Raw genomic sequence first — 57671 nt, forward strand, 5'->3', positions numbered from 1 at the left:
AAAACTCATTAAATTTGAAGAAGATTTACAAAAGAGTGAGAAGGCAGAACAATACCGTATTAAAGGAGAGTTATTAAATACTTGCCTCTACAAAATAGAAAAAGGTCAAACTGAAATTCAGGTGGAGAATTATTACGATAATAATGAATTACTGACGATTCAATTGTCTACATGGTTAACACCTTCTCAAAATGCACAAGCTTATTTTAAAAAATATCAAAAATTAAGAAATTCAATTGAACATATTGAAAAACAACAGGAATTTACCCATCAAGAAATTCAGTATTTAGAACAAGTTTTATATCAAATTGAAGAAGCAGATGTACAAAACTTAGAAATGATTCGAGAAGAATTAGTAGCGAGTGGGTATTTAAAACGATCTGCGGTGAAAAAAGGAAAACAAAAAACAAAACCTTCAAAACCATATGTTTTCTATTCAAATGATGGTACTAGAATTTTAGTGGGTAGAAATAACTTACAAAATGATACTTTAACCTTAAAACAAGCAAAAAAAGAATATTTATGGTTACATGCGCAAAATATTCCGGGGTCACACGTCATTGTAGAATCAGCCAATCCAACCGATGAAACGATTGGGCAAGCAGCCATGTTAGCAGCATACTATTCTAAATACCGTCATTCAGCAACCGTTCCTGTGGACTATGTTTCTGTTTCAAAAATTAGAAAGCCAAATGGATCTAAGCCAGGATTTGTAGTGTATGAAGGTCAACAAAATACGTATATCACTCCTGATGAAGCAGTGATTCAACAAATTCGAGAAAATAAACCAAAAGAATAGGAGAAACAAATGAACGCGGTAAGAGCAGCATATATTCATATTCCATTTTGTTCTCATATTTGCTATTATTGCGATTTTAATAAGGTATTTATTGAGGGGCAACCGGTTGATGAATATGTTGATTTATTAGTAAGAGAAATGCAATTACGAGCAGACTCTCACCCCATATCACCTTTAGAGACGTTATATATCGGGGGAGGAACTCCTTCAACTTTAATGCCAAAGCAATTAGCAACGTTATTTGAAGGGATTCATCGTTATTTACCACTAGAGAAAAATTGCGAATTTTCAATGGAATTAAATCCAGATGATGGTCAAATGGAACGTTTAGAAGTGATGAAAGAATATGGGGTAAACCGTATTAGTATGGGAGTTCAATCCTTTAATGATGAGTTATTAAAAAGAATTGGACGAAAACATAGTAAAAAGACCGTTTTACAAACTATAGGAAATGCTCGAAAAATTGGATTTGATAATATTAGTATTGATTTAATTTTTAGACTTCCTCAACAAACGATTCAAGATTTTGAAGATAGTTTAAAAATTGCCATGGAATTGGACTTGCCACATTATTCGATTTATTCCTTAATTTTAGAACAAAAGACTGTTTTTTATAATTTAATGAGACAGGGGAAGCTTCCTTTGCCGACTCAAGATGAAGAAGCAGATATGTTTCAATTAGCCATGGATTCGATGGAAAGTTTTGGTCGACATCATTATGAAATTAGTAATTATGCTCTTCCAGGTTTTGAATCAAGGCATAATTTACATTATTGGAAAGCAGATGAGTATTTAGGTTTTGGTGCGGGAGCACATGGTTATTTAAATCAAGAACGCTATCAAAATTGTGGTCCTATCCAACATTATTTAGAACCATTACGGAATTTTGAACTTCCAATTTTACAAAAAGATGTATTAAGTAAAAAATCTCAAATGGAAGAATTTATGTTTCTAGGGTTAAGAAAAATGTCAGGGATTTCTAATCTTGAATTTAAAAAACGATTTGGAAGAAATATGAATGATATTTATCAAGAAATTATTGAGGAACTGATAGAACAAGAATTAATCCAATTAACAACAGAAGGAATTGCGTTAACTCATAAAGGGAAGTTTTTAGGAAATAATGTATTCCAGGCTTTCCTTTTAGAAGATTAGGTTAAGATTTTGTATCAATTGCTGTAATGAGATGAAAGAGGTGATAGAATGACACCATTAAGAAGAACTAAAAAGAAGAGAAATGATTGGAAGGTCGCTTTTATTGTTCTAATTTCAATCAATCTATTTGTAATTGTTTCTACATTCATTCCGAGACAATCTAAACAACAAGTTTTAACAACGCCAATTGTGGAGCAAGGAGAGAATTGGATGGAAGTCACATTAAGTAAAAATGAAATTCAAAATATTTTAGATATTGTTTCCAAAAAAAATCAAGCAGAAAATCCAAATTTTCCAAACTTTGTTATGAATGATTCCGTTATTCAAATTACTGGAGATGCTAATGCATTAGGAGTAACTGTACCTTACAAAATGACGACAGTTCCTTATGTAACGGAAGAAGGAACTGTTCAATTAAAAATACAGTCTATTCAATTAGGAGGTTTCTCACTACCAGTATTTTTAGCTTTAGGAAGATTAAAACAAACGGAATTTCCAGAATGGTTCCAATTAAATACTGAGAACCAGTATTTTTTATTAAATTTATCAGGAATTCATGAAGGAAGTACGATTAAAGCAAAAAAAATTAATTTAAAATCGAATGAATTTATTTTTTCTATTTCAATTTCTAATGACAATATAGTAGAATATCTACAGTAAGTAAAATTTTAAAGTCTATAAGACAGTTAGGAGATCACACATGAGTGTACATATTAATGCAACAAAAGGACAAATCGCAGAGGTAGTTTTAATGCCAGGAGACCCACTTCGTGCTAAATATATTGCGGAACATTATTTAACAGATGTAGAACAATATAACAGTGTAAGAAATATGTTTGGATATACAGGTTTATACAAAGGGCAACGAGTTTCTGTTCAAGGTAGTGGAATGGGTATTCCTTCAATGATGATTTATGCCAATGAATTATATACTGAATTTGGTGTGGAAAAAATTATTCGTATTGGTTCAGCAGGTTCTATTCAAACTGATGTAAATGTTCGTGATATCGTATTAGCTCAAGGTGCTACAACGGATTCATCAATTATTACAAATATTTTCCAAGGACAAGTAAACTTCGCACCTTTAGCTTCATTTGAATTATTAGATAAAGCGTATCATTTAGCAAAAGAACGTGGTGCAACTGTTCACGTTGGAAATATTTTATCTTCAGATCGTTTCTATAATGCTGAATTAAACAAACAAAAATTACAAGAATATGGCGTACTAGCGATTGAAATGGAAGCTGCTGGTTTATATGCATTAGCAGCACAACATAAGAAACAAGCTTTAGCAATTGTAACGATTAGTGACCATATTTTAACTGGTGAAGAAACAACTGCTGAAGAACGTGAAAAAACATTTAATGAAATGATGGAAATTGCTTTAGAAACTGTTCACAATGGGTAATGTGTAGGTAAAAAATATGGAAGAAAATCAAGAAAAAGTTGTTAATAAACCTAAAAAAGTAATTCGACTATGGGTTTTTATTGTTTCATTAATTGCTACAATGCTCATTTCAGTTTTTTTAACAGTTGCATTAGTGATTACACAATTGCCAAAAGCAGATAATAAATTAGCATTTGGTGTATTAAAAAAGAATGAAATGTTTCAAATTGAGAAAGTATTTTATTATTTAAAACAAAATTATTTAGATAAAAATATTACCAATGAACAATTAATTCAAGGTGCCTTAAAAGGGATGGCTGAATCAGTTGGAGATCCTTATACTACTTATTTAGTAAATGATGAAACAGCTCAATTAGATGAAACGGTCAATGGAGCATTTGGTGGAATTGGTGCCGAATTAAAATCAGATCAAAGCCGTGTTGTCATTAGTACTACAATGGAAGGAAGTCCATCTCAACAAGTAGGGCTTCAAGCAGATGATGTCATTACCAAAGTTGATGGCGAAGATATGACAGGAAAGACCATTTCTGAAGTTGTAAAAAAAGTACGTGGTGAAGTTGGAACAGATGTTGTGTTAACGATTGAACGTGCTGGAACTTCTTTAGAAGTCAAATTAACGAGAGCTAGCATCGCCATTAATACTGTAAAAGCTGAATTAGATAAAGAGGATGCAACAATTGGACATATTCGTATTACAAGTTTTGCTAAAAATACTGCTCAAGAATTGGAAAAATCGGTGAAAGATTTAACCGATAAAGGTGCGCAATCTTTTGTATTCGATGTACGATACAATCCTGGTGGATTGTTAGATCAAGCATATAAAGTTGCCAATATGTTTCTAAAAGATGGTGAACCAATTGTTCAAGTGGAAGATAGATTTGGAAAGAAAAAAATTTATAAAGCTTCTTCAGATATTGGAACCTTCAAAATTACTCAACCCTATGTTCTTTTAGTGAATGAAGGAAGTGCAAGTGCTTCTGAAATTTTAGCTGCTGCATTAAAAGAAGGAGCAGGAGCACAAATTGTGGGAACTAAAACTTATGGTAAAGGAACCGTTCAAAGTGTGATTGATATTTCTGATAATAGTGAATTGAAATATACAAACGCAAAATGGTTAACACCAAAGGGAAATTGGATTCATAAAGAGGGAGTTACCCCAACAAAAGAAGTGAATTTACCGGATTATGCATTTTTAAAAATTATTGATGCAAGAGAAACATTAAAACTAGGGACTGTTTCACAAAATGTCTTATCAGTTGAAACAATTCTAAAAGGATTAGGCTATTCAGTTACAGCAGATGGTTATTTTGATGAAGCTACTCAAAATGCAGTAAAAGTTTATCAACAAAAAGAGGGATTAACTGCAACAGGAGAAGTAGATGAAGAAACAGCTCAAAAATTAATGAATAGTGTTAGAGTTTTAATCCAAGAAAACGATACACAGTATCAAGTAGCAAAAGAATTACTAAAATAGAATGGAGGTTTTTCCATGGAAGAAGTTAGTTCATTTATTCCTCGTAATATGCGTAAAAGAAAACTTCCTAAACCTACTATATGGGAAGAATTATTCAGTTGGTTAGGCTCTTTTGCCGTATCATTTGCAATTCTAGCCTTATTATTTATCTTTGTAGGGAAACCTTTTACGGTAAGTGGTCAATCAATGTATCCGACATTACATAATAATGATCGTATGTTTATGTCAAAATTAGGGGATATCAATCGTTTTGATGTGGTTGTATTACAAGCTCCTGACCAAGATAAAGAGTATATTAAACGAGTGATTGGTATGCCTGGGGATACAATTGAAGTTAAAGAAGGTAAATTATATATTAATGGTCAAGTAGTAAATCAACCATTTATTAACACAGAGATACTTGTAAATAAAACGGTCTATATTGATGATTTTACATTGCAAGAATTAACCGGAGAATTAAAAGTACCTGAAGGAAAATATTTTGTAATGGGGGATAATCGTGGAGTGTCAAGAGACAGTCGAATGATTGGTTTTATTGATCGCTCTGCAATTGAAGGGAAAGCAGTCTTTACAATTTGGCCGTTGAATCGAATTGGTGGTCAAAAAAATTACTCTTATTTATATTCTGAATGATAAGGAGAGATTTTAAATGAGTCATGAAGATGAGTATGAAGATAAACCTTCGATATTGTCTATTATATGGTCTTGGATTTGGTCGTTTATAGTAGCCTTTATCATTGTAGGGGGAGTGTATTTCTTCCTTGGAAGACCTTTTACAGTGATTGGTACTTCAATGTATCCAACATTGCATAATGGTGATCGTATGGTCTTATCTAAAGTTGGAGATATTCATCGATTTGATGTTGTTATCCTAAAGGCTCCAGATGAAAATGTTGAATATATTAAACGTGTTATTGGGATGCCAGGGGATACAGTGGAGATGAAGAGTGGGGTACTTTATATTAATGGTAAAAAAGTAGATCAACCTTTTATCAATACTGAAGCGTTGGCAAAACAAACGTTTTTTAATGATGATTTTACTTTAGAAAGTCTAACAGGTGAATCGAAAGTTCCTGCAGGGAAGTATTTTGTTTTAGGGGATAATCGTGGAGTTTCTAAAGATAGTCGAATGATTGGTTTTATTGATCGTTCAGCTATTGAAGGAAAAGCAGTCTTTACAATTTGGCCATTTGGTCGAATTGGAGGACAAAAAGATTACGGTTATTTATTTTCGGAATAGAGTACAGAAATTGACTTTTCTTAATGTAGTATTAGTCCGCCAGTAGATCTTCGGTCTCATGGCTAAAGCTACTTAGAAAAGACTTTTCTTTCTCTGTCTTAAATAGTCATGTTTATGCAAAGGAAAGCTGGGATTTTAATGTCCAGTTTTCTTTTTTTACGATAAAATTCCAATTTATTTATTAAACGTTTTTTTTACAAAATTTAAAAATAATGTTAAAATTCAAATGGTGCATAAAATGATGCATTAATATAGATTTATAGGAGGAAATCATATGGTTGGAATTATTATTGCAAGCCATGGTGAATTCGCTGCTGGTATCAAGCAATCTGGTTCAATGATTTTTGGAGAACAAGAAAAAGTCGAATCTGTTGTTTTTATGCCAAGTGAAGGGCCAGATGATTTGCAAAGAAAATTGCAAGAAGCCATTGAAAAAGTTGATTCAGAAGAAATCTTATTCTTAGTCGATTTATGGGGCGGTAGTCCATTCAATCAAGCAAATAAATTGTTTGAAGAAGCTCCAGAACATCGTGCGATTGTTGCTGGATTAAACTTACCAATGTTAATCGAAGCGTATGCGAGTCGTTTCTCAATGAACACAGCTCACGAAATTGCGCAAGCGATTGCTCCAACTGCAATTGATGGGGTAAAAGTTCGCCCTGAAGAATTGCAAAAGAAAGAAGAAGTAGCCGAAACTCAAACGGTTGCACCTAAAGGAGCTATTCCGGAAGGAACAGTTTTAGGTGATGGCAAAATTAAATTTGTATTAGCACGTATTGATACTCGTTTACTTCACGGACAAGTTGCTACAAACTGGACTAAAGCAACAAATCCAAACCGTATTATCGTTGTTTCTGATTCAGTATCTAAAGACGATTTACGTAAAAAATTAATTGAGCAAGCAGCTCCTCCAGGAGTACGTGCTCACGTTATCCCATTGGATAAATTAGTTCAAGTGTATAACGATACACGTTTTGGAGATACAAAAGCATTATTATTATTTGAAAATCCACAGGATGCTTTAGCAGTTATTGAAAAAGGTGTAGAAATTACAGAATTAAATATTGGTTCTATGGCTCATTCAGTTGGTAAAATTCAAATTAATAATGTATTATCTGTTGACCAAGCAGATGTTGATACGTATAAGAAATTACGTGATTTAGGCGTAAAATTCGATGTTAGAAAAGTATCAGGAGATTCTCCTTCTGATTTATTCAAATTAATCGCTGCAAAAGCAGGCGAAGGATTAAACATTTAATAGGAGGTCATTATGGATTTTAATATTGTAGCAATTATTGCAGTCCTAGTTGTTGCCTTTTTAGCTGGTATGGAAAGTATTTTAGACCAATTCCAATTCCATCAACCAATTATTGCATGTTCATTAATTGGATTAGCAACAGGACATTTATCTGAATGTATTATTTTAGGTGGAGCTTTACAATTATTAGCTCTAGGTTGGGCTAATATCGGTGCAGCGGTTGCTCCCGATGCAGCGTTAGCTTCAGTAGCATCTGCCATTATTTATGTAAAAGCTGGTGACTTCTCTACAGATGGTCGTAATGTTGCCATTGCAGCTGCTATCACTTTAGCAACTGTTGGTTTAGTAACAACTATGGTTGTTCGTACATTGTCAGTTGTACTTGTGCACCAAGCTGATAGAGCAGCAGAACAAGGCAACTTCCGTGGTGTTGAATTTTGGCACTATGTAGCATTAGCTACACAAGGTTTACGTATTGCGATTCCTGCCGGCGCTTTATTATTCATCCCTTCTTCAGCAGTACAAGCTGCTTTAGGTTCATTACCAGCATGGTTTACTGGTGGTATGACAGTAGGTGGAGGAATGGTAGTAGCCGTAGGTTATGCAATGGTTATTAACTTAATGGCAACTAAAGAAGTATGGCCATTCTTCTTCTTAGGGTTTGCTTTAGCACCAATTAAAGAATTAACATTAATTGCAACTGGTATTATCGGTTTAGCAATTGCATTTATTTACTTAAACTTACAAAAAAATAACTCAGGTGGTTCAGGATCAAATTCTGGTTCAGGAGACCCACTTGGTGATATTTTAAATGATTACTAGAATGGAGGAACAGACATGTCAGATAAAAAAGTAACATTAACGAAAAAAGATCGTTTTAATATTATGTTGCGTTCTCAGTTCCTTCAAGGTTCATGGAACTATGAACGTATGCAAAATGGTGGTTGGGCATTCTCATTAATCCCAGCACTTAAAAAATTATATCCTAATAAACAAGATGCAAGTGATGCTTTAAAACGTCACTTAGAGTTCTTTAACACTCACCCATATATTGCTGCTCCAATTCTTGGGGTAACATTAGCTCTTGAAGAAGAAAAAGCAAGTGGTGCAGAAATTGAAGATGCTGCTATTCAAGGGGTTAAAGTTGGGATGATGGGACCTTTAGCAGGTATTGGTGATCCAGTATTCTGGTTTACAGTTCGTCCAATTCTTGGAGCAATTGCTGCTTCATTGGCAACTGGTGGTTCATTAATTGCACCATTATTCTTCTTTATCACTTGGAACTTAGTTCGTATCGCATTCTTATGGTATACACAAGAACTTGGTTATCAAAAAGGTTCTGAAATTACTAGCGACTTATCAGGTGGTATTTTACAAACAATTACTAAAGGTGCTTCAATCTTAGGGATGTTCGTAATGGGGATTTTAGTTCAACGTTGGACTTCTATTAACTTCCCATTAGTTGTTGCTCGTGCTAAATTATCTGAAGGAGCATTTATTCAATTCCCTGAAGGAACTGTAGATGGTTCTACATTACAAAAAATCTTATCTGCATTAGCAGGTGGAGCTTCATTAACTCCTGAAAAAGTTACAACATTACAAGATAACTTAAATCAATTAATTCCAGGTTTTGCTGCTTTACTATTAACATTCGCATGTATGTGGTTATTAAAACGTAAAGTAAGTCCAATTTTAATTATCTTTGGATTATTTGCACTAGGTATTCTTGGTCGTGTAACAGGAATAATGTAATTAAGATACAATTTTGAGATGAACAGATGTAATGTCTGTTCATCTTTTTTTATTTTATGATAAAATAGACTTATTAGTTTATGAATTAAGGAGAAGGTTATGGCACAGTCTTTAAATACAAAAATTATTTTTACTACGAAAGCCAATGTATTTGTTGGTTGGATTGGAAATAAGCATGGAGATATTCTTGTGGGAGATAGAGCGTTTGAGTTTTATAATGAAAAAAATCCGGAGGATTATATTCAAATTCCTTGGAATGAAATTGATAAAGTGCGTGCGCAACTGTTCTTTAAGGATCGTTATATTCGTGGTTTCTTTATTGATACGAAATCGGCAGGTTCGTTTAATTTTGTTGTAAAAAATGCTGGAAAATGCTTAAAAGAGATGCGTACATTTGTTGGAGAAGAAAATATTGTACGTAGTAAACCATTGTTTACGATGAGGAATTTCTTCAAAAAATGAGTATATTTTTATAATGACTTTTCTGCAGGTTGCTTGGGACGCCAGCAGCTTCGCTTTGCGAATCTCATAACTAAATTGTATAAAATATGCTATCAACTCACAGCATTCAACTTGACTTTTTCTTCTAAAAATTATACGATAATAAGCATTCTATGAGAACGATATCATAACGAGTGGGAAGGAGAAGTTAAATGGATCAAATATTTTCACATCAATTTGATGCTTTATTAGAATTACGTCACTTTTTATCCATTATTATTGCTTGTTTATGCGGATGGGCGATTGGGTATGAACGTAAATCTCGAAATAAACAAGCGGGAGTAAAAACTCATGTCATTGTAGCATTAGCTTCTGCTTTAATGATGATTGTTTCAAAAGAAGCATTTTCTGAAATTCCAAATGCAGCGGATACTTCTCGTATTGCTGCCCAAGTAGTTAGTGGTATTAGTTTTATCGGTGGTGGTATAATTTATATGCGTGATATGCGTGTGAATGGTGTGACGACTGCTGCGGGATTATGGGCAACTTCGGGAATTGGAATGGCTATTGGCGGAGGATTCTGGTTCTTTGGCAGTGTTTGTTGCGCTGTAGTAGTAATAGTTCAATTATTGACACATCGTAAACTCAGTGTTCATAGAAAAATGTATCAATTAAATATTACTGGAAAGATTAGTCATTTGAATGTTATTCATGATATTCATCGACATTGTCATTTAAAACAGTATCAAGCTGCCAATGTTGAAGTGAAGAAAATTCCAGAAGGATATGAGTTATATATTCAAATTGATAATGATGCTCGTGTTTTTGTTCAAGATTTAAAAAAGACAATTGAAGAAAAGGGCATTGATTTTAAAATTAAGAAAGTGAAATTTAAAACAACTATGAGATAATCTATATTTGGAAGCCTTGAAGGAGTAGGATAGCTCACTTCTAGGCTTTTTCTTCAAGTAAAATATAACAACACATCTAACACTTTCGTAATGATCTATAAAATAATGGCATAATAAAAGAAATAGAAAAAATAAGAAATACTAATCAGACAAAAATAACAATGGAAATTACCCAAAATAATTTTAAGTAGGGCAATAGTTTTGAAATAAAAAGGGAGTATGTTAAAATAGTTCAGAATAAAGTTACAAGTAGTAAGAAAGGGTGAAATTGATGGCAACGATACAATGGTATCCTGGACATATGGCTAAAGCTAAAAGAGAAGCAATTGAAAAATTAAAATTAGTTGATGTTGTAATTGAATTAGTAGATGCGCGCATTCCAGAATCAAGTCGTAATCCAATCGTTAATGAGATTAAAGGACAAAAGAAACAATTAATGCTATTAAATAAAACGGATTTAGCCGATCCGATTCAAACAAAGAAATGGATGAAATATTACCAAGAAGAAGGTATTGAAGTTTTAACGGTTGAAGCTAAAGAGGGTAAAGGATTGAATCAAGTAAAAGCAGCGATTAAAACATTAATGACAGAAGAATTTGAAAAATTAGCAGCAAAAGGGGTTCGTCCTCGTCCAATTCGTTTAATGGTATTAGGAATACCTAATGTTGGGAAATCAACATTTATCAATCGTATGATTCAAAAAAATCAAGCTGAAACGGCTAATCGTCCCGGGGTTACTAAAGGACAACGCTGGTTAAAAATCGGCAATGATTTTGAATTATTAGATACGCCTGGTATTTTATGGCCAAAATTTGATAATCAAGAGATTGGAAATAAATTAGCAGTAACAGGAGCTATTAAAGATTCATTATTACATATGGATGATGTTGCGTTATTTGCGATTAATATTTTTAGAACCTACTATACAGATGCTTTAAGAAAACCTTATGGTTTGAGTGAAGCTGATTTGGAATTATCAGATGTAGATTTATTATTGCTCATTACGAAAAAGTTAGGATTCAAAGATGATTATGAACGCGCGAGTGAGCGTATTATTTTTGATATTCGTGGTGGTAAATTAGGTCGATATACATTGGATACTGCACCAATTAGTTTGGAAGGTGTTTAAGATGACTGAAAAATATACCATTAGTCAGATTAAAGAAATTCTAAGTTCGATTCATTCTATGGAAGATCTCATTTTTCAACAATTGAGTTTAGATATGAGAAAAGGAGTGCAAACAGCTCTCAAATCGTGTCAAAAAAGAATTGAAAAAGAACAAAAACGTGCAGAACATTTTATTGAAATGCAATATTATGAGAAATTAGCTTATCAAGAAGGAGCTAGTTTTATTGCAGGAGTCGATGAAGTAGGACGTGGACCATTAGCGGGTCCTGTAGTAGCTGCAGCAGTCATTTTACCGAAAAATATTGAAGATTTAGGGTTTGATGATTCTAAAAAATTATCAGCATCTAAACGAGAAGAAATTTATCGACTCATTCAAGAAAAAGCTATTGCAATTGGAATTGGAATTGTGGATGCAGATATTATTGACCAGGTTAATATTTATCAAGCTAGTCGTTTAGCAATGCAACAAGCAGTAAGTGAATTAAAAATTCAACCGGATTATTTATTAATTGATGCGATGAAAATTGATGTGAATACACCGCAAATTGGCATCATTAAAGGAGATGCAAAGAGTATATCGATTGCAGCAGCAAGTATTGTGGCAAAACAAGTGCGTGATCAAATGATGCAAGAATTTGATGAATTATATCCAGGATATGATTTTTCTAATAATGCCGGTTATGGAACACCAAAACATTTGGAAGGATTACATACAAAAGGAATTTGTCCCATTCATCGAAAAACTTTTGCTCCAATTAAAGATTTTTTACAATAAAAAAATATTTTTAGCCTTTTTTTTCGTATATAACAAATAGAAATGTTATTTCGAGAAAGAAGGTTATTTTTATGGAATGGACAAGACGAACACTAATGATTGCTCTAGCAATGAGGGATAAGGGAAGTAGTCAACAAAGATGGGAGTTGTATCAACAATTATGTCAAAATGAATGGACAGAAGGAAGTTTTACATTAGAATCGATTCATCAGGAATTAAGTTTAGAAGAGATTGATTGGCTAAGAAATACAGATTTTGCGAATTTGGAATTAAAGTATCGAAAAGAAGGGATTCATTTTTTGATGTATGAAGATGCTTTGTATCCAAAACGTTTAAAAGAAATTTATTTACCACCAGTTGTGTTATTTTATAAGGGAAGACTGGAGTTATTCAATCGATTATCAATCGGAATGGTTGGTGCAAGAAACCATACTCCCTATAGCAAAGAAGCGCTAGAATATTTACTACCCGATATACTTGAAAGAAAAGTATCCATTATTAGTGGATTAGCAAGAGGAGTAGATAGTTTAGCTCACCAACTTACATTAGATTTAAAAGGGGAAACGATTGCGGTTGTTGGAAATGGGATTAATATTTGCTACCCTAATGAAAATCAAAGTTTATATGATACGATAGGAAAAAAAGGATTGATACTGTCTGAATATCCATTAGATAGTCCACCTTTAAAATTTCATTTTCCTTATCGAAATCGAATCATTGCAGGATTAAGCCATGGATTATGTGTGATTGAAGCGAAACTGCATAGTGGAAGTTTAATTACGGCAAATGTTGCTTTAAGTGAAAATCGTCAAGTATTTGCCTTACCTGGTAACATTACAAGTGAATTTTCCAAAGGAACGAATGAACTGATTACAGCTGGGGCCTTTCCGATAAGAAATGCGAATGATATTTTAAATTCTCTTCATTTTTTTCCATAAAATTTTTACTCATTTAGTTTTTTGATTTGACAAACAAACTTTCGTTCGCTATGATGAATAACGATTATTGAAAACAAGCATATACTTCTGTGAAGGGAGTTTCGATATGGTTAAGAAAAACTTGGTGATTGTCGAATCACCAACAAAAGCGAAAACAATTGAAAGATATTTAGGAAAAAACTTTAAAGTAGTGGCAAGTAAAGGTCACTTACGTGATTTACCAAAAAGTAAAATGGGAATCGATATTGAGAATAATTATGAGCCTCATTATATTTCTATTCGTGGAAAAGGGGATTTAATCAAATCTTTGAAAAAAGAGGCGAGTAAAGCCGATGCCGTTTACCTTGCAAGTGACCCGGATAGAGAAGGGGAAGCTATTTCATGGCATTTAGCACATTTATTAGGATTAGATACGACTAAACCGATTCGTGTAGAATTTAATGAGATTACAAAGGATGCTGTAAAAGAAGCCTTTAAAAATCCAAGAAATTTAGATATGGATTTAGTTGATGCGCAACAAGCTCGTCGTATTTTAGACCGCTTAGTAGGGTATACGATTTCTCCAATTTTATGGAAAAAAGTGAAAAAAGGCTTAAGTGCTGGTCGTGTACAAAGTATTGCTGTAAAATTAATTATTGATCGAGAAAGAGAAATTCAATCTTTTGTTCCAGAAGAATATTGGACATTAGATGCGACTTTCCAAAAGTCAACAAAGAAATTTTCAGCGAGTTATTATGGAACAACCGCTGAAAAAGTTGAATTAAAATCTCAAGATGAAGTGAATCAAGTCTTGAAAGAAATTGACGAGAAGTCACCATTTACTGTTCAAAAAGTTACGAAAAAAGAAAGAAGAAGAAATCCTGCTGCACCATTTACAACAAGTAGCTTACAACAAGATGCTTCGAATAAATTAAACTTTAGAACTCGTAAAACAATGATGGTCGCTCAACAATTATATGAAGGTGTATCGCTAGGAAGACAAGGATCAGTCGGTTTAATTACATATATGCGTACCGATTCAACTCGTATTTCTCAAACAGCTAAGGATGAAGCAAAATCATATATTTTGTCAGAATTTGGTAGTGAATATTCGAATTCAACTCGTTCGACAAAAGTTTCAGAAGGGGCTCAAGATGCCCATGAAGCGATTCGTCCTTCATCTGTTATGAGAACTCCTGATTCTATTGCCTCTTATTTAACAAAAGATCAATTAAAATTATATACATTAATTTGGTCTAGATTTGTCGCAAGTCAAATGTCTGCGGCTGTTTATGATACGGTTCAAGTTGAATTAGAGCAAAATCAACAAGTATTCAAAGCAAATGGTTCTACCATTAAATTTGCTGGTTATCAAAAAGTTTATCAAGACAATGCGGATTCTAAAAAATCTAATGTTCTACCGGAATTAGTGAAGGGAGATACGGTATCTGTTCAAAAATTAGATCCAGAACAACACTTTACTCAACCACCTGCTAGATATTCAGAAGCGACTTTAATTAAAACATTAGAAGAAATTGGAGTCGGTCGACCTTCAACTTATGCGCCAACGATTGAAACGATTCAAAAACGTTATTATGTCAAATTGGTAACGAAACGCTTTGAACCAACGGAATTGGGAGAAATTGTTCATCAAATGATTCAAAATTATTTCCCGAATATTGTGGATACAAGATTTACTGCTGAAATGGAATCAGAATTAGACCAAATTGAAGCAGGTAAACAAGAGTGGGTTCAAGTCATCGATCGATTCTATCAACCATTTAAGGCTGAAGTGGATAAAGCGGAAATTCAAATTGAGAAAGTCCAAATTAAAGATGAACCTGCAGGATTTGATTGTGAAGTTTGTGGGAATCCAATGGTCATTAAATTAGGACGATTTGGAAAATTTTATGCATGTAGTAATTTCCCTGATTGTCGTCATACTGCAGCAATTGTAAAAGAAATCGGTGTAACTTGTCCTCATTGTCATCAAGGGCATGTGATTGAGAGAAAATCGAAGAAGAATCGTTTATTCTATGGTTGTGATCGTTATCCTGAATGTGAATTTGTCTCATGGGATAAACCTGTAGGAAGAGAATGTCCGAAATGTTCTCACTATCTTGTAGAGAAAAAAGTGAAAAGTGGCAAACAAATTGTATGTAGCCAATGCGATTATAAAGAAGAAATTCAAAAATAATGATGGAAAGAAGCCTTGCGGCTTCTTTTTTCGTAATAATCCAAGAGATAAATATCTCTTGGATTACATATAGATTCTAACAAATTGAATTTTTTCAAATGAAAAATAATATTAGAGCATTTCTTTTGTTGTGAAAATTGTTTGAAAAATTTTGACAATTTAGTTGTCAGTTGTCAGAAACTATGCTACAGTTTTATATGGAGAAAGGATGTCGTTAAATGGAAGAACTATTTCATGCATTTATTCAATATTTAACAGTCGAGAGAAGATATTCGATGAAAACAGTCGAAGCGTACCAGCGAGATATTGAACAATTTTTGATGTTTTTAAAAGAAATTCCATTAACACAATTATCAGAAGTTACAGTAGTGGATGTACGAATTTATCTTGGAAAACTACATCAACAACAATATAACCGTTCCAGTATTTCACGATTTTTATCAAGCCTTCGTTCGTTTTATCAGTACTTATTAGAACATGACATTGTTGAGGAAAATCCATTTGCCAGTATCACTTATAAAAAAGGACAAAAACGACTTCCTGAATTTTTTTATGAAGATGAAATGGATAAATTTATTGCTTCCATTGATGGAAATCAGCCTTTAGACCAACGTAATCGTGCGTTAATTGAAGTATTATATGCTACAGGGATGCGAGTAAGTGAATTAACCGAATTGACTTTACAGCAATTAGATTTTAAAAATGGCATTATTTTGGTCATTGGGAAAGGTTCAAAAGAACGATATGTTCCAATCGGAGATTTTGCTAGAGAAGCTTTACAGAGTTATCTAGATGAAAGTCGAACTTCTTTAATGAGCCAATATAAAAAGGAACATACTTCTGTCTTCGTGAATCATTTAGGGGATCCATTAACAACAACAGGTGTTCGCTATATTTTAAATCAATTATTACAAGAAAGTGGATTACAATTAAAAATTCATCCGCATATGTTGCGACATACTTTTGCGACTCATTTATTAAATAATGGAGCAGATATGAAAACTGTTCAAGAATTATTAGGACATGTTAGTTTAAGTTCTACTCAAATTTATACACATGTCACAAAAGATGCTTTGCAACAAAATTATCAATTATATTTTCCAAGAGCAAAACAAGAGGAAGATACTTTTGATGCATCCAAATTTAACCATAAACTATAGGAGGTTTTAAGATGACAACAATATGTGCCGTTAAAAAAGGAAATCAATCTGCTATTGCAGGTGACGGTCAAATTACCATGGGTGAAAGAATTATTATGAAAGGTAGCGCTAGAAAAATTAGACGCATTTTCGGTGGAGAAGTCGTTGTTGGTTTTGCTGGTGGGGTTGCAGATGCGATTACTTTAGAAGAAATGTTTGAAGACCAATTAAAGCAATTTAAAGGGAATTTGCAACGTGCAGCTATTGAATTAGCAAAACAATGGAGAACAGATCGTACCTTACAAAAATTAGAAGCGATGCTAATTGTGATGAATAAAGATCAATTATTATTAGTTTCTGGTACTGGTGAAGTGATTGAGCCAGATGATGGGATTTTAACGATTGGCTCAGGTGGAAATTTTGCATTATCAGCTGCTAGAGCTTTACTACGACTTGGGGATGAAAATTTAAGCGCAGAAGATATTGCTAGAGAAAGTTTAAAAGTTGCTTCAGAAATTGATGTGTATACAAATGATGCAATTATTACAGAAGTAGTATAGGAGACGGGAAAATGAATTCAAAAATTAGTAAGACACCTAGAGAGGTCGTACAAGAATTAGACCAATTTATTGTAGGACAGGCTAGTGCTAAACGAGCTTTAGCAGTTGCGCTACGTAATCGTTATCGTCGTTTATTATTAGATGAAGAAATGCAAAAAGAAGTGACTCCTAAAAACTTATTAATGATTGGACCAACAGGTGTAGGGAAAACGGAATTAGCGAGACGTTTAGCAAAACTTGTGGATGCACCATTTGTTAAAGTTGAAGCGACTAAATTTACAGAAGTGGGTTATGTCGGTCGTGATGTTGAATCGATGGTTCGTGATTTAGTAGAAAATGCGATTACTATCGTGCATAAACAAAAACAAGAAGACGTACGTCCGCAAGCTTATGATAAGGCTGTACGTAAATTAGCAAAAATTTTAAAACCTGGCATCATGAAAAAAGTGGCGAATCCGCAACAAGATTCTCTAATGGGATTATTCCAATCAATGGGCTTACCAAAACCAGATCTACCACAAGAGGAAAAAGAAGAAGTAACAGAGGAAATTGCTGCATCAAGACGTGAAATTGAGAAACAATTGAGAAATGGTTTATTAAAAAATCAAGAAGTTACGATTGAAGTAGAAGAAAAGCCATTACGTATGACAGGAAATTCAAATGGAATGGAGCAAATGATGCAAATCCAATCCATGTTAGATCAAATGACCCCTAAAAAACGTTCAAAACGTACTGTTAGTGTAGAAGAAGCGTTAGATATTTTAACAGAACAAGAAGCTGATCAATTAGTGAATAAAGATGATGTCCATGCAGAAGCATTAAAATTAGCAGAGACATCAGGTATTATTTTTATTGATGAAATTGATAAAATTGCTGCTAAAGGACATCATGGAGGGGAAGTTTCTAGAGAAGGTGTTCAAAGAGATATTTTACCAATCGTAGAAGGAAGCCAAGTTCAAACTAAATATGGTGCTATTCAAACAGATCATATTTTATTCATTGCTTCAGGAGCTTTCCATGTTGCTAAACCAAGTGATTTAATGCCTGAATTACAAGGTCGTTTCCCAATTCGTGTGGAATTACAAGATTTATCAAAAGAAGATTTCGAACGTATTTTAACAGAACCGAAGAATGCCTTATTAAAACAATATAAAGCATTATTGGCTACTGAAAATGTTGAAGTTATCTTCACAAAAGAAGCTGTTTCTTCACTTGCTAGAACAGCATTTGAAGTGAATAGTAATATGGAAAATATTGGAGCACGAAGATTGCATACTATTCTAGAAACATTATTAGAAGAATTATTATTTGAAGCTCCTCAGATGCAAATGGGAAGTATTCAAATAACTGAGCAATATGTGGAATCAAAATTAAATACAATCACAGCAGATCGTGATTTAAGCCGTTATATTTTATAGGAAGGAGAGAGAACATTGCAACAAGTACTAAAGGATTTAAGAAAAATCAATACGGTTTTACAATATGATAATTTATGGACATTAGATGAAAAGGCTGATTTACCATTTAATACTTTAAGTGATGTATTAGGGACTCTATTGAAAGTGGATTTATTTATTGCTTCACCAGAAGGAAGAATTTTAGGTGTGCATGATCAATTCGAGTTAAATAATGCTCGGATACATGAATATGTTTCAACAAGACAATTTCCTGATTTTTATGTGAATGCTTTGAATTCCATTGAAACAAATTTAGAAAATATTTCAGTAGATGCTGAATTAACTATTTTTCCTGTGGAACTAAAACAGGAATATCTTGAAGCAAAAACAACGATTATTCCGATATATGCTTCTGGAAACCGGTTAGGATTTGTTGTGATGGGAAAAGCTAAAGAATCGTTTTCAGCGGGTGATTTGATTTTAGCAGAGCATGCAGCAACCGCAATTGGAACCGAGTTATTGCACTGGCAAACAAAACGAATTGAACAAGAAAACCGAGAAAAACAAAATGTCCATTTAGCATTAAAATCTCTTTCTTATAGTGAAATTGAAGCGATAAAAATTATTTTATCCTTATTTGAAGGAATTGAATTACGATTCACTGCATTGAAAATTGCCAAAGAGTTTGATATCACACGTACGGTAATTGTGAATGCGATTCGTAAACTAGAATCTGCAGGCATACTTGAAAGTAGAAGTTTAGGAACAAAAGGAACCTTCCTACGAATCAAGAACCAACACATTCACCAAGCATTGAATGCTGAATTAGCTAATTTATAGAAAAAAGCCATTAATGTTAAAAGATAAGAAGAAAAATCTTATTTGTTTGTGAGGTCGCCAGCAGCCTCGCAGCGAGTCTCATGGCACTTTCACTACAAAACGATTTTTCTTCCTATCTTTTATTGGCTCTTTATCAAATAGGGTTGATGAAACAATTTTAGTGAAGGAATTAAGCAGCGTCAGGTTGCTTAATTCCTTTTTTAGTCGTTGGAGTAAATAGTTGAGACATTAGTAGAATTCTATTTCTAAAATGAGTGAAACCAGTGTAGCCATAAGCGTTTCTTTTAAGTACTTTAATCTTGTTGTTAATCCCTTCAATAGGTCCATTTGAAAGAGTTGGATTTTTGAAAATACGGTAAAAACTTCTTAAATGTTTGTAGAACGCGATTTAATCCATTAGACAGATGGTTCGTTTGTACACTCATCAATTCTTCTTTAAATTCAATGAAATTTCTCTCCTTAAAAGCTTCTCTTAATTGATGTACTGTTTTATATTCTGGTTTAAGTGAAGGTACTTTTTGTAATAAATAATCTCCAATTCCTTGAGAATGCGTTAACCAATCGAATAATCTGTAATAGCTGTAGTGAAAGCATTGAAGGTCATTTTGATTTTTTAAGATTATTTTCCAGTAACGTACTTGATTCATTGTTCTTGTCTTGTTTAATTCTCCATTTTTCTATCTTGAACAACATCAACAAGTTGATGAGTAATAGCGTCACAATAAGCAAAACTCATACTAGATTCAGCGGAAGCTACAGACTTAAATTCATCCCAACACATATGTTCAGGTAACTCATTTAAAGGCTTAATTCTAAGAGATTCAGCAGTTTCATTGACGACTCTACTTAAATAGTTTGGACGCTTTTAATATAAGAGATGAAGCCCTTTTTGTATACACTAAAATAGGGTTGATGGAGAAAATCCATCAACCCTATAAATTATAGCCCGTAAATTTAGAAATATTGAATTAATACTTCATTGTGAGATTACGCTTTTATTACGTTTACAAGCTTTTCTTCCGTTTAAAAATATCAACTTTCGGTTCGGTACCATTTAAAATTCTTTGAATATTCGTACGGTGTCGATAAATTATAAACAAATCAACAATCAATGCAACCGTTGTTAAAACCATATCGTGGAAGTAAAGAGATGCTAGTACACCGATGGAAATCGTAAGCATACTAGTAAAACTCACCATTTTAGAAATCGATAAAACAATGATAAATAAAAATAAACAAGGAATTAGTAATTCTGGTTTATACGCTAATATAACTCCAGCAAAAGTTGCCACAGCTTTACCACCCTTAAAATTTGCAAATAATGGATACGTATGACCAATCACAGCAAACAGTGCAATAATGAGTGGGGAAATTCCCTGTAAATCCATTTGTTGTAAAAGAAGAACACTAATCGAACCTTTTAAAAGATCCATCAGTAAAACAATAGTTCCTGCTTTTTTACCAAGAATTCTAAACGAATTCGTAGCTCCTAAATTTCCACTTCCGTGTTGTCTAATATCAATTTGAAAAAACTTACGTCCAATCCATAAACCAGAAGGAATGGATCCTAATAAGTATGCCATCGTAGCACCTAAAACAATGGATAGCATAGATATGTCGTTCTCCTTTATCCGTTAAATTTAATTTATACTTATTGATTATAGCATATTTTTAAAAAATTAGTACGATTTTAAGGTGTAATAGGAAGAATTCTTGCAATATTTGAAAAATTAAGTATGATAGAGTAGATATGTTTTATAAATAGGAAGAAGGAGAGTCGTGAATGAGTAAAGTCACTAACCAATATAATGATGATTCAATTCAAGTATTAGAAGGCTTAGAAGCCGTTCGAAAACGTCCAGGGATGTATATCGGTTCAACTGACCATCGTGGATTGCATCATCTTGCCTATGAAATTGTCGATAATGCAGTGGATGAAGCCTTATCTGGATATGCAAGTAAGATTGATGTCACAATTCATAAAGATGGCTCACTATCTGTAAGAGATAATGGGCGAGGAATGCCAACTGGAAAACATGCTTCAGGAATTCCAACAATTCAAGTCATTTTTACCGTTTTACATGCTGGGGGTAAATTTGGACAAGGTGGATATAAAACTTCTGGAGGACTTCATGGGGTAGGTGCCAGCGTTGTAAATGCCTTATCTGATTGGTTAGAAGTTGAAGTATTACGTGATGGCGTATTATATACTCAAACATTTAAAATTGGTGGAGAAAAAGTTAGTTCTATAAAAAAAGAAAAAACAAATCGTAAAGGTTCTGGGACAACGGTTCGTTTCTTACCAAGCAAACATATTTTTTCAACTATCGTTTGGTCTTATGAAACTTTAGCGGAACGTTTACGTGAATCTGCCTTTTTATTAAAAGGATTAACGATTACATTAACAGATGAAAGAACCGATACAAGTGATGAATTTTGCTATGAAGAAGGTATCCGTAATTTCATTCAATATTTGAATGAAGAAAAAGATACCTTATCACCAATTGTAGATTTTAATAGTACGATTGATGGAGTAGAAACAGAATTTGCCTTCCAATATAATGATGGCTATTCTGAAACGATTTTATCATTTGTGAATAATGTTCGTACTAAAGATGGTGGAACTCACGAAGTAGGGATGAAAACTGCCTTAACAAAAGCTTTTAATGAATATGCTCGTAAAGTAGGGCTATTAAAAGAAAAAGATAAAAATCTTGAAGGTAGTGACGTTCGTGAAGGATTAACAGCGATTGTTTCTTTACGTGTCCCAGAAGAGATTTTACAATTTGAAGGGCAAACGAAAGATAAATTAGGAACTCCAGTTGCAAGAAGTATTGTAGATAATACGATTTTTGAACAATTAGGAATCTTTTTAACAGAAAATGGTGAAATTGCTCAAGAATTAATTCGTAAAGCGCTAAAAGCAAGAGAAGCACGTGAAGCGAGTCGTAAAGCAAGAGAAGAGAGCCGTAATGGTAAAAAAGGGAAGAAAAAAGAAACCCTTCTATCCGGAAAATTAACACCTGCTCAAGGGAAAAATCCTAAAAAGAATGAACTTTACTTAGTAGAGGGAGATTCCGCGGGTGGTTCTGCTAAACAAGGCCGTGACCGTAAATTCCAAGCAATCTTACCATTGCGTGGTAAAGTCATTAATACGGAGAAAGCTTCTCTTTCTGATATTTTAAAAAATGAAGAAATTAATACAATCATTTATACAATCGGTGCTGGAGTTGGAACTGACTTTAATATTGAAGATTGTAATTACGATAAAATTGTCATTATGACCGATGCGGATACCGATGGAGCTCATATTCAAGTATTATTATTAACATTCTTCTATCGTTATATGAAACCATTAATTGAAGCAGGAAAAGTATATTTAGCTTTACCTCCATTATTCAAGATTTCGAAAGGAACGGGTAAAAAACAAGTTGTAGAATACGCTTGGACTGAAAAAGAATTAGAAGAAAAAATTAAAAAAGTTGGTAAAGGATACTTATTACAACGTTATAAAGGTCTTGGCGAAATGAATGCAGACCAATTATGGGAAACAACGATGAATCCGGAGTCCAGAACACTCATTCGTGTTGTGATTGATGATAAAGCTCAAGCAGAACGTCGAGTGAGTACATTAATGGGAAATAAAGTTGAACCACGTAGAAAATGGATTGAAAGTCATGTGGAATTTAGCTTAGAAGATGGAAAGAGTATTTTAGAAACAGAGGGGCATTTAACAGTGAGTGAACAACCAAAAGTTTCTAAAGCAAACAAGGAAGAAATAAATTCTCCATCATCTGTTGAACAATTATCACTATTAATGGAGGAGGAATAAGATGAGCTTGCAACAAGATATCCAAGAGTTAAATCTTGAAGATGTAATGGGCGATCGCTTTGGACGTTATTCCAAATATATTATTCAAGATCGTGCCTTACCAGATATTCGTGATGGATTAAAACCTGTACAAAGACGTATTTTATATGCGATGTTTGTAGAAGGAAATACAAGTGAAAAACAATTTAGAAAATCTGCTAAAACTGTCGGTAATGTCATTGGTAATTATCATCCTCATGGGGATTCATCGGTTTATGAAGCGATGGTTCGTTTAAGCCAAGATTGGAAATTAAGAGATGTTTTAGTAGAAATGCATGGGAATAACGGTAGTATGGATGGAGACCCAGCTGCTGCTATGCGTTATACGGAAGCTCGTTTATCAAAAATTTCTGAAGAATTATTACGTGATTTAGACAAAAAAACGGTTGATTTTGTCTTAAACTTTGATGATACAGAAGAAGAACCAACTGTTTTACCTGCTCGATTCCCGAATTTATTAGTCAATGGTGCTACAGGGATTTCTGCTGGTTATGCAACTGAAATTCCAACTCATAATTTAGGGGAAGTTATTGATGCAACAATTCATACCATTGATCATCCTAAAGCAACGGTTAAAGAATTAATGCAATTTGTAAAAGGACCAGATTTTCCAACCGGAGCTATTATTCAAGGGATTGATGAATTAGAACAAGCGTATGAAACAGGTAAAGGAAAAGTAGTGGTTCGTTCTAAAACATCCATTGAAGCCATTAAAGGTGGAAAGAGTCAAATTGTAGTCACAGAAATTCCTTATGAAGTGAATAAAGCTTTATTAGTGAAGAAAATTGATGAAATTCGTTTAAATAAAAAAATTGAAGGCATTGCCGAAGTAAGGGATGAATCAGACCGTACTGGATTACAAATTGTCATTGAGTTGAAAAAAGAAGCAAATGCAGAAGGAATTTTAAATTATTTACTTAAAAATACCGAGCTTCAAATTAATTATAATTTCAATATGGTTGCGATTGATGCTAGACGTCCAATGCAAGTTGGATTAAAGAAAATAATTGATTCTTATATTGCCCATCAAAAAGAAGTGATTACAAAACGTACTCAGTTTGACTTAACTAAAGCACAAAATCGTTTGCATATTGTAGATGGGTTAATGAAAGCTTTATCGATTTTAGATGAAGTGATTGCATTAATTCGTAATAGCAATGATAAAAAAGATGCAAAAGAAAAATTAGTTGAAACTTATGATTTTACTATGACTCAAGCAGAAGCAATTGTCAGCTTACAATTATATCGTTTAACGAATACAGATATAACAATTTTACAAGAAGAAAAATTAGATTTAAATGAACGTGTAGCGACTTTAACAAGTATTTTAAAATCAGAAAAAACGTTATTACAAGTAATGAAGCAAGAATTACGTGAATTAAAGAAAAAATATGCGACACCTCGTTTAACTGAAATTGAAGCAGAAATTAAAGAAATCAAGATTGAAACCGAGATTTTAATTCCAGAAGAAGAAGTGTATGTAGTAGCTACAAAACAAGGCTATTATAAACGAGTGAGTCCACGTTCCTTTGCTTCAAGTTCTCCTGAAGAGAATGGATTGCGTGAAGGGGATGAAGTGTTATTAGTTCAAAAAGTATCAACTTTAGATCATTTAATTTTATTTACATCTAAAGGGAATTATTTACATTTACCGGTTCACGAAATTCCTGAGGCAAAATGGAAAGATGTAGGGCATCATTTAAGCCAATCCATTTCACTAGCGACAAATGAAACTATTTTAGCTAGTATGATTAAGGAAAAAGATAGTACAAAAGTGTATCAAGATTGGACAGTTGTATTCTTTACAAAAGAGGGACTTGTGAAACAAACTGCGCTGAATGAATTTAATACGTATCGAGGGTATAAAACCCGTACTAGTAATGCCATTAAATTAAAAACAGCAACGGATGAAGTAGTAGCTATTGAACTAGTTCCAAATCAAGAACAAGAAATCTTTATTGTGACCCATTGTGGTTTTGGCTTACGTTATGAATTATGTGAAGTTCCGGTTGTTGGTACTGTTGCTAGTGGGGTTAAGGCGATTAATTTAAGAAAAGATGATTTTGTCGCTGGAGCGATGGTTTATAGTCCAAAACATAAAGTTGTTTCTGCCTTTTTAGCGACTCAACGTGGAGCGGTAAAACGTTTTAATGTTTTAGAAGTTTCTATGCTTACAAGAGCTAAGAGAGGGTTAATGGTATTAAGAGAATTGAAGAGTAATCCTCATCGTGTTGTTTATTTAGATGGTAATATTACTTCAAAACAAGAGTATGTTGTTGTTTCGACAAACGGGAAAATGAAAGAGATTCGTCCAATGGACTTAAGTTTGGTAGATCGTACAAGTAATGGTTCGGCTTTACTGAATGATGCAGATGGAGTTACGAAGACAGTGCTGAAGCATTTTGTATATGATGTATAATATTTCTTTAATAGACTTTCTTAGATAGTAGTATTTAGGACGCAAGCAGCCTTGCTTTTGGCAAGTCTCATTGCTAAACTTTGAGTCTGTAGTCTCAAAGTTTCCTGCGTGATAAGCCATTTTGGCTTATCATGCCCATACTACTATAGAAAGTCTTTGGTGTTAATCATACGAAGAAACGTTTATGATTTTTTTATTAGACTTTCTTAGATAGTAGTATTTAGGACGCAAGTAGCCACCTTTCGCTGTCTCATTGCCCATCCTACTTCTATATAAAAACGACAGAACCTTAAATGATTCTGTCGTTTTTCTTTGTCTTAAAAATCAATTTCTGTTGAATATTGACTGGCTGCATTCCATAGTAAGTATTCTTTAATTCCAGCTTCTTTTAAAGCTTTAATTTCTTGGCTAATAACATCAGCCGTATATAATTGGTAGTTTCCTTCGCCTAAATAGTCAGCTGTGAATGCTTGAATCCATGGTCTTGAAGTAGGAGAGGGATTTAAATCTTTAAAATATCCATTCTCAATTTTCATATATTGACTTACGATATCATATGGTTGTTTATCCGGTTCTTTTATACCAAAGACTCCGTTAACCCAGTGACTTGGAAAAATCATTGAAGAAATGACATCAACATGTTCAGCAATATCCGTGAATCTTTGACCAATCCCACCAATTTTTGAAGCGGTAATCGCATGTGCCAAAATATCGGCAGAAAGATGAACGCCGTATGGTTTTAATTTGGCACGAACAAATTCTACAAAGTCTGTGACTGCTGCAATACGCGCTTCATCCATATCTGTATAATGACTGTAATCTCCTAAATCGTAATCTAAATATTTTTCAATTAATTCAAATCCAAGAGGGAAGCGTACATAGTCTAATTGAATATCTTTAAATCCTGCTTTAGCTGCACCTACAGCAATTTCAGCAATGTATTCCCAATTTTCTTTTAGGAAAGGATTTAAGAAAGCTTCACCTTCATCATTTTCCCAAACAGTTCCCATTTGAGTGCGGAATGTTAAATTAGGATTTTGATAAGGAACTAAATGATCCCCAAAACTTACAATTCGAGCAATTGGATAAATTTTATGTTTTTCCAAAGTTTTTAGTAATTGTTTTGTGTCTGTAATTTCATTTACGGTACTATCTTGGATAGTTTGATTATCAGTTTCTAACGGCATTGTAATTTTTCCATATCCATCTCGAACATCGATTACAACGGCATTAGCGTCTGTTTTGTCAACATACTGAACAATTCTATCTAGCTCAGCACCTTTTGCTCTAAATGCTTGAACATAAATCCCTTTAACACCATCCCTTGGATAGGGAATTGTAATTCCTGAATCGTAAGTACTAGTTACAGGAAAATTAACGGGAACTTTTAATAAACTTGAAGCTCTTAAGGTTAATTTTTGCGGAGTTTCTTCTTCGTGTGCATGGACAGGGGTAAAAAGAAGGATGAATACTCCTAATAAAAGAATACGAATGATTCTATTTATTTTCTCCATCAGCAACTACTCCTTTCTTGTACTCAAGCGAGCCTTTAGAATTCGGATTGGTTTGTCAATGGCTGTCAGAGGTTCGTTAATTTCTTCCAGTATTTTTTGACGATCAATGGCTGCTTGATTCAAAACTTTGATTTTCTCTCTTAAATCATCATTTGATAATTTATTTCCAGAAATTTCAACAAAGAATTGTTGTTCTTTATTTAATTGTTCTTCGGATTTCTTGATGTAATCCGTTATACTGTCGACAATTTTTTGCAAGTTTGAGCTTACGATTTTAATTTCAACACTTGGCAAATTTTTGTCTTGTAAATTACTAAGGTGAGACGCATCATCACGAATCACTTTTAACGTTTTAGTAATTTGTTTTTGAATATCTCTTCTTTGTTGTAGATTATCAAAAACTTTACCTTTTTTCTTAGCGTAATTTGCTAGAGTCGAATCATCAGCAATATCATCTTCCCAATCATTTTGCAAATTTGCTTCAAAAGTTTGGATGTTGTTTAAATGATCAACAACCACAGGTAAGGTATCTTGTACTTCTTGAACAGTTTTCTCAGCACTCTTCTTTGTATTAGCGCAGGCTGCAAATACTAGCAAACTTGCACTAATCAAGAATACCTTCGTAGCAATTTTTTTCATAACACACTCCTTATTTTTCGCATCTTCATTTATAGACACACAAATTACTTTGTCATTATACAGTTTTTTTGTGAAATGTACAAATAATTAACCGATTTGATGCCTTTTTCATGTGAAAGTGGGGATGTTTTTGCTATTTTTAGGTAAAATTTGAAATTTTTTATTCCATATTCTCTTGTTTGACGAAGATTAGTAGAATCGGTACAATAGAGTTATTGAAAGTAGAAAGAGGTATTTTATGATTATTTATTTAGTGTTAAGTTTATTATTGATTGCAGCAGACCAATTTATGAAAATGTGGATTGTTTCTAATTTCGCCTTGCATACAGGACAAGAATTGTTACCAGGTATTGTGAAGTTATTTTATATTCAAAATACGGGTGCAGCATGGGGGATTTTAGCAGGACAACAATTTGTATTTTATATGATTACTGCTTTTGGAGTTTTTGCTATTTTATACTTGATGCTTCAAGAAAAAGGTAAATCAAAATTTGCTTTAACAACGTATAGTTTGTTATTAGCAGGAGCATTAGGAAATTTTATTGACCGTGTTCGATTAGGATTTGTTGTCGATATGTTTCAATTTGAATTTATTGATTTCCCAATTTTTAATATTGCAGATATTTGTTTAACAGTTGGGGTAGCGGCATTATTCCTATATATTTTAATTGTCGAAAGAAAGAAGGAAAATAGTGGAAAATAAGATTATTGAATTAACATTATCATTGGGAAAAAGTGAAAGACTCGATAAAATTTTAACACAAGAATTATCTCATACGCGTTCAGTCATTCAACAATGGTTAAAATCAGGATTTGTATCTGTGAATGGAGAAGTAGTCAAAGCGAACTATAAAGCAAAAGATGGAGAACATGTTACCATTCAAATTGAAGAAGAGGAAGAATTAACGGTTCTTGCAGAAAATATTCCATTAGAAATTGTTTATGAGGATGAACATTTATTAGTCATTAATAAACCAAGTGGAATGGTTGTTCATCCTTCAAAAGGACATTCAACAGGAACTTTAGTGAATGCATTACTATACCATGTTGATCAATTATCCAAAGGTTCTAAAAGCTATCGACCAGGAATCGTTCACCGAATTGACAAAGATACATCGGGCTTGTTAGTAGTGGCAAAAACTCCACAAGCTCATGTTGGTTTATCGAATCAATTAATGGATCATTCTATGACTCGTAGTTATGTGGCAATTGTGGAAGGTAGTTTTGAACATATTACAGGAACAGTGGATGCCCCATTAGCTAGAGATCCACATAATCGTCTAAAACGTTGTGTTCAAAAAGAAGGGAAACCAGCGATTACGCATTTTACAGTGATTCAAGCATTAAAAGAAGCAAGTGTGTTGCGATTGAATTTAGAAACTGGTAGAACTCATCAAATACGTGCGCACATGGAATTTATCCATCATCCGATTTTAAATGATCCAATGTATCATCCAAATGGAAAAAATGCCACAGAATTTGGTCAATATTTACATGCAGAGACTTTAGGATTTGTTCATCCTATTACTCAAGAAAAACTATATTTTGAAAGTCCATTACCACAAGAATACGAAGAAAAAATTCAAGAACTACAGTAGAGGAGTATGGATATGTCAGAAAAATTCTTATTAGATGAAGCGACAATAAATCGTTCAATGACACGAATTTCTTATGAGATTATTGAACAATACAAGTCAGTTGACGATTTAGTACTTATTGGAATTAAAACAAGAGGAGTTTATATTGCTAAACGTCTTCAAAAGAAAATCGAATCTATTGAAAATCAACCAATTTTATTGGGCGAAATTGATATCACCTTATATAGAGATGATCGTCACGAACCAGATCCAACGGTAGAACCAATTATTAATGGAACGAATATTCCTTTTTCATTAAATGGTAAAAATGTTGTTTTAATAGATGATGTTATCTTTACTGGTAGAACTGTCCGTTCTGCATTAAATGCTTTAATGGAATACGGTAGACCAAAAAACATAAGTTTAGCAGTCTTAATTGATAGAGGACATCGTGAATTACCGATTCGTCCAGATTATGTCGGAAAAAATATTCCAACTTCTAAAAAAGAAGAAATTTTAGTGAAATTACACGAAGTAGATGAAGAAGAATGTGTGAAACTAAAAAAAGTTTAATGAAGCTATCAAAATAGTTGCATTCTAATTCAGATTAGTGTAATATAACTAACGGTGTAAAAACCATATTTCACACCTAATTGGATGATAAGGGTGGTGCTTAGGAATAAGTACCCTTGTCGCTGAAAATTGGGGAGGAAAAATAAAACCAAAATTGGAGGAAAACAAAAATGGCAGTTATTTCAATGAAACAATTGTTAGAAGCTGGTGTACATTTCGGTCACCAAACACGTCGCTGGAACCCTAAGATGAAGAGATACATCTTCACAGAAAGAAATGGTATCTATATCATCGACTTACAAAAAACCGTTAAATTAGTGGACGACGCATACAACTACATGCGTGAAGTTGCTCAAGACGGTGGTATTGCTTTATTCGTAGGTACTAAAAAACAAGCACAAGATGCTGTTAAAGATGAAGCAATCCGTAGTGGTCAATACTATGTTAACCATCGTTGGTTAGGTGGTATGTTGACTAACTGGGATACAATCCAAACACGTATCAACCGCTTGAAAAAAATTAAAGAAATGCAAGAAGACGGTACATTCGATGTATTACCTAAAAAAGAAGTTGGCGTTCTATTAAAAGAATTAGACAAACTTGAAAAATACTTAGGTGGTATTAAAGATATGCCACGCATTCCTGATGTAATGTTTATCGTTGACCCTCGTAAAGAACGCATTGCAGTTCAAGAAGCTCACAAATTAAACATTCCAATCGTTGCTATGGTTGACACAAACTGTGACCCTGATGAAATCGATGTTGTTATTCCATCAAATGACGATGCAATCCGTGCGGTTAAATTAATCGTAGCTAAAATGGCTGATGCATTCGTTGAAGGTAACCAAGGTGAAGACGTAGCAGTTGACGAAGAAGACTTAGATAAAGATACTTCATTAGAAGATATTGAAAAATTAGTTGAAGGCGACAACGCTAAATAATCACTAACCAGTAGGCTGTTTGGAATCGGAAAAGAAATCTTTCATCCAAACAGCTTTTTTTTAAAATAAGTTTTGTAAATTTATAACATTTAGGAGGAAATTGAAATGGCACAAATTTCAGCACAATTAGTAAAACAACTACGTGACATGACTGGCGTAGGGATGATGGATGCTAAAAAAGCATTAGTTCAAACTGAAGGAGATATCGATGCAGCAGTTGACTACTTACGTGAAAATGGTTTAGCAAAAGCAGCTAAAAAAGCTGACCGTATTGCAGCAGAAGGTATTACAAACGTATTAGTAGATGGAAACGTTGCAGTTGTATTAGAAGTAAATGCTGAAACTGACTTTGTTGCTAAAAACGACAAATTCCAAGCATTAGTAGCTAAATTATCACAAGTAATTTTAGCAAACAAACCAGCTGACTTAGAAGCTGCTTTAGAAATCGTTACTGAAGAAGGTAAAGTTTCTGACGTAATTGCTGAAGCAACTACAGTTATCGGAGAAAAAATTTCATTACGTCGTTTTGAAATCGTTGAAAAATCTGATGCAGATGCATTCGGAGCATACTTACACATGGGCGGACGTATCGGTGTGTTAACTGTATTAGAAGGTTCTACAGATGCAGATGCCGCTAAAGACATTGCTATGCACGTTGCAGCAATCAAACCTAAATATGTTGACCGTTCAGAAGTTTCTGCTGATGAATTAGAGCATGAGAAAAAAGTTCTTACAGAACAAGCATTAAACGAAGGTAAACCAGCTAATATCGTTGAAAAAATGATTGCTGGACGTTTAAACAAATTCTTAGCTGAAATCAGCTTGAACGACCAACCATTCGTTAAAGATCCAGATACAACAGTTTCTAAATATGCAGCTTCTAAAGGTGGTAAAGTTAAATTATTCCACCGTTATGAAGTTGGTGAAGGTTTAGAAAAACGTGTTGACAACTTCGTTGAAGAAGTAATGGGACAAGTTAAAAAATAATTGATTTCAATTAGTGGGGAATAAGGTAGGAATCTGCCCTCTATTCCCCTTTTTTTTAGACAAAATTCACTAAGAACTAAATAGAAGAGGAGTCCTTATAATGGTGGAACCTAAATATAAACGTGTGGTATTAAAATTAAGTGGAGAGGCATTAGCTGGCCAAACAGGTTTTGGAATTAATCCTCCAACGATTAAAGAAATCGTAAAAGAAATTAAAGAAGTACATGATCTAAATGTTGAAATTGCAATCGTAGTTGGTGGCGGAAATATTTGGCGTGGGGTAACAGGAGAAGAAGTAGGTATGGAACGTGCTCAAGCGGACTATATGGGGATGCTTGCAACTGTTATGAATGCTTTAGCCTTACAAGATGCTTTAGAAAACATTGGAGTTCCTACACGTGTACAAACTTCTATTGAAATGCGTCAAATTGCAGAGCCATATATTCGTAGAAAAGCTATAAGAAATCTTGAAAAATCTCGTGTTGTGATTTTTGCAGGTGGTACAGGGAATCCTTATTTTTCTACTGATACTGCTGCTGCATTACGTGCTGCTGAAATCGGAGCAGATGCAATTTTAATGGCTAAAAATAATGTTGATGGTGTGTATAGTGCAGACCCTCGTATTGATACAAATGCCATTAAATTTACAGAGTTAACACATTTAGATATCATTCAAAAAGGATTAAAAGTTATGGATACAACTGCTAGTTCATTATCTATGGATAATGACATTCCATTAGTTGTCTTCAATTTAAATGAAACGGGAAATATTCGACGAGTTGTTCTTGGTGAAAATATCGGTACAACTGTAAGGGGGAAATAATATGACAGCAACTGAAATTATTGCAAATGCAAAAGAACGTATGAAAAAAACTGAAGATGCTCTTCAACGTGAATTAGGCGGAATTCGTGCTGGACGTGCGAATGCAAGTCTTTTAGATCGTCTGCAAGTTGAGTATTATGGAGTTCCAACTCCTGTAAATCAACTAGCTTCTGTAACAGTGCCTGAAGCTCGTATGCTTTTAATTACGCCTTATGACAAATCAAGTTTACAAGATATTGAACGTGCAATTTTAATGTCAGATATTGGGATTACTCCAACAAATGATGGTAGTGTTGTTCGTTTAGTGATTCCTCAATTAACAGAAGAACGTCGTAAAGAATTAGCAAAACAAGTAGGAAAAGAAGCTGAAGGTGCTAAAGTAAGTGTTCGTAACATTCGCCGTGATGCCATTGATCATTTAAAGAAAGCTGAAAAAAATAAAGAAATCACTGAAGATGATTTACGTGGATATGAAAAAGATATTCAAAAATTAACTGATGATAGTGTAAAAAACATTGATCATTTAACACAAGTAAAAGAAAAAGAATTATTAGAAGTATAATTCATCCTGTGACAACAAATCTTAGTTCATATTAAAGATTTGGCTCTTTGTCAAATAGGGTTGATGAAACAATTTTAGTGAAGGAATTAAGCAGCGTCAGGTTGCTTAATTCCTTTTTTAGTTGTTGGAGTAAATAGTTTAGACATTAGTAGAATTCTATTTCTAAAATGAGTAAAACTGCTGTAGCCATATGCATTTCTTTTAAGTACTTTTATCTTGTTGTTAATCCCTTCAATAGGTCCATTTGAAAGTGTTGTATACTCACAAGAATTTTGTAAATACGGTAAAAATTTCTTAAATGTTTGGAGAACACGATTTAATCCATCAGACAGAAGTTTTGGTTGTACACTCATCAATTCTTCTTTAAATTCAATGAAATTTCTCTCTTTAAAAGCTTCTCTTAATTGATGTACTGTTTCATATTCTGGTTTAAGTGAAGGTACTTCTTGTAATAAATAATCTACAATTCCTTGAGAATGCGTTAACCAATCGAATAATCGGTAATAGCTGTAGTGATAGGATTGAAGGTCATCTCGATTTTTTAAGATTAGTTTCCAGTAACGTTTTAATTTATTATAAAGACGTCTGTTTTTATAACGTACTTGATTCATTTTTCTTGTTCTTGTCTTGTTTAATTCTCTATTTAAAGCTTGAATAATATGGAATGAATCAATAATAATTTTAGCCTTAGGGAATAAATGTTTAATCACTTTAATGTATGGAGCATACATATCAATCGAAATTGTTTTAACATTTAAGCGAGTTTGTAAAGGAAATCGGTTGAAATAACGAACTAAATTCTCCATTTTTCTATCTTGAACAACATCAACAAGTTGATGAGTAATAGCGTCACAATAAGCAAAACTCATACTAGCTTCAGCGGAGGCTACAGACTTAAATTCATCCCAACACATATGTTCAGGTAACTCATTTAAAGGTTTAATTCTAAGAGATTCAGCAGTTTCATTGACAACTCTGCGAACAGTATGAACAGAAACATTCATTTCTTTAGCGATATGAGATTCAGAAACTGTTTCGCAAGCTTTGACTTTCATTTCATTTTTTACATTTTTAGAAATAAAAGCATTAAGGTCTACGATACTAGTTGTATCAGCAGTAAAACTATGAGAGCATTCACGGCAGAAGAAACGCTGTTTTCTTAATTTAAGAAAAGCAGGTAATCCAGAAACCGGATTAAGCGTAATTCTAGAAGTACGAGTACCGTTTTTAACAATAGAAAAATCACGATTTACACAACTACAGTTAGGGCAAGCATCTGGGCAATAGGTATAGGTAGCGAAGAAAAACAAGCTTTTTTTCTTCTTAAAATACCCTTCTTCTACATTATCTTCCCATTTTACATTTTTATCTTTGATTTGTAGCACAACTTCTTGTATAGTAGTCATAGGGTTTCATCTCCTCTTAAATAGTTTAGACGCTTTTAATATAAGGGATGAAGCCCTTTTTGTATACACTAAAATAGGGTTGGTGGATTTTCTCCATCAACCCTATAAATTATAGAACCAAAGATTTGTTGTCACTTATTTTTTGAATAAATGAAAGGAGCTTCTATGAAATTAACGAAGAAGCAACAATTTTTACTCGTTAAGTTAGTGATCGTAGTGATTATCCTAATTATTTCTGGTCCTGGATTTTTCTCGAAAAATCAGAAAAAAACTTCTCAGAAATCGAATACTAGCCAAACACAAGTAGAAAGTACAGTAGATTTTTCTGGATATGACAAATCAAAACTGTATACTCTTGAAGTTGGGAAAGTAGCGGATGGAGATACATTCCATGTTCGATTAGATGGAGAAGAATTCAAAATACGTTTACTACTTATTGATACACCGGAAACTGCTAAAGAAGGAAAAGCAACTCAACCTTTTGCAGAACAAGCAAAACAAAGAACGGAAGAGTTACTAAAAAAAGCTAAAAAGGTAGAAGGAAAATTTGATATCGGAGATTATACAGATAAATATGGACGTGCTTTAATGTATGTTTATTTAGATGGAAAATTATTACAACAAACCTTAGTTGAAGAAAGTTTAGCAAGAGTAGGTTATGCTCATCCACCAAATACAAGTCTACTAAAAGATTTACAAAAAGTTGAAGAGCAAACAAAGAAGAAAAAGAAAAATATTTGGGAAAAAGATGGATATGTTACAAATCGTGGATTTGATACAAGTGTTTACTAATAGAATATTACTTTTATTTATGATATAATTTTGCCAAGTTTATAGTTAGGTGGTAGGGTTATGAAAAAGACAAGTATTCTATTGGGAATTTTATATGCGCTTTATTTGTTTATAATTTTTAACATCTTTTATCATGATAAAAAGATGTTAGTAATATTTGCGTCTATCGGACTTGCTATTTTTGCTGCAAGTATTAAAAGAATTAAACAGTCTGATAATGAATGATGATGTAAAAGCTAAATACAAAATATGGTGCTTAGCTTTTTATTTACTCTGTTTTAAAGCTGTTTTTGCCTTTATATCAAGATTTAGAGGGGTTATACCACAACACTTCTATCCCAATATATTGTGTTTTTAAAAATAAAACAAAAAAATTAAGTACAATATATTGTATTTCACTCTAATATGAGGTATCATACTACCTGTATGAACCAAAAGGGAGAGATGTAAATGTCAAATCGTCAAATCACACTATATTCAAAACCAAATTGTATGCAATGCAATTTTACAAAACAATTTTTTGAGGATAATCAAGTACCATTTGTCATCAAGGATGTGTTTGAATCAGAAGAAGCTTTAGAAGAAGTGAAAGCTTTAGGATTTCAATCATTACCAGTTATTGTAGCTGATGGAATGGAACCATTCTTTGGTTTCCGCCCAGATATTTTGGAACAATTAGTTGGCTAAGAGTTTAACCTTGAATTTTTAAAACGATTTTTCTTTCGTAGTACAAAGCTACAAAAAGAAAAATCGTTTTATTTTTGTTTACAAATTCCTTGTTATATGGTTAAGTTAAGGGGGAATAAACGATTGGAGGTTCTTATGAGTTTCGAAGTCATTCTTACAAAAGAAACAAGTGCAAAAGTTGCGCATATTGCTAGCAAAATTGCCGATTGGTTAAAACAATCTAGTATAAATCAAGTTATTTATCTTGTACCAGATCACATTAAGTTTTCTGCAGAATTAGAAATGATTCAACAAGTGGGGCAATTATTACAACAACCGAAGAATTCTTATGCTGTGACAAAATTACAAGTATACAGTTTTAAACGATTAGCATGGTATTTTTTAAGAGACCATGCTGCATTACAACGTCCTTCTTTATCCAAGGTCGGAATTTGTATGATGTTACAAAAAATACTAACTGAATATCAAGATGAATTAGTATTATTTAACAAAGAATCTCGTCATAAAGGATTTATTGAACGTTTATCTGCTGTCATTCAAGAATTTCGTTTAGGAGGAATCGAAGTAGAGGACTTCTCAGAGTGGTTTGAGCAAGATTCCTATGAAGAAATTGACCAACGTTTGAAAGAGTTCGGCATCATTTATAAACATTATTTAGCTTATTTAAAGCAAGATTTTGTACAATCAGAAGATTTATTAAAACTATTAGGGGAAGAAATTTCATCGATGGATTTATCTAATACCTATGTGGTGATTGATCAATCGTATCACTTAAATTCGATGGAATTAGAAGTAGTTGATGCTTTAGTCAAATCGTGTGGAGGAGTAGAGTTTTTTACGACTGCAACGACAGATGCTTTTAAACCAAAAGAACCGTTAGAATCTGGATTATTTGATTCCAATCGTCAATTAATTTCTCGCTTACTAAATTGGTTAATGATTGACGAAAGTAAACCTGTTTTAAAAGAATTAACAGAAGAAAATACTACTTATCATCCTGATTTTTTTGAACTCGAACAATATTGGTTAGAAACAAGTGGTGGACTTGAAACTTCTTCTAATTGTTCAACAAGTACAATTGAAGCTTTACAATGGACGACTTATGAAGATGAACGTCAAGAAATCCAAGAAACATTAGCAACGATTAAAAAATTAGTCGATAGCGGTCAATATCGTTACCAAGATATTCAAATTTTATCGAGAAATTTAGAAGAACAACAAACACTCTTGCAACCTTTATTAGAAACATATCAAATTCCTTATTTCATGGATTTATCAGATACAATGGAACATCATCCACTGATTCAAGTGCTAGACGCGATTTTTGCTATTCAGAAGCATTTTTGGCGTTATCATGACATTATGAACCTACTAAGAAGTGAATATTGTTTCTGGCCTTTAAATCGAGCAAATTCAAACGGTAAAAATAATGAGGAAGAAAGTTTAAGAGAAGCGCTCATTCACTACCGTCAAAAATTAGACGAAACAGAGACCATTATACTAGCGCAAGGATACGAAGGAAAAGATTGGGTTTCAAGTAAAATATGGAATTATCAACTTGAAACGATTGATGAAGATAGCTTAAGTAGCAAAGAAGTATTCGTTCATCAACAATTAACACAAGCACAAGAACTACGAGAGCAAGTTGTCTCTTTATTAGAACCATTTTACAAAAAATTGGATAAAGTCGAGACGACAAAGGAAGCGATAAGTCTTCTTTATCAATTATTAGAAAGAATTGGTGTAACGGATGCATTCCTATACTGGAGAAACCATGCTGCTAATATTGGGGATATCCAAACAGCTCGTAGACAAGATCAAGTATGGAATGAATTTCTAAAATTATTAGAAGAATATGTTTATATTTTTGGAAATGAACCATTCGATTGGGAAATATTCCAATTATTACTACATACTGGATTTGAACATACTCATTACAATATGGCTCCTTCTACTTTAGATCAATTAACGTGTACAGGAATCGATTCTGTTCGTTATTCTCCTAAAAAGGTTACTTTTGTCATTGGTTTATCTCAAGGTGTCCTTCCTAGAATGGAAGAGGAGAGTGGTCTAATGACTGATGAAGAAAGAGTGTATTTATTAAGTAAATTAGATAGTGGACGTTTCTTACATCCAACAACCATTCAAAAACAATCAGTTGAGCCATTTTTATTTTATAAAGTGTTAACTTCAGCAACTGAAAAGTTATACTTATCGATGCATCATACGGATAAAGGTGCTAAATTAAAACCATCCAGTTTTGTAGAACGTATTTTAAATAAATATGAGATTACTACAGTGGATGGCAATCAAAAACAACATGAACGATTTGAACAGGGCGACTTTGTAACGATTCATGAATTATTTACAACTTTATTACAAAAACTTCGTCAGTATAAATTTTCAAAAGAAGAAGAGATTCCATCTATTTGGAGGGCTTTACCTCATTTATTAAGACAGGATAAAGATTTTCAACAGGAGTATCATACATTAGTAGACAGTGTATTCCATTTAAATATTGCAAAACAATTACCAAAAGAATTAGCTACTGAACTATATGGAAATAAATTGCATTTATCGACTTCTCAAGTGGAAACTTTTTATAAAGATCCATTTAGTCATTTCTTGCAATATGGATTAAATTTACGAGAGCGTAGAGAGTTCGAATTAACAGCAGCTGGATCTGGTGAATATTTCCATGAAACATTTGACCAGTTTATTCGTAAAATTCATGAATTGAAATTAGATATTCGATCTATGGATGCTGCCACAACAGAGAAAGTATTACAAGAAATTTTTGCCTCCATGAATGAAGATGCAAGATTCCAAATATTAAATGCCACACCGAGAATGAAATGGACAAAAGTACTTTTACAAGATACGATTCGACAAACATTATCAGCAGCACTCTTACAGTTACAACAAATACAAGTAACACCATGGAAAACAGAAGTAGCATTTGGAAGAGAACCCTATAAAAAAATTGAAATCCCATTAAATGACACTCAATCCTTATTTATTCGTGGGAAAATTGACCGTATTGACCTTTTAGAAACTGAAAAGGGTTATCACTTAGGAATTGTGGATTATAAATCTTCAGCGCAAAAATTTGATATCAATCGATTACGTTATGGGATTCAATTACAGCTACTAACCTATTTGTCAGTTGCTAGAAAGATTGTTTCTGACCAATTTAAGAAAACTGTGACGCCTTATGGTGGATTATATATGCATGTTTTCCAACCAAGCTTTAGTGCTAAAGATCTAAAAAAAGATACAGATTTTGAAGAAACTCGTCTGAAGAAATATAAATTATCTGGATTATTGACGAATGATTTGGGAGTTCTCCAACAAGTTCAACCTGATTTTGAAGCAGGAGACTCTATTGTATTACCATTTGGAGTAAAAAAAGATGGAGAGTATAAGGCAACTAGCCAAGTATACGCTCCTGATGACATCAATTTATTAATGGACTTTGCTTTCTATCAATTGAAAACTGCAGGAGAAAGAATTTTAAATGGAGAAAATCAAATTGCCCCATTTGATGAACTAAAAGAATATGCAGATTCAGTAAATGGAAAATTCAGTGCAATTTCAATGTTTGATGCAACGAATCCAGAAAATAATTATCAATTTTTAACGAAAATGCCTCTTCAAGAGAACTTAACTTGGATGAGAAATAAAATTGACGGAAAGGAGGAGTAGTGGGTGATACCAGTAAAACCAGAGGGTATACAAGCAACTCCTGAACAGTGGCAAGCGATTTGGCAAAGAGGGGATAATTTATTAGTTTCTGCTTCTGCTGGATCAGGAAAAACAAAAGTATTAGTCGACCGAATTATGGGATATATCGAAGATGGTGTTAATATCGATTCTTTATTAATTGTGACTTTTACTGAAGCTGCTGCTAAAGAAATGAAAGAACGTTTACGTACCAATTTAGAAAAAGCTATTACAAAAGAAACTGATCTTGCTAAGAAGCATATGTATATCAAACAATTAAGTTTATTACCAAATGCAACGATTTCGACAATCCATAGTTTCTGTATGAAAGTCATTCGTCGTTATTTCTATTTAAGTCAATTAGATCCTGTATTTTCACTATTAAATGAAGTAGAGGGGACTTTATTAAAAGAAAAAGTTTGGAGAAAAATTCAAGATGAATTATTAGAAGAACATTCTTGGATGGATGGACTAATGCGCTATTTTTCTAGCGACCGTAATGATGATGGATTTACCACATTAGTGTATCAACTATATGATTTTTCACGTTCAAAACCAAATCCAAAACAATGGATTTCTTCCTTACCAGATTTATATGAAACAAAGGATGAATACGGCGAAATCCCTATTATAAAGGATCAATTTGCACCTTATATTGTTGAAGAATTAAAGTATTTAGTTTCTGCTTATGATGAATTACTGAAACTAGCTGAAGTAACCGAATTTAAGAAATGTAGAGATGTAGTTGAAGCTGATGCCCAAAAAATTCAGGAAGTGTATACAGCATTTGAAAGTGGTAATTACACAGCAGCGTATACATTATCGCAGCAAGTGAGTTTTGACCGTTTCCCAACCGTTCCTAAAAAAGATGAAACAACCGATAGAGAAGCCGTTCAGGCCATTAAACGGAAAAGAGATAGCTTAAAGAAACATTGGGAAGATCAATTATTAGCAACAGCATTTTTCGAGTCTCCGGAGATTCAAATGAAGCATTTAAAAGAAATTTATCCAATGATGTTGCATTTATCTCAAGTTGTCTTTAAATTTTATGAAGCTTTCCAATTAGAAAAGAAAACTTCAAATAAAATTGATTTTTCTGACTTAGAACATGATACATTAGCGATTCTTTCTACTGAAAAAAATGGAGTTCTCATTGCTAAAAAATATTATCAAGAATTATATACCGAAGTTTTAATTGATGAATACCAAGACGTAAACCGTGTTCAAGAAGCAATTTTAACAAGTGTTGCTAGGGAGAATAATCTCTTCATGGTAGGAGATGTGAAACAATCAATTTATGCCTTCCGTTTGGCTGACCCATCATTATTTAGAGATAAATATGAAGCCTATGCAGATGAAAATGGTGGAAAACGAATAATTTTAGCTGAAAATTTCCGTTCTAGAGATCAAGTATTATCCTTTACAAACTTAATTTTTAGACAGATTATGGATCATGAATTAGGTCAAATTGATTATGATGATGACGCAGCACTAAAAACGGGAAATAAACTTTATTCAGATGATACGGATAAATTTAGCGAATGCTATATTATTCAAAATACGAATTTAGATGAGGATGAAGAAGAAATTTCTGAACTGGAAACGGAAAGTCTGATTGATAGTTCAGCTAGTGCTGAAGTCCATTTTATTGCGGGAAAAATTAAAGAATTGATGGCAAATCAATTTGAAATCATGCATGAAGAAAGTACAAAAGAAAATCCGAAAAAACGACCAATACAATATAAAGATATCGTTATTTTAGCACCAACAAAGGCTAATAATGGATTGATTGAAGAAATTTTTACTCACTATCAAATTCCTGTTTTAGTTCAAAAAAATCTTCAGTATTTTAAACGAACTGAAATTGCTATTATGATGTCCGTATTAAAAATTATTGATAATCCTATTCAAGATATTCCATTTGTAGCGGTATTACGTTCAGGAATCATTGGATTAGATGAAATAGCATTAGCTCATATTCGTAAAAACAATCAATCTTGTTCGTTTTACGAAGCATGTGTGAAATTTGTAGAGAATTTTAAACTAGAAGAAGTGACTTATTATGATAGTGCTCAACAAAATCAACTAAAAGAACGTATAACATTATTCTTAAATCAGTTAGAAGCTTGGAGAGATATCGCTAACCATCAATCAATCAGTACGCTTATTTGGCAAATTTATATGGATACGAACTATTTAACCTATGTACATGGACAATCTGTTGGACAGCAACGTGTCTTGAATTTACATGCCTTGTATAAGTATGCGAAAGATTTCGAAGATTCTAGCTTTAAAGGGTTACGTAATTTTGTTCGATTTATTCAGCAAATGCAACATAAAAAGCAAGATTTAGAAGAACCTACACAAATTTCTGATGAAGAAGATGCAGTACGTGTCATGACGATTCATGCTAGTAAGGGATTAGAATATCCTGTGGTATTTTTAATGAATGCTGGAAAGAAATTTAATCAGCAAGATATTCGCCAACAAGCGATTCGGAGTGATGAATTAGGTGTCGGAGTGAAGTATTTACAACTTCCTGAAAGAATTCAATGGACAACGATTCCCTATGTAATGGCTTATAAGGCAGAGAAAAATAAATTATTATCTGAAGAAATGAGAAAATTATACGTAGCAATGACTCGTGCACGAGAAAAACTCATTATTGTCGGTTCTTTAAAAGATTTTGAAAAATTCAAAGAAGAACATTCTATGATAGAAGAGATAGATGAAGAAACATTACCATTTTCTCTTCGTTATCATGTCGATAATTATTTAACGTGGATTTTAATGGCTACAATGAGAAAGCAGGAAAAAGTTCAATTTCATCAAGAGGTGATTGAATTAGAACAAATTAAAAAGAATGCACTCAACTGGATTCAAGAGACAGAAATATTTTCTATAAATGAAGAAGAGTGGTTACAAAAACAAGTAGAAGCAAAACCAGTTAAAAATCTTCAAAACTTATTACAAGAATTAAAACAACCATATCCATATTTATTAGCATCCACAACAGCAAGTTATCAAAGTGTATCTGAAATAAAACGAATGAATGAAGAACCTGATGTGAAACAATTGCCACATTTAGAAGAACAACCTCAAGAAGCAGAAAAAACTGTGCAACAATATATATATTTAACTTCTGAATTAGCAAAACCAAGCTTTATGGAATCTAAACAAAAGGTATCAGCTGCAGAACGTGGAAGCGGTTTACATTTATTGATGCAAAAATTAGACTTAACTAGGAATATAACTCCTGAATTTATTCAAGAAACGATTCAACAATTAGTTGAAACACAGTTTTTAGAAAAAGAAGTTGCTGCAGTCATTCCAGTAGACCAAGTTTATCATTTCTTCCAAAGTGATTTTGGACAATGGATACAGGAACATCAAGCATTATTAAACCGTGAGCAAGCATTTTCACATGTTGTAACAGCAAAACGAATCTTTAAGCATTTACCAGATAATGAAGATTCGATGTTAATACACGGAATTATTGACGGATTTGTGGAATTAGATGATGAGATTATCTTATTTGATTATAAGACGGATCATGTAGTGCCGACACAAAAAGGTATACAGAAAGTCGTCGATAAGTATAAACAACAATTGAATTTATATGCTGAGGCATTAGAAACAAGTTATCAAAAGAAAGTTACTAAACGTATGTTGTGTTTATTATCAATTGGTCAATCGATTGATATTTCTAATGGTTAAGGTATAGTGGAAGGACGTTCGTGATGGGCGTCCTTTTTTACTGCGTTGGATTGTGGAGGAGGATTTGTTTAAGATTAAAAAGTTTGATATGAAACTTTCTTTAATATATATTATGTAAACCTAGATGTCGTTCGAAATAATTGATTGACTGTAGCTAGGTCGTCAGCAGCCAGCTTTGCTGTCTCATGGCTAAACTTTGAGCCTTGGTCTCAAAGTTTCCCTGTAAGTAAAAGAATCATATCTGATTCTTTTACTTTAGCTACTGTATCAATTATTTCTCACTTTTTACGTTATCATATATAAAATATTTTTCACTCTGAATCTGTATATTATATAGTTTCATTTATTTCTTATCGTTCTTTTATCTCAAACATTATATTCAATGTTTTCTAACTTTTTACGTTATCAGTCTAGACCGTTAGTTGCTGTGTTAATTTATTGAGCTTATGTACGATAACTTGATTAATTGGGGGCTTAATCGTATAATGTATGTTGTATTTTATTTAGTTAAAGGATGGTTTTGAATGAAATTTAATGAGGAAAGTCCTTTTTGGCGTTTTGCTACGATGTTAGCAGATTTTATTTTGTTAAACTTTTTTGTTATTGTGATTAGTATTCCTATTGTAACGATTGGGCCTGTTTTGGCGGCTTTGTTTTATACAATGATGAAGTTTTCTGAAAATGAAGATGGTTATTTAGTGAAAACGTTCTGGAATGAATTGAAACATTTGTTCTTTGTACGTGTTGCTGTTTCTTTCATTTACGCAGCAATCATTGCAGCTACAGTATATGTCATTCAATTTTGGTATAGTTTCCAAAATATTTTTGGAATGATGTTGGCGATTATTTTCTTTTTATTCCTATGTATGACAATTACAGCAATGTTGATTTCATTAGCAAGAACGCAGTATTTTGGTACAATTAAAAGTTATATTCGTGATGGATATTTATTTATTTTTATTTCTTTAAAAGAAGCTATTGCTATTTTTGCGATTCCAGTTCTTTTAATTGGTTTTAGCATTTTCCAAGAAACGGTATTGTATTTCATGGGAATTATTGGTATTTCGTTAATGGGATACGCATTAGCACCTTTATTTCATAAAATGTTTTCAAAAATAGAAAAAAAGCATGAAGGTTAAGCCCTCATGCTTTTTATTTATCCTCGTGCTAAGTAAGTACGAATTTTCGTTGATAAATATTCAATGACTAATACTAATACGATTAATCCGCATAGGATAGCCCCTACTTCATGCCATTTATAGGCTGTCATCGCAAAGATTAATGGAGCACCGATACCACCTGCTCCAACCATCCCTAAAACAGTAGCATCTCTTAAATTCATATCAAAACGATAAATAACTGTAGAAATGAATGCTGGAATTAGTTGTGGTAAAATCCCAAAACGAATTTTTTGATAGAAATTACATCCACTAGCATCTAATGATTCTAAAATCTTGTAATCTAAGTCTTCAATAGCTTCAATATATAATTTAGAAATCATCCCAATAGATGCTACAGACATTGTAAGCAACCCTGTAAAGGCACCAGGACCTGTTACACGAATAAACATTAACCCATAAATTAATGTTGGTACAGTACGAATTGCCATAATCGCTGTACGTCCAATCACTGCAACTGGTTTTGGTACAATATTCGTTGCTGAAATAAATGACAATGGAATTGCTAAAATAGCACCCACTAGTGTTCCTAGAAATGCAATCGAAATAGTTTCTAATAATAAATACGGAACACCTTTTGTTGTAAAGTTTAATAATAACGATGTTTCAGGAGTTATAATCCCTTGTAAAATACTTTGAGAAATTTGTAATCCATTTTCTGGAATTTTACTGAATTCAATCGTAGATCCTGACCACGCAAAAATAATAATAAATAAGAATAAAACGCCTAATTGAACAATCCATGTACGAGGAGCTTTTTCATATTGTTTTAATACTACTTCATTCATGTGTTTAACTCCCCTTCTATGTTAATTTCGTACGTAAGTAGTAACTTACTGATTCAATAATGACTACTGTAAAGAATAATGTCACTAAAATCATTCCTACATTCCCATATTCACGCCATCCAAGGTTTTCATTTAAAATAATCCCGATACCACCGGCACCAACATATCCTAAAATTGATGCATAACGAACATTTCCTTCAAAGCAATATAATGAGGTTGCTAAGTAAATTGGTAAAATTTGAGGAATAATTGCACTTGTAAATGCTTGACTTTTTGTTGCTCCTAAAGCTTCAGCTGCTTCAAAAGCTCCCATATCAACTGTTTCAATTTGTTCATATAATTGTTTACCACAGTATGCAAATGTATAAGTTGCAATCGCAAATGTACCAGCCATTGTTCCTAATCCAAAGATATAAGTTGCAATTAAGGCTGTGACAAGTGTTGGTAATGTACGAACTACACTTAAAAATAAACGACTTAAACTAATAATCCATTTATTTTTTACAATATTACTTGAAGCAACAATCGCAAATGGAATCACTAAAATAGATCCTAATAATGATCCTAATAATGACATTTTAATCGTATCAATTAATGGTTGCCAAATATTACTTGAATATTCCCAAGTTGGTGGAAACATACGACCAATAATGACAAAGAATTGAACACCACGTTGTAAAATAGTATGTAAATTAAAACCTGTTACTTTAGCAGAATAGTACATCGCAATTAATAAACCAATAATAACGAAAATTGTTTTCGATTTTGGTTCCTTTACGGTTGTTCCATTTTTTAACGTAAATTCTTTTCCAGCGAAGAGTTTATTATCCTTCATGCAACTCCTCCGCCTTTCCTTTATAGATTAAATCTAAGACTTCTTTCGTTACTTGGCTACTTGGTCCATCGTAAACAATTTCACCATCACGAATACCAATAATACGATCTGCATATTCTAACGCTAATTCTACATGATGGATATTTAGTAAAATAGAAATATTTAATTCTTGATTAATTTTTCTAAAGTCTTCCATTACACGTTTAGCTGTAATTGGGTCTAAAGCCGCAACTGGTTCATCCGCTAAAATAATTTCAGGATTTTGAGCTAATGTTCTTGCTAATGCCACACGTTGTTGTTGTCCCCCTGATAATTGGTCTGCACGGATAAAGGCTTTGTCAACAATCCCCACTTTATCTAAAGCTTCTAAAGCATGTAATTTTTCTTCTTTTGTATAAATTCCAAATAATGAACGAACAAATGGAATATCTGGAACAATCGAAGTTAATACGTTTTTAATAACCGTTGTTCTTGTTACTAAATTGAATGATTGGAAAATCATTCCTACTTTATTTCTACGGAATTTACAAAGAGATTTTCCTTTTAATGAAGATACATTTGTACCATCTACTGTTAATGTTCCTTCTGTAATTTCAATCATTCGGTTAATAGTACGGATTAAAGTCGATTTACCAGCACCTGATAAACCAATAATTGAAACAAATTCTCCTTGTTCAATTTCTAAATTAATATTTTTTAACCCTTTGACTCCATTTGGATAGGTTTTTGAAACATTTTCAAATTTAATCATAATATGTCCTCTTTCTCAAAAAAGGGTCAGGATTCGCTCCTAACCCTTTTTTGATCATCATTTCTTTCCTTAGTTACCTGATTTTAATTTTTTAAGAACTTTTTGAGCTTCACGTTCTTTATCGTAATCAGATGCATTAGCTTTCTTATATCCTGAATGAGAGTAAATTTTAATGACTTCTTTACCTTCATCTGTACCCGCTAATTTAATCATCGCATTTGCGAAAGCTTCTTTAAACGCATCGTCTACAATTGGTGAAGATTTACTTACTGAAATTGTGTCATTATAAATATCTGGAGTTACACCAATAACATTTGTTTCTTTCCAAATTTCCTCTGAACGTCCATATTCACTTGTCCATTTTTTAGCATAGTCAGAACGTAAGTCAGCATATCCAACCATAATATCAATTTGTCCTGAAGCTAAACGAGCTGCAGATGAAGCATAAGAATCAGATTGAACAACATTTTGTAAATCTGAAATGTTTTTACCGAATTTATCTTGTAGCCATAATGTAGGATAAATATATCCTGAAGAAGAAGAAGTTCCTAAAACTCCCCAGTTTGCTGAATTTAAATCATCCCATGAAAGATCTTGACCACTATTAACTTTTTCAGCAATAGCTTTCCCTTTTTCAGTTGGTCCAGCAATTACTAATCCTTTATATGAAGTAGCTTGATCTTTAGAACGTTTTGTTTCTTGACCATCATTCCATTCTTTTGGATTCGTTGATTTTTTTTCTAAATCAGAACGAGTTGCTGTTAATAATACATCTACCTCTTTGTCAAATAATACATAAGTACCACCAGGAATGAAACCAACATCTGCTGTACCTGATGCTAAAGCTTCCCCTACTGCATCAAAGCTTGTACCAACATTGATTTCAACATTATTAACTGTATAACCTTCATCTGCCAATTGTTTCTTTAATAATTCTTTCAATGGTTCAGTAGCTGTTACAATCGCTTCTGGATCACGAGAAGGTACAAATGCAACCTTTAATGTATCAATTGTTTTAGATCCATTACCTTTAGAACCTGAATCACTAGATTGACTTGAACAAGCGGCAAGTAATGCTGCTGCTGATACTCCAAGTACTAATTTTGACCAACAAGACTTCTTCATAAAAGATATCCCCCTAAGATATGTTTTCTAAGAGATTGAACTCTCAACCTCAAGTACAATCATACAAAATACGAACGATAATTACAAGTGATTTCTATCTAAAAATACATTTTTAGACGAGTTTTCTTTTAAAAAAATCTACTTTCAAATGTTGTAAACGTGTAAAATACGAACATTATACTTACGAAAACATTGGTAATGAATAATTAGTAAATTACGAAACAATTAATTCATTAAAAATAAGCGAATATTCTTTTTCGTAACGTTCGATTATTTTCGTTATACTATAAAAGTGTTTTACTCTTTAACTTTGGTAATAAATACGTTAACACAAATAGGATTCAGAATACATAGAAAATACACCATAGTAGCAAAAGCAATAAAAGTAGCCGTTGCTACTTTTATTGCAGGGGAACTTCGAGACCTAGGCTCGAAGTTTAGCCATGAGACTTGCAAAGCAAGGCTGCTGGCGACCTTGCTACTATATCAACGGTATTTTCAATGTATACAGAATCCATACGTAAAAAAACATCCCTAGATCACTCTAAGGATGTTACATTAAATTCTTAATTATTTTTCTGGAAAATATGAACGTAAGAATTTGTTAGCGAAATGAATATCCTCTAACCAGTTTTCTTGTCCAACATACCAAAATTCACCAGTGAAACGACGAACACCAATTGATAAGAAAGTGTCCACCATTTTTTTGAAATCAATTTGTCCTGTTCCAAAAGGAATTTCACGATAATGTCCAGGAATTGTTTCTTTTAAGTGAGCAGCCACAATATGACCTTTTCCTAATTCAATATCTTCATAAACATTTTTCGCACCAGGTTCTAAAGAAGCATTCTTTAAGTTTCCTGAATCCGGATAAACTTGTAAATAAGGTGAATCTACTAAGTTAACAAAACGCATTGATTTTTCCACTGTATTCATAAATGGAGTTTCCATTGTTTCAAATCCTAAAACGATTCCTTTTTGAGCTGCCAATAAAGTAGCTTTCTTTAAGTTATCGATAAAGAATTCTAATGTATCTGCATCGCCTTCTTCATAGTATACATCATAACCAGCTAATTGAATGACACGGATTCCTAAGTCATCCGCTAATTCAATCGCTTTTTCCATGATTTCCATACTACGTTCACGTACAGATGCGTCATGTGATCCAAATGGATATTTACGATGTCCACTTAAACACATAGAACGAATTGAAACGCCAGTTTCGTACATTGTTTTAACAAGTTCAAGACGTTCTTCTTTCGTCCACTCTAAACGAGCTAATTTTTCATCAGTTTCATCCACACTCATTTCTAAGAAGTCGAATCCAGTCGCTTTAACCGTTTCTAACTTTTCTTTAAATGATAATGTGTTTGGCATTGATTTTTCATATAGTCCTAATTCGTACATGCTTAACTCCTACCCTTGTCCATAGTATGCATTTGCACCATGTTTACGTAAATAGTGCTTGTCTAAAATTGTTTGAGACATTGGTTGTAAGTTTGGATTTAAAACTAAGTTATGCCAAGCCATATTAGCGACTTGTTCTAAAACAGTAATATTGTGAACAGCATCAAAAGCATCTTTACCCCATGCAAATGGTCCGTGGTTAAATACTAATACACCAGGAATTGCATTAGGATCTTTATCTTTAAATGTTTCTACAATCACTTTCCCTGTTTCTAACTCATAAGCTCCTTTAATTTCTGCATCAGTCATAGCACGAGTACATGGGATTGTTCCATAGAAGTAGTCCCCTTGAGTTGTCCCGAATGCAGGAATTTCTTGGCCGTTTTGAGCCATTGTAGTTGCCCAAGTTGAGTGAGTATGAACTACCCCTTTAACATCTGGGAAATTACGGTAAATTTCTAAGTGTGTATCTAAGTCAGAAGATGGTTTTAAAGCTCCTTCGATTTTATTTCCGTCGATATCAACAATAACAATATCTTCTGCTTTCATTACATCATATTCTACCCCTGAAGGTTTAATAGCGATAACGCCAGCTTCACGGTCGTATTCTGAAACATTTCCCCAAGTGAATAATACTAAATTATGCTTTGGTAATAATAAGTTTGCTTCAAGAACACGTTGTTTTAACGCTTCATATGCCATGATAAAAAAGACTCCTTTTGAATTAAAGCTCTAAAGCTGCTGAAATTTTTTCAGTCATTTCTTTTTCTGATAATAAGTTTTGTAACCCAACAATTTTAGTGTTTGGTAAATCTAATCCGTCGAAGATTTCTAATAATGCTTGAGAAACAACTACCATGTCAAAGTTTTTAGCTGATGATTTTGCTTCTGCAACTGCACAGTGATGAATTTCCAATGGAATATTTAATTTACGGAATACATTTGTTAATTTCATTTTGATAATTTGGCTTGATCCCATTCCACTTCCACATGCTGCTAATACTTTCATTGATATCTCTCCTTTAGAATTTGATAACGGGTAAGTCTGTCTTACCCGTTACCTATTTTATAATAAAATTTTACTGTTTAAAACTAATTAAGCTTGATTTTTTTCTAAATATGTTTCGTAATCTTCAGCGATTAAGAAATAATTTTCTTTATTACGGCTGAATTGTAATTGAGGAATTGCTAAAAGAATAATTAATACAATACCTAAACCAACATATTGGAAGTGTTGCATTAAGAATCCAAATCCAACCCAAATTGTATCCCAGTCGAAGTTACCATGCCATCCACCGTATGCTGCTAATCCAAATGCTCCAGCTGCGATTGCTCCACCTAAAACTTGGATAACACCTGATAAGAATGTCATAATTGAAGCAGCACGTAAACCACCTTTGTGGTTAGCATACACTGCTAAAGTAGCGTTGTCGAAGAATACAGGAACGAAACCAGTGATGATTAATACTGGTGATTTGAACACGATTAATCCTAAGATTGCGATTACTTGTCCTAAAACCCCGAATAAGAAACCAATTGTTACTGCGTTTGGAGAACCAAATCCGTATACAGCAGCACAGTCAACGGCTGGCATAGAACCTGGTAATAATTTGTTAGAGATACCTTGGAACGCTTCTGATAACTCAGCAACGAATAAACGAACCCCTAATTGTAAAATTTGTACATAAACTGTAAATGTTAAAGCAATTTGTAAAATGTAGAAGAAGAAGTTGTCGCCTTCTTTTAATGTAGCCATTTTGAATTTAGAAGCCATAACTACGATTTCTTTACCGTTTACGCCTACTAAGTAATCTTTACCTAATACTAATAAGATAGCTCCGAAGAATACTACCATTAAGATAGAAGTTGCTACGATTGATTCTTTAAAGATTGATAAGAATCCTGGTAATTCTAAATCTTCAATTTTCTTGTCGTTTTTACCAGAGAATTTGTGTGCGAATTTATCTACTAACCAAACCCCGAACATTTGTTGGTGACCAATTGCAAATCCGCCACCTTCTGTTAATTCTTGAGTTGCCTCTACAGTTAAGTTAGCTGCTACTGCCCAATAAACCCCTAATACGATACCTAATAAAACAACAAATTGTAATTGTTGAACATTGTCACCTAAAGCTAATGCCATTAACCAAGTCGCTGTAGCTGATTGTTGTACCATGATGTGACCAGTGATGAAAACAGTACGTACTTTAGTGATTTTACGGAAAATTACAAGTGCTAAGTTAGTTAAGAATGCTACTAAAAGTACTTGTACTGTTAAACCAGTTGCATGACCAGCTTGTTTTAAAGCTGCTTCTGCTGCTGCTTGACCAAAATAAGGATCGATAACTGCTGCTTGTAAACCGAAACGGTCACCTAAAGCTGCTAATACTGGACGGAAGTTTGAAACTAATCCACCAGCGGCTACGTTTAAGATCATATAACCAACAACTGCTTTAACAAAACCAGCTAATGCGTCATACCATTTACGACCTAATAATAAGTAACCTACTAAAACGATTAAACCTACAAAGTATTGTGGTTTTGTAAAAATGTTCGTATAGAAAAATTGCCAAAAGCCAAATAAGAATTCCATATTATTCACCTATTCCTTGTAAAATATTTTCTAAATCCTCTTTTGAACGTGCATTAACAAAAGCATTGATGATATTTTCATCTTCTACTAATGTTACAAGTTCTGATAAATTGCCCAAATGTTTTTCATTGTCAGTTGAAGCTAAAACAAAGAATAAACGAGGCTTATAATCAGAACCAGGTCCGAAGTCAACTGCCTCTTCAACATTCATGAAGGCAACCGCTGTTTCGTTAACACCTTTTCCTTCTTGTGCATGTGGAATGCAAATTTCTGGTGCGATTACAATGTATGGACCAAATTCGTGAACATTATTAATAATGTAACCTGGATAGTCTGCTGTAATAATATTTTGGTCTAACAATGGTTGACACGCTGTGCGAATCGCATCTTCCCAAGAAGAAAAACCTTTTTGGAAACTAAAACGATTGTTTTCAATAATTTCTTTTAACACTGATAAAACTCCTTTTGACGATTTTAGTTAAGAAATCGTATACATCCATATTTTAAGATTTGACCGTTACCGTAGTAACGGTCAATCAGATATTTTTATTATAAGAATGATGGGAATGGTACGTCGTTTTCTATTGAGAATACGTCGTCAAATCCACGGTAGAAGTTAAATTCTAATTTATCTTTATCTGTTGGGTAAGTGTATTTACCACCTACTTGCCAAATGAATGGTTTGAATTTATATTCTAAGCGATCTTTTTTGAATTTCCAGATTTCTGTAATTTCTTTAGGATCTGCTTGGAAGTTAGCCCAGATATCATAGTGAACTGGAATAACAACTTTAGCGTTTAATGATTCAGCCATACGTAACATATCAACTGAAGTCACTTTATCTGTGATACCACGAGGGTTTTCACCGTATGCACCTAAGCACACATCGATCTCATGTTCATTACCATGTTTAGCAAACATGTTTGAGTAGTGAGAGTCACCAGCGTGGTATAAGTTACCACCACTTGTTTTGAATAAGTAGTTCACTGCGATTTCGTTCATATCTTGAGGCATTTTACCTTTTAATACTTCGCCATCTTTAGCAGTTACTAAAGCTGTACGGTCAAATGCTTCTAAAGCAACGATTTCGATATCTTTAATTTTAACTGAGTCTCCTGGGTGTACAACGATTGTACGTTCAGCTGGAACTCCCCAACCTAACCAAGTGTTTACTACTTCTTGTGGTCCAACGAATTTAGCTTCTGGACAGTTGTTCGCAACTGCTGCTGCTGTATTGATATCTAAGTGATCTGAGTGAATGTGCGTTACTACTAAAGCGTCTACGTTTTTCACTTCAAATGGATCGATAACAAATGGTTGTGTACGTAAGTTTGGTTGTAAGTTTTGGCAACCACTCATACGTTGCATTTGGTGTCCAATTTTCATTTTTCCATTTCCGTGGCTACGTTTACCAGTTCCACACCATAAGTCACATAGGATGTTAGTGTTTTTTTCTGATTTTAACCAGATACCTGTACATCCTAACCACCACATAGCGAATGTTCCTGGTTTAACTTCCTCACGTTCAATTTCTTCGTTTAACCATGTACCCCATTCTGGGAATGTTGATAGAATCCATGATTCTTTTGTTACATCTTTAATGTTTGCCATTATTCTTTCTTTCCTTCCTTGAGATTAGCCCCAAATTCTTCTAATTTCTTCTTTAAATTCACGAGCTGATTGTGCAGGATTTTCTGTAGCGTAAATTCCACGTCCAGCAATGAATGTATAAATATCGATACCTTCGAACACTTTCAATGTATCTTTTGTTAATCCACCAGTTGCAGAAACTTTGAATCCCATCTCAATTAAACGTTTGATTTTGTTCAAGTCACTTTCTGTCCAACTTGCTCCAGCAAATAGAGCATCACGACTTTGGTGATAGATTACTTGGTCGATACCAGCTTCACGCCATTGCTCTGCTTGTTCAAATGTCCAGTCACCATATAATTCTACTTGTAAAGTGCCAATTTCTTTTTGAGCAGCTTTCATTGTAGGAATGGTTGCACAGCAAATGATAGTCATCCAGTCGGCACCAGCATCTTTACAGTTTTTAGCAACTGTTGATCCAGCATCGGCACATTTTGTATCTGCAATGACAACTTTATCAGGGAATGCATTACGTAAGCATTTAATTGCTTTGTCCCCTTCATTCAAGATTAAAATTGTACCAGCTTCGATAATGTCTACTTCATTACCAACAGCAAGTGCATCTTTTAACGCATCTTCGATACGTAAATGGTCTAATGCAACTTGTAAATTTGGAATTGCCATTTTGTCATTCTCCTTTTCTCTCTCAGGGCTTTTGCCACACACAAATTTGAAATAATCATAACTTTTAAGACGTCTCTTAATTCATGATCATTTCATAATTACTAGTAATCTTTAATGAATCCATTATATAATAAAACGTTTTCTAACACAATTCATCTAGAGTAACTAATCTTTTATGAAGTTTTATGAACGTTTTCATTTTTATGATTTATTTGTCAAAACTCTTTATTTATAAGATTTCTTTAAGATTTTTTGTAAAATATTTATCAAAAATCTTGCAAAATATGAGTTTCTACTTCATACTGTTTTAGTAATCAACTTTTAAGGAGTTTCATATGATTTATAAAATTACTATATTTATTGTTCGTTTATTGATTATTCTTTTAAATGGATTTACGAGAGTAACGGGATTGGAGAATCTGCCGAAGGATTCTGGGTATGTGATTGTTGCTCCACACCGTTCATGGTTAGATCCGGTACTAATTGCGATTGCGGTTTATCCGAAGTCTTTAGTATTGATGGCAAAGCAGGAATTATTTTCGCCTAAGCCATTTGGTTGGTTTATTCGTCAGTTAGGTGCATTTCCTGTGAATCGTGAGAAGCCTGGTCCAAGTGCAATTAAGCATCCAGTGACTCAGATTAAGGAAAACGGAAAAGCTTTGGTGATTTTCCCAACTGGTACTCGCTACTCTAATGAAATGAAAGGTGGGGCTGTGACGATTGCTCGTATGGCAAAAGCTCCGATTGTGCCGATTGTTTATCAAGGACCTTTTACTTTTATGAACCTATTGAAACGTCAAAAGATGTTTGTAAAAATTGGAGAACCAATCCATTTACCAGAGGGACGTTTAACTAAGGAAGAAGTAGCGCAATATGATGAATTATTAATCCAAAAATTCGATGAATTGGACAAGGAAATTAATCCTAACTTTGAATACGTGATTCCTGAGAAGAAACGGAAATAAGAATTAACTACTAACGAAAATAAAAAAAGTAAAAATCTCTACTGCTACAGTGAGGACGGCAGCAGCCCCTGCGGGTCTCATGCCTAAAATTTGAGCCTTGGTCTCAAATTTTCCATTGTGATAATCATGGCTGATTATCACTGCCACTGTTGAGTGGAGATTTTTACTTTTTTTATTGCGTATATTTCGTTTCTTGACGTTCTGTCGTGAGTCATCTTTTCACCATTTTGGGTATAAAAAAGTTCTATCGCAAAATCAAACAGTTTACAATGTATACCATTTGTAATATAATTAAAGAAAATTAGGAGGTAATGAAGATGGCAACAAGTCCTACTCAAATTAGAATTGATACTACTATTAAAGAAGATGCAAATGTTTTATTCTCAAGACTGGGTCTTGATATGTCTAGTGCCGTAAATATTTTTTTACGTCAATGTTTATTAAGAGGCGGTTTACCTTTTACAATTGAACTTCCAAAATATAATGAAGAAACATTAGCTGCAATGGAAGATGCAAAAAGAATTTCAAGAGATCCAAGTATTCAAGGTTATTCAAGCATTAATGAACTTTTTAAAGCATTGGAAGAAGAATAATGTATAAATTAAAATTTACAAATAAGTTTAAAAAGAGTTATAAGTTGATGAAGAAACGAGGTTATGATATTTCACTATTAGAAGAAGTCGTTTATCAACTAAGTCAAGGTATTCCTCTTGAACCGAAATATCGTAATCATATGTTAACAGGCGATTATACTGGTTATTATGAATGTCATATTAAACCGGATTGGCTACTTATTTATCTTAAAGAAGAAGACATAATTACTTTAACTTTAATTGATACGGGTTCACATTCCGATTTCTTTTAGAAACCACTCACTTTTGAGTGGTTTTTCATTTTTCCGTAAAAAAAGAGCAGACAGCGTCTACCCTTCTACTCAATTATTTCTTAGCATTTTTCTTTGCCTGTGCTTTCATTGAAGCAGCAATTTGACGAACTTTTTGTTCGGATGGTTTTTGACCCATTTGAGTCATCATACTACGAATCATACTTTCATCAAATGGAGGATTTTCTAGAAAGTAATTCATCATTGTTTTACGTGCGATAAAGAATCCACCGATTGCTCCTAAGATAGCAGCTACAACGACGATTAAAATCCATACACCTGTACTCATGCAAGTTCTCTCCCTTCATTGATCTACATTGCTATTGTACTAAATTATAGCAATAATGAAAAGGCTTTTTGAAAATTTTGTAAAATTTGTGCTTTTTTCGTTTCTTTTACAGTATATTTTCTTCTACTTCTTCATCCATTGTAATAGACATTTTCTCTGTATCCACCGTTACTTTTGCTCCAATGGTAATTGTAAATAATGGTTGTGTATGTGCAAAGTCTAAGTCGTACATCACCGGGATTTGTTTTAAGACTGGATATTTGTCTAATATATACAATAATAACTCTTCCGTCATACGGCATTCTTTCGGGAATCTTCCAATTAAAACTGCTTTTGGATTTGGATAAGCTTGTAGTAATGCGGCTAAATTTCGATCAAATTCAAAATAGTCGCTATCTTCTGATTTTTCAATAAAAAAGGCATAGTCTTCTGGTTTTGGAGCATAAGGAGTTCCTCTTAATAATGAAAAGGTTGATAAGTTTCCCCCGATTGCTGTTGCGGTAGCTTTACCGTGGTTGTATACTTTCCATTTTGTAGGTTGAAACGTCAAAGGTGCATCTGGTAAATACCAGGCATTACTGCCCCATTTTTCACTTGGTGTTAACTCATACTGAGTATTGCTTAATGCTTTAAGCCATGATGCTGTTTGATATTCTTGGAGTTCCTTCATTTTGAAGCTTGTATAAGAAGGCCCCATATAAGTTAGCATTCCAGTTTTTGCATAAATGGCATTTAAAATAGCAGTCGTATCGGAATATCCGCAAATAATTTTAGGATGCTTCGCAATTAACTCATAGTCTAAATAAGGAAGTAATTCATTGGAATTAAATCCACCAATAGTTACTAGAATGACATCTACTGTAGAATCTAAAAATGCTTCATGCAAATCTTCCAAACGACTTTGAATACTTGCAGAATCTAGTATGTCCTGTTCAAAATAATGTTTTGAATAACTGACCT

At 33.2% G+C, this 57671-nt stretch carries 56 protein-coding genes and 1 pseudogene (2 of these 57 running past the window's edge); 38 read left to right on the forward strand and 19 right to left on the reverse strand.

Annotated features, from left to right (window positions below; genetic code table 11):
• The 20 genes from LK443_RS07430 to codY all read left to right on the forward strand — a co-directional run.
• Positions 1-799, forward strand: partial view of an Rqc2 family fibronectin-binding protein gene (locus tag LK443_RS07430; RefSeq protein ID WP_227931298.1) — the end only. The gene continues 926 nt to the left of window position 1, outside the view; 799 of the gene's 1725 nt are visible here — the last part of the coding sequence; its start codon lies beyond the left edge, outside the window; its stop codon occupies positions 797-799.
• 9 nt (positions 800-808) lie between these two features.
• Complete coding sequence (gene hemW, locus LK443_RS07435) at positions 809-1954, forward strand: radical SAM family heme chaperone HemW (RefSeq protein WP_227931299.1); 1146 nt, start codon at positions 809-811, stop codon at positions 1952-1954.
• Positions 1955-2002: 48 nt separating this feature from the next.
• Positions 2003-2614 (forward strand): YpmS family protein, encoded by a 612-nt coding sequence (locus tag LK443_RS07440; RefSeq protein WP_227931300.1) that lies wholly within the window; start codon positions 2003-2005, stop codon positions 2612-2614.
• A 40-nt stretch (positions 2615-2654) separates the two neighbouring features.
• Entirely contained in the window at positions 2655-3362 is a 708-nt protein-coding gene (gene deoD / locus LK443_RS07445) for a purine-nucleoside phosphorylase (RefSeq protein WP_227931301.1), read from the forward strand.
• Positions 3363-3378: 16 nt separating this feature from the next.
• Positions 3379-4836, forward strand: coding sequence for a S41 family peptidase (locus LK443_RS07450; protein WP_227931302.1), 1458 nt, complete (start codon positions 3379-3381; stop codon positions 4834-4836).
• A 15-nt stretch (positions 4837-4851) separates the two neighbouring features.
• Positions 4852-5469 (forward strand): signal peptidase I, encoded by a 618-nt coding sequence (lepB, locus tag LK443_RS07455; protein WP_227931303.1) that lies wholly within the window; start codon positions 4852-4854, stop codon positions 5467-5469.
• A 16-nt stretch (positions 5470-5485) separates the two neighbouring features.
• Entirely contained in the window at positions 5486-6076 is a 591-nt protein-coding gene (gene lepB, locus LK443_RS07460; protein WP_227931304.1) for a signal peptidase I, read from the forward strand.
• Positions 6077-6350: 274 nt separating this feature from the next.
• On the forward strand, positions 6351-7334 hold the full coding sequence (locus LK443_RS07465; RefSeq protein WP_227931305.1) for a mannose/fructose/sorbose PTS transporter subunit IIA: 984 nt from the start codon (positions 6351-6353) through the stop codon (positions 7332-7334).
• Positions 7335-7343: 9 nt separating this feature from the next.
• Positions 7344-8156: a mannose/fructose/sorbose family PTS transporter subunit IIC gene (locus tag LK443_RS07470; RefSeq protein ID WP_227932473.1), complete on the forward strand. Its 813-nt coding sequence runs from the start codon at positions 7344-7346 to the stop codon at positions 8154-8156.
• A 15-nt stretch (positions 8157-8171) separates the two neighbouring features.
• Positions 8172-9086: a PTS system mannose/fructose/sorbose family transporter subunit IID gene (locus LK443_RS07475; protein ID WP_227931306.1), complete on the forward strand. Its 915-nt coding sequence runs from the start codon at positions 8172-8174 to the stop codon at positions 9084-9086.
• A 99-nt stretch (positions 9087-9185) separates the two neighbouring features.
• Positions 9186-9548 carry a DUF956 family protein gene (locus tag LK443_RS07480; protein WP_227931307.1) on the forward strand — a complete coding sequence of 121 codons (363 nt, stop codon included), beginning with the start codon at positions 9186-9188 and terminating at the stop codon, positions 9546-9548.
• Between the two features lie 191 nt (positions 9549-9739).
• Positions 9740-10438, forward strand: a complete 699-nt coding sequence (locus tag LK443_RS07485) for an MgtC/SapB family protein (RefSeq protein ID WP_227931308.1) — start codon at positions 9740-9742, stop codon at positions 10436-10438.
• 271 nt (positions 10439-10709) lie between these two features.
• On the forward strand, positions 10710-11567 hold the full coding sequence (ylqF, locus tag LK443_RS07490; RefSeq protein ID WP_227931309.1) for a ribosome biogenesis GTPase YlqF: 858 nt from the start codon (positions 10710-10712) through the stop codon (positions 11565-11567).
• A 1-nt stretch (position 11568) separates the two neighbouring features.
• Entirely contained in the window at positions 11569-12342 is a 774-nt protein-coding gene (locus LK443_RS07495) for a ribonuclease HII (RefSeq protein ID WP_227931310.1), read from the forward strand.
• A 71-nt stretch (positions 12343-12413) separates the two neighbouring features.
• Positions 12414-13280 (forward strand): DNA-processing protein DprA, encoded by an 867-nt coding sequence (gene dprA / locus LK443_RS07500; protein WP_227931311.1) that lies wholly within the window; start codon positions 12414-12416, stop codon positions 13278-13280.
• Positions 13281-13386: 106 nt separating this feature from the next.
• The gene (gene topA / locus LK443_RS07505) at positions 13387-15456 is read left to right on the forward strand and encodes a type I DNA topoisomerase (protein WP_227931312.1); all 2070 of its coding nucleotides are present in this window, start codon (positions 13387-13389) and stop codon (positions 15454-15456) included.
• 218 nt (positions 15457-15674) lie between these two features.
• Entirely contained in the window at positions 15675-16616 is a 942-nt protein-coding gene (xerC, locus tag LK443_RS07510) for a tyrosine recombinase XerC (protein ID WP_227931313.1), read from the forward strand.
• An 11-nt stretch (positions 16617-16627) separates the two neighbouring features.
• Positions 16628-17155: an HslVU peptidase proteolytic subunit gene (gene hslV, locus LK443_RS07515; protein ID WP_227931314.1), complete on the forward strand. Its 528-nt coding sequence runs from the start codon at positions 16628-16630 to the stop codon at positions 17153-17155.
• Positions 17156-17166: 11 nt separating this feature from the next.
• On the forward strand, positions 17167-18573 hold the full coding sequence (hslU, locus tag LK443_RS07520; protein WP_227931315.1) for an ATP-dependent protease ATPase subunit HslU: 1407 nt from the start codon (positions 17167-17169) through the stop codon (positions 18571-18573).
• A 15-nt stretch (positions 18574-18588) separates the two neighbouring features.
• Complete coding sequence (gene codY / locus LK443_RS07525; protein WP_227931316.1) at positions 18589-19392, forward strand: GTP-sensing pleiotropic transcriptional regulator CodY; 804 nt, start codon at positions 18589-18591, stop codon at positions 19390-19392.
• A 169-nt stretch (positions 19393-19561) separates the two neighbouring features.
• Here codY and LK443_RS07530 read toward each other — a convergent pair.
• From LK443_RS07530 to plsY, 3 genes and pseudogenes are all read right to left on the reverse strand, one after another.
• Positions 19562-19723, reverse strand: a pseudogene (locus LK443_RS07530) (transposase); the annotation flags it as partial.
• The gene (locus tag LK443_RS07535; RefSeq protein WP_227931317.1) at positions 19707-20039 is read right to left on the reverse strand and encodes a hypothetical protein; all 333 of its coding nucleotides are present in this window, start codon (positions 20037-20039) and stop codon (positions 19707-19709) included. The gene LK443_RS07535 and the pseudogene LK443_RS07530, both read right to left, overlap by 17 nt.
• Positions 20040-20396: 357 nt before the next feature.
• Positions 20397-21002 (reverse strand): glycerol-3-phosphate 1-O-acyltransferase PlsY, encoded by a 606-nt coding sequence (gene plsY, locus LK443_RS07540; RefSeq protein ID WP_227931318.1) that lies wholly within the window; start codon positions 21000-21002, stop codon positions 20397-20399.
• A 173-nt stretch (positions 21003-21175) separates the two neighbouring features.
• On the opposite strand from plsY, the gene parE reads away from it, so the two are divergent.
• Both parE and parC read left to right on the forward strand, forming a co-directional pair.
• A complete protein-coding gene (parE, locus tag LK443_RS07545; RefSeq protein ID WP_227931319.1) occupies positions 21176-23224 on the forward strand; it encodes a DNA topoisomerase IV subunit B in 2049 nt (682 codons plus the stop codon).
• A 1-nt stretch (position 23225) separates the two neighbouring features.
• The gene (gene parC, locus LK443_RS07550; protein ID WP_227931320.1) at positions 23226-25682 is read left to right on the forward strand and encodes a DNA topoisomerase IV subunit A; all 2457 of its coding nucleotides are present in this window, start codon (positions 23226-23228) and stop codon (positions 25680-25682) included.
• Between the two features lie 317 nt (positions 25683-25999).
• Here the strand turns inward: parC and LK443_RS07555 are convergent, their stop codons facing one another.
• Together LK443_RS07555 and LK443_RS07560 are read right to left on the reverse strand one after the other, a co-directional pair.
• Positions 26000-27196, reverse strand: a complete 1197-nt coding sequence (locus LK443_RS07555) for a putative glycoside hydrolase (protein ID WP_227931321.1) — start codon at positions 27194-27196, stop codon at positions 26000-26002.
• A gap of 6 nt (positions 27197-27202) precedes the next feature.
• Positions 27203-27835, reverse strand: coding sequence for a YkyA family protein (locus tag LK443_RS07560; RefSeq protein ID WP_227931322.1), 633 nt, complete (start codon positions 27833-27835; stop codon positions 27203-27205).
• A gap of 238 nt (positions 27836-28073) precedes the next feature.
• Between LK443_RS07560 and lspA the strand changes: the two genes are divergently transcribed.
• The 7 genes from lspA to frr all read left to right on the forward strand — a co-directional run bounded on the left by lspA (position 28074) and on the right by frr (position 33298).
• Positions 28074-28538, forward strand: a complete 465-nt coding sequence (gene lspA / locus LK443_RS07565; protein ID WP_227931323.1) for a signal peptidase II — start codon at positions 28074-28076, stop codon at positions 28536-28538.
• Position 28539: 1 nt separating this feature from the next.
• Positions 28540-29433, forward strand: coding sequence for an RluA family pseudouridine synthase (locus tag LK443_RS07570; RefSeq protein ID WP_227932474.1), 894 nt, complete (start codon positions 28540-28542; stop codon positions 29431-29433).
• 12 nt (positions 29434-29445) lie between these two features.
• Complete coding sequence (pyrR, locus tag LK443_RS07575; RefSeq protein WP_227931324.1) at positions 29446-29985, forward strand: bifunctional pyr operon transcriptional regulator/uracil phosphoribosyltransferase PyrR; 540 nt, start codon at positions 29446-29448, stop codon at positions 29983-29985.
• A gap of 170 nt (positions 29986-30155) precedes the next feature.
• Positions 30156-30926 carry a 30S ribosomal protein S2 gene (gene rpsB / locus LK443_RS07580; protein ID WP_227931325.1) on the forward strand — a complete coding sequence of 257 codons (771 nt, stop codon included), beginning with the start codon at positions 30156-30158 and terminating at the stop codon, positions 30924-30926.
• A 105-nt stretch (positions 30927-31031) separates the two neighbouring features.
• Positions 31032-31913, forward strand: coding sequence for a translation elongation factor Ts (tsf, locus tag LK443_RS07585; protein WP_227931326.1), 882 nt, complete (start codon positions 31032-31034; stop codon positions 31911-31913).
• Between the two features lie 100 nt (positions 31914-32013).
• A complete protein-coding gene (gene pyrH / locus LK443_RS07590; RefSeq protein ID WP_227931327.1) occupies positions 32014-32736 on the forward strand; it encodes a UMP kinase in 723 nt (240 codons plus the stop codon).
• Between the two features lies 1 nt (position 32737).
• Positions 32738-33298 (forward strand): ribosome recycling factor, encoded by a 561-nt coding sequence (frr, locus tag LK443_RS07595; protein WP_227931328.1) that lies wholly within the window; start codon positions 32738-32740, stop codon positions 33296-33298.
• Between the two features lie 86 nt (positions 33299-33384).
• Here the strand turns inward: frr and LK443_RS07600 are convergent, their stop codons facing one another.
• Positions 33385-34704, reverse strand: coding sequence for an ISL3 family transposase (locus LK443_RS07600; RefSeq protein ID WP_227931116.1), 1320 nt, complete (start codon positions 34702-34704; stop codon positions 33385-33387).
• A 165-nt stretch (positions 34705-34869) separates the two neighbouring features.
• On the opposite strand from LK443_RS07600, the gene LK443_RS07605 reads away from it, so the two are divergent.
• The 6 genes from LK443_RS07605 (at position 34870) to LK443_RS07630 (ending at position 44762) form a co-directional block, all read left to right on the forward strand.
• Positions 34870-35496, forward strand: a complete 627-nt coding sequence (locus tag LK443_RS07605) for a thermonuclease family protein (RefSeq protein WP_227931329.1) — start codon at positions 34870-34872, stop codon at positions 35494-35496.
• A gap of 60 nt (positions 35497-35556) precedes the next feature.
• The gene (locus LK443_RS07610) at positions 35557-35721 is read left to right on the forward strand and encodes a hypothetical protein (RefSeq protein WP_227931330.1); all 165 of its coding nucleotides are present in this window, start codon (positions 35557-35559) and stop codon (positions 35719-35721) included.
• Positions 35722-35946: 225 nt separating this feature from the next.
• Positions 35947-36183: a glutaredoxin-like protein NrdH gene (gene nrdH, locus LK443_RS07615; RefSeq protein WP_227931331.1), complete on the forward strand. Its 237-nt coding sequence runs from the start codon at positions 35947-35949 to the stop codon at positions 36181-36183.
• Between the two features lie 135 nt (positions 36184-36318).
• Positions 36319-39888, forward strand: coding sequence for a PD-(D/E)XK nuclease family protein (locus tag LK443_RS07620; protein ID WP_227931332.1), 3570 nt, complete (start codon positions 36319-36321; stop codon positions 39886-39888).
• Positions 39889-39891: 3 nt separating this feature from the next.
• Complete coding sequence (gene addA, locus LK443_RS07625) at positions 39892-43623, forward strand: helicase-exonuclease AddAB subunit AddA (protein WP_227931333.1); 3732 nt, start codon at positions 39892-39894, stop codon at positions 43621-43623.
• Between the two features lie 524 nt (positions 43624-44147).
• Positions 44148-44762, forward strand: a complete 615-nt coding sequence (locus LK443_RS07630; protein ID WP_227931334.1) for a DUF624 domain-containing protein — start codon at positions 44148-44150, stop codon at positions 44760-44762.
• Positions 44763-44779: 17 nt separating this feature from the next.
• Here LK443_RS07630 and phnE (LK443_RS07635) read toward each other — a convergent pair whose 3' ends face one another.
• From phnE (LK443_RS07635) to LK443_RS07685, 11 genes are all read right to left on the reverse strand, one after another.
• On the reverse strand, positions 44780-45589 hold the full coding sequence (gene phnE / locus LK443_RS07635) for a phosphonate ABC transporter, permease protein PhnE (RefSeq protein ID WP_227931335.1): 810 nt from the start codon (positions 45587-45589) through the stop codon (positions 44780-44782).
• 16 nt (positions 45590-45605) lie between these two features.
• Entirely contained in the window at positions 45606-46424 is an 819-nt protein-coding gene (gene phnE / locus LK443_RS07640) for a phosphonate ABC transporter, permease protein PhnE (protein WP_227931336.1), read from the reverse strand.
• Complete coding sequence (gene phnC, locus LK443_RS07645) at positions 46414-47175, reverse strand: phosphonate ABC transporter ATP-binding protein (protein ID WP_227931337.1); 762 nt, start codon at positions 47173-47175, stop codon at positions 46414-46416. Before phnC ends, phnE (LK443_RS07640) begins: the two co-directional genes overlap by 11 nt.
• A gap of 69 nt (positions 47176-47244) precedes the next feature.
• Positions 47245-48300 carry a phosphate/phosphite/phosphonate ABC transporter substrate-binding protein gene (locus tag LK443_RS07650; RefSeq protein WP_227931338.1) on the reverse strand — a complete coding sequence of 352 codons (1056 nt, stop codon included), beginning with the start codon at positions 48298-48300 and terminating at the stop codon, positions 47245-47247.
• A gap of 570 nt (positions 48301-48870) precedes the next feature.
• The gene (locus LK443_RS07655; protein ID WP_227931339.1) at positions 48871-49707 is read right to left on the reverse strand and encodes an L-ribulose-5-phosphate 3-epimerase; all 837 of its coding nucleotides are present in this window, start codon (positions 49705-49707) and stop codon (positions 48871-48873) included.
• A gap of 9 nt (positions 49708-49716) precedes the next feature.
• Positions 49717-50409, reverse strand: coding sequence for an L-ribulose-5-phosphate 4-epimerase (locus tag LK443_RS07660; protein WP_227931340.1), 693 nt, complete (start codon positions 50407-50409; stop codon positions 49717-49719).
• A 22-nt stretch (positions 50410-50431) separates the two neighbouring features.
• Positions 50432-50716, reverse strand: coding sequence for a PTS sugar transporter subunit IIB (locus LK443_RS07665; protein ID WP_227931341.1), 285 nt, complete (start codon positions 50714-50716; stop codon positions 50432-50434).
• A gap of 87 nt (positions 50717-50803) precedes the next feature.
• Positions 50804-52300 (reverse strand): PTS ascorbate transporter subunit IIC, encoded by a 1497-nt coding sequence (locus LK443_RS07670; RefSeq protein ID WP_227931342.1) that lies wholly within the window; start codon positions 52298-52300, stop codon positions 50804-50806.
• Position 52301: 1 nt separating this feature from the next.
• On the reverse strand, positions 52302-52751 hold the full coding sequence (locus tag LK443_RS07675) for a PTS sugar transporter subunit IIA (protein ID WP_227931343.1): 450 nt from the start codon (positions 52749-52751) through the stop codon (positions 52302-52304).
• 98 nt (positions 52752-52849) lie between these two features.
• Complete coding sequence (gene ulaG / locus LK443_RS07680) at positions 52850-53911, reverse strand: L-ascorbate 6-phosphate lactonase (protein ID WP_416217112.1); 1062 nt, start codon at positions 53909-53911, stop codon at positions 52850-52852.
• A gap of 24 nt (positions 53912-53935) precedes the next feature.
• Positions 53936-54574 carry a 3-keto-L-gulonate-6-phosphate decarboxylase UlaD gene (locus LK443_RS07685; protein ID WP_227931344.1) on the reverse strand — a complete coding sequence of 213 codons (639 nt, stop codon included), beginning with the start codon at positions 54572-54574 and terminating at the stop codon, positions 53936-53938.
• A gap of 335 nt (positions 54575-54909) precedes the next feature.
• Between LK443_RS07685 and LK443_RS07690 the strand changes: the two genes are divergently transcribed.
• The 3 genes from LK443_RS07690 (at position 54910) to LK443_RS07700 (ending at position 56404) form a co-directional block, all read left to right on the forward strand.
• The gene (locus LK443_RS07690) at positions 54910-55539 is read left to right on the forward strand and encodes a lysophospholipid acyltransferase family protein (protein ID WP_227931345.1); all 630 of its coding nucleotides are present in this window, start codon (positions 54910-54912) and stop codon (positions 55537-55539) included.
• Between the two features lie 317 nt (positions 55540-55856).
• Positions 55857-56132, forward strand: coding sequence for a type II toxin-antitoxin system RelB/DinJ family antitoxin (locus LK443_RS07695; protein ID WP_227931346.1), 276 nt, complete (start codon positions 55857-55859; stop codon positions 56130-56132).
• Complete coding sequence (locus tag LK443_RS07700) at positions 56132-56404, forward strand: type II toxin-antitoxin system YafQ family toxin (protein WP_227931347.1); 273 nt, start codon at positions 56132-56134, stop codon at positions 56402-56404. Before LK443_RS07695 ends, LK443_RS07700 begins: the two co-directional genes overlap by 1 nt.
• A 73-nt stretch (positions 56405-56477) precedes the next feature.
• Here LK443_RS07700 and LK443_RS07705 read toward each other — a convergent pair whose 3' ends face one another.
• Together LK443_RS07705 and LK443_RS07710 are read right to left on the reverse strand one after the other, a co-directional pair.
• Positions 56478-56711: a YneF family protein gene (locus LK443_RS07705; RefSeq protein WP_006702633.1), complete on the reverse strand. Its 234-nt coding sequence runs from the start codon at positions 56709-56711 to the stop codon at positions 56478-56480.
• A 106-nt stretch (positions 56712-56817) separates the two neighbouring features.
• Positions 56818-57671, reverse strand: partial view of a S66 family peptidase gene (locus tag LK443_RS07710; RefSeq protein WP_227931348.1) — the 3' portion only. Its footprint extends 121 nt past the window's final position; only the last 854 of its 975 coding nucleotides appear in the window; the start codon falls outside the window, past its right edge; its stop codon occupies positions 56818-56820.

Source organism: Granulicatella elegans (assembly GCF_020735385.1).
GTDB lineage: Bacteria > Bacillota > Bacilli > Lactobacillales > Aerococcaceae > Granulicatella > Granulicatella elegans_B.

Excerpts from the sequence above, each read along its gene's own strand:
- LK443_RS07685 (WP_227931344.1), bottom strand. The coding sequence starts at position 54,574 with ATGGCAATTCCAAATTTACAAGTTGCATTAGACCATTTACGTATCGAA.
- lepB (WP_227931304.1), top strand. The coding sequence starts at position 5,486 with ATGAGTCATGAAGATGAGTATGAAGATAAACCTTCGATATTGTCTATT.
- LK443_RS07690 (WP_227931345.1), top strand. The coding sequence starts at position 54,910 with ATGATTTATAAAATTACTATATTTATTGTTCGTTTATTGATTATTCTT.
- LK443_RS07600 (WP_227931116.1), bottom strand. The coding sequence starts at position 34,704 with ATGACTACTATACAAGAAGTTGTGCTACAAATCAAAGATAAAAATGTA.
- LK443_RS07560 (WP_227931322.1), bottom strand. The coding sequence starts at position 27,835 with ATGAAAAAAATTGCTACGAAGGTATTCTTGATTAGTGCAAGTTTGCTA.
- LK443_RS07535 (WP_227931317.1), bottom strand. The coding sequence starts at position 20,039 with ATGAATCAAGTACGTTACTGGAAAATAATCTTAAAAAATCAAAATGAC.
- LK443_RS07670 (WP_227931342.1), bottom strand. The coding sequence starts at position 52,300 with ATGGAATTCTTATTTGGCTTTTGGCAATTTTTCTATACGAACATTTTT.
- LK443_RS07555 (WP_227931321.1), bottom strand. The coding sequence starts at position 27,196 with ATGGAGAAAATAAATAGAATCATTCGTATTCTTTTATTAGGAGTATTC.
- LK443_RS07495 (WP_227931310.1), top strand. The coding sequence starts at position 11,569 with ATGACTGAAAAATATACCATTAGTCAGATTAAAGAAATTCTAAGTTCG.
- hslV (WP_227931314.1), top strand. The coding sequence starts at position 16,628 with ATGACAACAATATGTGCCGTTAAAAAAGGAAATCAATCTGCTATTGCA.
- topA (WP_227931312.1), top strand. The coding sequence starts at position 13,387 with ATGGTTAAGAAAAACTTGGTGATTGTCGAATCACCAACAAAAGCGAAA.
- nrdH (WP_227931331.1), top strand. The coding sequence starts at position 35,947 with ATGTCAAATCGTCAAATCACACTATATTCAAAACCAAATTGTATGCAA.
- plsY (WP_227931318.1), bottom strand. The coding sequence starts at position 21,002 with ATGCTATCCATTGTTTTAGGTGCTACGATGGCATACTTATTAGGATCC.
- LK443_RS07695 (WP_227931346.1), top strand. The coding sequence starts at position 55,857 with ATGGCAACAAGTCCTACTCAAATTAGAATTGATACTACTATTAAAGAA.
- phnE (WP_227931336.1), bottom strand. The coding sequence starts at position 46,424 with ATGAAGGATAATAAACTCTTCGCTGGAAAAGAATTTACGTTAAAAAAT.
- LK443_RS07665 (WP_227931341.1), bottom strand. The coding sequence starts at position 50,716 with ATGAAAGTATTAGCAGCATGTGGAAGTGGAATGGGATCAAGCCAAATT.
- pyrH (WP_227931327.1), top strand. The coding sequence starts at position 32,014 with ATGGTGGAACCTAAATATAAACGTGTGGTATTAAAATTAAGTGGAGAG.
- lepB (WP_227931303.1), top strand. The coding sequence starts at position 4,852 with ATGGAAGAAGTTAGTTCATTTATTCCTCGTAATATGCGTAAAAGAAAA.
- parE (WP_227931319.1), top strand. The coding sequence starts at position 21,176 with ATGAGTAAAGTCACTAACCAATATAATGATGATTCAATTCAAGTATTA.
- LK443_RS07705 (WP_006702633.1), bottom strand. The coding sequence starts at position 56,711 with ATGAGTACAGGTGTATGGATTTTAATCGTCGTTGTAGCTGCTATCTTA.
- hemW (WP_227931299.1), top strand. The coding sequence starts at position 809 with ATGAACGCGGTAAGAGCAGCATATATTCATATTCCATTTTGTTCTCAT.
- phnC (WP_227931337.1), bottom strand. The coding sequence starts at position 47,175 with ATGATTAAATTTGAAAATGTTTCAAAAACCTATCCAAATGGAGTCAAA.
- pyrR (WP_227931324.1), top strand. The coding sequence starts at position 29,446 with ATGTCAGAAAAATTCTTATTAGATGAAGCGACAATAAATCGTTCAATG.
- LK443_RS07620 (WP_227931332.1), top strand. The coding sequence starts at position 36,319 with ATGAGTTTCGAAGTCATTCTTACAAAAGAAACAAGTGCAAAAGTTGCG.
- LK443_RS07610 (WP_227931330.1), top strand. The coding sequence starts at position 35,557 with ATGAAAAAGACAAGTATTCTATTGGGAATTTTATATGCGCTTTATTTG.
- dprA (WP_227931311.1), top strand. The coding sequence starts at position 12,414 with ATGGAATGGACAAGACGAACACTAATGATTGCTCTAGCAATGAGGGAT.
- ylqF (WP_227931309.1), top strand. The coding sequence starts at position 10,710 with ATGGCAACGATACAATGGTATCCTGGACATATGGCTAAAGCTAAAAGA.
- LK443_RS07655 (WP_227931339.1), bottom strand. The coding sequence starts at position 49,707 with ATGTACGAATTAGGACTATATGAAAAATCAATGCCAAACACATTATCA.
- tsf (WP_227931326.1), top strand. The coding sequence starts at position 31,032 with ATGGCACAAATTTCAGCACAATTAGTAAAACAACTACGTGACATGACT.
- LK443_RS07475 (WP_227931306.1), top strand. The coding sequence starts at position 8,172 with ATGTCAGATAAAAAAGTAACATTAACGAAAAAAGATCGTTTTAATATT.
- frr (WP_227931328.1), top strand. The coding sequence starts at position 32,738 with ATGACAGCAACTGAAATTATTGCAAATGCAAAAGAACGTATGAAAAAA.
- lspA (WP_227931323.1), top strand. The coding sequence starts at position 28,074 with ATGATTATTTATTTAGTGTTAAGTTTATTATTGATTGCAGCAGACCAA.
- LK443_RS07465 (WP_227931305.1), top strand. The coding sequence starts at position 6,351 with ATGGTTGGAATTATTATTGCAAGCCATGGTGAATTCGCTGCTGGTATC.
- phnE (WP_227931335.1), bottom strand. The coding sequence starts at position 45,589 with ATGAATGAAGTAGTATTAAAACAATATGAAAAAGCTCCTCGTACATGG.
- deoD (WP_227931301.1), top strand. The coding sequence starts at position 2,655 with ATGAGTGTACATATTAATGCAACAAAAGGACAAATCGCAGAGGTAGTT.
- LK443_RS07485 (WP_227931308.1), top strand. The coding sequence starts at position 9,740 with ATGGATCAAATATTTTCACATCAATTTGATGCTTTATTAGAATTACGT.
- LK443_RS07650 (WP_227931338.1), bottom strand. The coding sequence starts at position 48,300 with ATGAAGAAGTCTTGTTGGTCAAAATTAGTACTTGGAGTATCAGCAGCA.
- LK443_RS07660 (WP_227931340.1), bottom strand. The coding sequence starts at position 50,409 with ATGGCATATGAAGCGTTAAAACAACGTGTTCTTGAAGCAAACTTATTA.
- LK443_RS07700 (WP_227931347.1), top strand. The coding sequence starts at position 56,132 with ATGTATAAATTAAAATTTACAAATAAGTTTAAAAAGAGTTATAAGTTG.
- rpsB (WP_227931325.1), top strand. The coding sequence starts at position 30,156 with ATGGCAGTTATTTCAATGAAACAATTGTTAGAAGCTGGTGTACATTTC.
- LK443_RS07450 (WP_227931302.1), top strand. The coding sequence starts at position 3,379 with ATGGAAGAAAATCAAGAAAAAGTTGTTAATAAACCTAAAAAAGTAATT.
- ulaG (WP_416217112.1), bottom strand. The coding sequence starts at position 53,911 with ATGGCAAACATTAAAGATGTAACAAAAGAATCATGGATTCTATCAACA.
- LK443_RS07480 (WP_227931307.1), top strand. The coding sequence starts at position 9,186 with ATGGCACAGTCTTTAAATACAAAAATTATTTTTACTACGAAAGCCAAT.
- LK443_RS07605 (WP_227931329.1), top strand. The coding sequence starts at position 34,870 with ATGAAATTAACGAAGAAGCAACAATTTTTACTCGTTAAGTTAGTGATC.
- hslU (WP_227931315.1), top strand. The coding sequence starts at position 17,167 with ATGAATTCAAAAATTAGTAAGACACCTAGAGAGGTCGTACAAGAATTA.
- LK443_RS07630 (WP_227931334.1), top strand. The coding sequence starts at position 44,148 with ATGAAATTTAATGAGGAAAGTCCTTTTTGGCGTTTTGCTACGATGTTA.
- LK443_RS07440 (WP_227931300.1), top strand. The coding sequence starts at position 2,003 with ATGACACCATTAAGAAGAACTAAAAAGAAGAGAAATGATTGGAAGGTC.
- parC (WP_227931320.1), top strand. The coding sequence starts at position 23,226 with ATGAGCTTGCAACAAGATATCCAAGAGTTAAATCTTGAAGATGTAATG.
- xerC (WP_227931313.1), top strand. The coding sequence starts at position 15,675 with ATGGAAGAACTATTTCATGCATTTATTCAATATTTAACAGTCGAGAGA.